A 45000-nucleotide genomic window follows, 5' to 3' on the forward strand; every position below is an offset into this window, starting at 1 on the left:
GTTTTCCACCTTCATATACAACCACTAATAGAGAACAAACAGAGGGTAAGGAGTGGACCAAAAAAAATCATCGAATCTTTATAGGAGAAATGACCTTAGGGCGTCAACCGTGGGAGCCAGATGGCGTTTATGTCAATATGGGGATAGGAAGCATTGAGCTCGATTTGACGAAAGCGATCTTAAAAGAAGGTGATAATGTTATAGATGTCACTAATTGGATTGGCTCCGTAGAAATTTACGTTCCTAAACAAATGGCTGTTCAAGCCGATGCAGAAGTGAAACTTGGGGAAGTAACGTTATTCGATGATAACCATTCAGGTACAGGAAGACATGCTACCTATACGAGTCCTGGCTTTCATGATGCTGAGAAGAGGCTTATTCTAAATGTTGCTCTAAGTATTGGAGATGTGGAGGTACTGACTGTTGACTAAGCAAAAGGGGGGAAATAAACAGCTTCGTTCAAAAGATACTAGACTTGAAGGGATGATTTGGGACCTTTTACGCATGCAGTTAAAAGTCATGTTAACCGCAGGTGGAGCCGTGTATGTCTTTATTATAATTGGTTATACATTTACGACTACGTCAGAAGAACCTATACAGGGAGGCCTTTTTCAGCCATTATTTAATCTTGGAGAAAATCCGGTTGCCTTATTCGTTATAACGAGTGCTTTAACGGCAATCTTTCTTATATCAGGGTGGTTTTATGCGTATTCATATGGATTATCATTGAAGAAAACGATTCATCACTTCATACATCAATTAAAACAATTTCACCGAGGTTCTTTAAATAAAAAAATTACCGTCCAAGGACGTGGTGAGTTACAAAAACTTGCGAATGAAGTTAATGAATTAACCGATGATTTGGAAAGGCAGATTGTCTCAATGAGACGGCTCGTAAATGAAAATGCGAGCTTAATAGAAGAAGCAGAAAAAGGGGCAGGATTAGAGGAACGGCGCAAGTTGGCGAGAGATTTACACGATGCTGTCAGTCAAGAGTTGTTTGCTGTATCCATGTCACTAGGAGCTATGCCTAAAGTACTGGCTAAGAATAAAGAAAATGCAGTGGCTTTATTTAAACAAATTGAGCAGATGGTACACCATGCTCAGCAAGAATTAAGGGCACTTATTATGCACTTACGGCCTGTCACGCTAGAAGGAAAATCCTTAACTCAGGCGATGGAAAGTCTTATGGAAGAATTGTGTAAAAAACATCCAGCCATGCATTTTCATTGTAACTTAAAAGCCATTCCCCACATGGAAAAGGGAATTGAAGAGCAACTATTTAGAGTTCTTCAAGAAGGGCTATCAAATGTTATGCGCCATGCTAATGCTAAAACAGCAACTATAGATGCGAAAATGGGCCAGCATATTTTGCTGATTGTTATGGAAGACGATGGTGACGGATTTGACTCTGAGACTATCCATCAAGAAAAAACAGGTAATTACGGCCTTCTATCAATGAAAGAACGACTAGTGGAACTCGGTGGTCACTTGACAATCGTCTCTTATCCGGGGAAAGGGACGAAATTAGAGTTTCGTGTTCCTCTAACTAAACAAATTGATGCTGAAGGGGGAAACAATCGTGACTGAAAAAATTAAAGTGTTAGTGGTTGATGATCATGAAATGGTGCGTATGGGGCTTGTCACATATATAAATGTTGAAGATGACATGGAAGTCGTCGGTGAGGCGGGGGATGGTAAGGAAGCCATTCAAAAGGCAGGTGAGTGCCTACCGGATGTAATTTTAATGGATTTATTGATGGATAATATGAACGGCATAGAAGCAACAAAAGTTTTATCCAAAACGACGGCTAAAGTCATTGTTTTAACGAGTTACCTCGATGACGAAATGTTATTTCCAGTGATAGAAGCAGGAGCATTTAGTTATCTGTTAAAAACATCCAATGCAACAGAAATTGCTGCTGCTATTCGTAAAGCTGTCAATGATGAACCAACTTTCCAGGGGCAAGTGACGCAAAAAATGATTCAGTATATGAATGAAAAACCTAAGCATACTGATTTAACAAATAGAGAGAAGGAAGTACTTAGTCTTATAGGGAAAGGAAAATCAAACAAAGAGATCGGTGAAGAATTATTTATCGGGATAAAAACAGTGAAAACACATGTCAGTCATATTCTTTCAAAGCTAGAGCTTGAAGATCGAACTCAAGCTGCGATATATGCAAATAAACATCATTTAGTCTAACATGTACAGATATTAAAAATGATATCTTAAGCCAGAGAAAACGCTATTTATAGGTGGAGATACCGGACACTTATGTCTTGATTCCCGCAACGACTAATCAGGGGGGAGAAGAACAAAAAAGCCCATTGATTAAAGGCTCTTTTTATTATGATAGCGTACATATTTCAACAGGACACTTGTCACATTGGAGGTGCTTTTTAAGCACCTCTATTTCTTTAATAATCAAATGCCCTCTTTCAATTGACACAATGTTAACTTTCCTTAATTCGTTAAATAGTCTATTGACCGTTTCTCTTGTGGAACCGATAAAATGAGCGAGTTCCTGATTGGTTAATTTAATATCAATTTTTATGCCCTCTGCATGTTCAACACCATAAGAATGTGCAAGCCTAACAAGGACAGAATAAAAAGCACCATGCTTTCCGTATAGCAGCAGATCAGAAAATTTTGCTTGAGTGGACTGAGTATTTCGGGCAAATAATTTGATGAATGCCGTGGCGATGGCTCCGTTTTGTGCAAATACCCCTTCTAATATTTCTCTTTCAAGTCTAAGAATTCGTGAGGACGTGGTGACTTCAGCTGTCATACTCGCTCTCATTTCATTGAAGAGACTGAATTCTCCCACAACATCATAATCTCCCTTTAAATGGATAATGAATTTTTTATGATCCATTGTCATTTTACTCATTTTCACATGCCCTTTTAAAATGAGATAAATATAATTTACGGCTTCACCTTCGTAAAAAAGAATGTGCCCACTTGGAAAAGTGATCTCTTCTCCATGGAGAAATAAATGTTGCTTGTTTTCACTAGATAACTCTTGGAAGAAAGGATTTTTAACACGGTAATTATATAAGCGGTGTGCCATCGCTGGTTCCTCCTAACCTTTGCTAGCATATGTTAATAATACCATATCAAATGGTGTGTCATAAATAAGTGAGGTAAATCACGCAATTAATGAGGTGGGCGATGTGACGATCCATGATTCATTTAAATGGGTACTTAATCATTATATAAAGCAAGAGTCAGTCGCAAAAACATTTGCGCCGTTATTAGAAAAACGACCTGAGAAATCTCCAGAAGAATGGTTTCATTTTCTACATGAACAAGGCTTATTACCTGTAAACAGTGAAACTAAAAAAGAATGGTTTCACTGGCGTAAAAACGTGAATGTAAAAGAATTAGAGCTATTTATAAAAAAAATGAGGAGCATTTTTCAAGGGCCAGATACAGAGATATTCATCTTTCCACTAAATAGGAACCATGGTGCTATTTTAGAAGGGCTTGATGGGAAAAACGGCATAACCTTTCCAGTGTTTATTTTGGCGTTCTGGAAAGCAACTTTACCTGAACGGGACCAAAAAGCATTGTTGCTTCATGAGTATCATCACGCCTCTAGATTATTTCATAGAGGTGAAAATGAGCGATCAGTAAGTTTGTTAGAATCGATGATTATGGAAGGGTTAGCTGAATGGGAAGTGGCGAAACAATTAGGTGAAACACATATGGCTCCTTGGACAAAAAATTATGATCGTCGCATGCTGTTAGCTTGGTGGAAGGATGTCTATCAACACTATGTTTTACTTCAAGGAAGGCATACTTATAAATCATTATTGTTTGGAGGTGAGAGACGTATTCCTCCCCTTACTGGCTATAAACTTGGGTATGATATTGTGAGGACACATTTATCTCATAAAGAAGCACCAGAAGATTCTTTAACATTATTAAAAAAAGCACCTGAAACTTTTTTAACTGGCCCATATAAAACGAATGAATATCATAATTGACATTTCATCACAAACAACGCTAAAGCCTCTACGGTTGTTTTAAAAAAATGGGTTAGTGAAAGACGGAGATTCCTGATAGAGAGCTATTGGCAAAGGTCCGCCTGTAGTTGAGGAACCATAGTCGGTATTTACAAGTATCATTTTTATAATGAGAGGTTCATTCAACTGTTTGTTGTTTAAAATTAGTCATAATCAGTCTTATTCATAGACATGCAATCATACGCTATAATAGTTATCTTTATTTGAACAATTAAGGAGGGAGAGTATGCGGCTATTACTGTTAATTATTGGTTTTAGTTTAGCGGTTTTTGGCGGAGTCAGTCTAGTGGCCTATTTAAATTTGTTAACAGTAGGTTTCTCCCTCCAAGATTATATTCTATTTCTTATTCAAAGAGTTGAAACATATATGTTTATAACCGGTTTGTTAATTATTTGGATCATGGAATATCTGCCTCTAGTGAAGAAAAAAAGAAAAAAGAATATGAAGAATTAACAGTTGGTGGAATAATATGGATGATATCTGCGAATACTGTTGTCAATGATGACGTATGAGGAGGTAAGTCCATGCTTCATATGAAAGATGTTTGGGTCAATTGGTTTGAAGGAGAAGAGAATAGTTATAATGTTTGCGAATTTTTCGAATGGAAAAAAAGTGATAAAATTGAACTTTTAGATCAAGTAAAGGTAGTCAAAATTAATTCAGCATTACTTGACTACATTGAGAATTCATTGCAAGAATTGCCGGAAGAGCTATTAGCAGATGTCTATCGACAGAGTTTTGCACGACAGAAGAGTGAGCGGACGCCTTTAGATTATTGCTTTATTGCAACAGATGGTTTAAGGGCCATTGTAGTAGATACAATTGGTTATCATACACCCATTAGAAAAAGTAAAATGGTACCTCGCCAAGAAGAACAACTCCGACAACTTGTCGAGGGGCATCCTGAAGCTGAGTATTACATGGATTATTTAGAGTGTGAAAAAGAGTATCACATTTTATCACCAGAACCGTGTTTAATGTTGGGGTTAATTCGAAAAGAAAAACAACTAAAACAGCTACTTTTTATGGCTTTAGATCAACTTTATAGTGAGGCAGAATTAGCAGAATTGAGGTATTGGTATACTGAGTGGGCTCCGCATAAATATCACGCTATTCAATTTATGGACTTTGAGGAAGCGTGGCAAAGCCTATATGATGAGATTAAAGTAGGATGGTCAGCTAAACATGAAAACTTTTGTCATGCGATGATTAAGGGGCAACCTTTTTTTGAAAAGTTATGGGAATTACAATTTGAAGAAGAGAAACGAAAAACTAAAAAATAACTTCAGAGATTCTCTCTGAAGTTATTTTTGGCGATTATTCAGTGCCCTGATAGAAGCTATCTCCCTAAACCGAGTGCTTTTTCAGCTTTTTTCAGCATTTTCATGGCTTTTCTGTTTGCTTTTTCCGCTCCGTGATCTAGAATATCATCTAATTCTGATGACGTAATGAGGTCATCGTATTTTTCCCTGATTGGCCTAAGTGTATCAGCAACTGCTTCAGCAGCAGCTTCTTTGAAAGGGCCATAACCGGTATTTTTAAACTGAGATTCCAGTTCGTCAATAGAATAAGATGAGCAAAGAGAAAAAATCGTTAATAAGTTGGATACGCCAGGTTTAGTTTCCGGATCAAAACGGATCTCATTTTCAGAATCTGTCACGGCACTTTTTATTTTCTTAATAATTTGCTTTTCTTCATCTAGTAAAGAAATATAGCTTTTCGTATTAGGGTCGGATTTACTCATTTTTTTAGTTGGTTCTGTCAATGACATTATTCTGGCGCCGACTTTTGGAATTTGAACTTCTGGTACGGTAAAAATATCATTGTATTTCCGATTAAAACGCTCAGCTAAATTCCTTGTGAGTTCAAGATGCTGCTTTTGATCTTCCCCGACAGGCACGATGTCCGTACCATATAATAGAATATCTGCAGCCATTAAAGGCGGGTAAGTAAGCAAAGCGGAAGAGACTGCGTCCTTTCCGGTAGATTTATCTTTAAATTGTGTCATACGTTCTAGCTCACCAATATAGCTCGTACATTGCAAAATCCAGCCTAATTGGGCGTGCGCAGGCACTTCTGATTGTATAAATAAAGTGGATTTATTGGGATCAATTCCTGCTGCAATATAAAAAGCTGCTAGGCTTTTTATATTTTTCCTAAGGGCAAGACGATCTTGGGGTACAGTAATAGCATGCTGGTCTACGATACAAAAATAACAGTCGTAATTTTCTTGAAGAGGTGGAAAGTTTCTTAAAGCACCTAAATAATTACCAAGAGTTCCAATTCCACTAGGCTGAATACCAGAAAAAATTGTTTTCATACATGTCATCCTTTCAATTTTTGACAAGCAATCGTAAAGTTTAAAAGGCTTTTCTACGAATGAGTGACACTATCAAGGCTTAGAAATGAGTGAGTCTAAGCAATCGCTACATACCATTTCCTATTCTAGTTCTAAACATAAAAAAGCCCATTCATCGCCTAATAAAATAGGGACGAATGGACCGCGTTGCCACCCTGTTTATCACCATGACAGTGATCACTCATACCCTCTCCTTGTGTCTGGAAAGGGGCCTCAATATAACGTTTGAGGAAACGGACCTGCCTACTATCTAGTTCAGCGGGCCAGCTAGAAAGGCCATTCGTTTTCCAAGCATGATCTGCTTACAGCGACCGCAGACTCTCTGAACATGCTGTTGAAAAATTACTTCTCTTTCTCATTGCCGTTGTCATTGAATTAGTGACATTATACGTCTTTTAAAAAATGATTGCAACTGAAACATATAAATGCTTCGCAGCAACTTTTTTAAAGATATTGTATGTGAGATGTGAGTTCATACAAGTATAAGATGATAACAAGTTGACAGTGTTTTAACATGACCTTGTTGTGTCTTCCAGTCCATCCAATCTTTCGGTCCTGAGAATGTGAGAAGATAGAGACAGGACAAAATGAGACGCTTGTAACAGTGAATCTTTCTTCTTCTTTTGATCCTTTGTGACGGCGGTAACTACTGACTTTTCTCATAAAGAGAGCCTTCAAGCATATGCTTGTACGGGAGGGATTGTAATGAAGCACTTACACTTAATCATATTGTGTTTTTTATTATTTATTGGCGGTGTTTTTTTCCTAAAGTCTACTAATGACCGGGTCTTAGTCGAAAAGGCAATGTCTCAAAATGGGGATGTAGAGGTTCAAAGTAGTAACGATATTTACAAATTGAGTTTGGACACTGTAGAAGGTAACAAATATTCTTTAGACGAGTTAGCAGGAAAACGAACATTTTTGTTTTTTTTCACGTCATGGTGTCATGTTTGTCAAGAACAATGGCAGCAAGTTTTGGAAGCTAAGGCAACACAACAAGATTCCTCACTAGAATTCATGGCGATTAATTTAACGAAAGAGGAATTTGGCGAAAGTGATGTGGGGAACTATTTATCACAATATATTAAGGAAAACATGACTATTTTATTGGATAAAGAAGGGGAGGCGCAACGGCAATTTGGTGTAAAGGGTATTCCTACAAGCTTTTTCATAGGGGAGGAAGGCAACGTTATTTATAGGCAAGATGGGCTCATAATGGCAGATGACATAATTAAAAAGATGACGGAATAACTATTTATTTCGTCATCTTTTATTTTGAATAAGGCTTTATATGAATTGTGACACTGCTTCTCTCCAATCTTTATCACAGATAACCGTCCGTAAAACTCGCCTCTCAATGTAGAGGGGCGAGTTTTAACTATTTAGGCGTGAGCTAATGGCCGCCAAAGTTACCAATCAGTGGGAGAAGAACCGAAGCCCCGCTGATGGAAGGTTCGTTTTATCCTAAAGTAAAAATCAAATAACTGCACATAATATACAATGATACGAGTATGAGAGAAGGAATAGGATATGTTGTGGACTTCACTAGGCGTGTTTGTGAAAAAAGCATGCCACCAATTAAAATGAGTAGTAATAATATTCCAGCAGCTACACTGATGAGCACCACAGGTGAGACGGCACTTGTTATTGGTCCGCTCGTGTAAAAAATATCGCACAGAACAAGAATCATTAAGTTAAATAAATTGCTTCCGAGTATGTTACCAACGGCTAAATGGTAATTAGCTAGTTGCAAAGCGACAATCACGGTTACCACTTCTGGTAATGATGTCGCCCCCGCAATAAGAAAAGTACCCATAAAGCTGGAGCTAAGACCAGTGGCTAACGCAATGGCGTCTCCAGAAATAGTTAATGCTGACCCTGCTATAAGAATAATGAGGGCGGCAATAAAGAAGCCGATTTGTGCTTTTCTTAAAGATATTGTCTGTGTATGATAGTCACTCTCATTAGTTGAAGCGACTTCAAGTACGCTGTTAGCTTCAGGGGATGTGGTCATATACTTTAACCCAAGAATATAAAATAACACAAGTAAATAAATTTCTATCCCGATATTGAAAATAGCATATCCAGTAGGGAAAAGAATGGCGATAAACACAATCGCAGTTAAACCTACATTAAGGAAGCCTGTCAGTAAATGATCTTTACCTATATAGGAAAAGATTTTGTGCTTTCTAAAATAAATATCTCCTATAGCTAAAATAAGTAAATTAAATAAGTTGCTACCGAAAATATTGCTAACAGCAATATCTGGATTACCGACAGTGATAGCAGTTAAACTTGTGGTCACTTCAGGAAGTGACGTGGCACCAGCCAGTAAAATCGTACCAGCCATCATACCGCCTAAACGTGTTCTTTCACCAATTATATCAGCATAATTAGACAGTTTTATAGCAGTAAAAATGGTGACAATGGCGGCGGCGATAAACACTAAATACATCATTTAATCATTTCCCCTTATTTAGAAGGTCGGATCATAAGATCAGGTCTGGACAAGCATTAAACACAAAAAAACAGACCTCTTTATGAGAAAGTGGCAACATTGAAAAAACGTGACTGTTGACACACTCTCATAAAAAGGTCTTGCAAACTTCAGGATTCCCCAAAGCTTCATGAACCGAGCGGATAGAAATCCGCTGTCATGACGATTCATGAACCAGATGGTCGCTACTCCCCTTTTTATTTAAAAGCGAACTTCTTTATTTTTAGTTGTTAAGTAAAGCAAAGGATGTCTCTATTTAATGTAGCACGTGCGCCTACTATTAGCAACAACTAAATTAGCAAGGAAATCAGGAAGCAGGTTGTTTTTTCTTCTGAGTTTTTAAATAATTGTTGATAGCTTTATCTAGCTCATTAATGGCATGTTCAGCCTCTTCTTTACTTATCGTACGGTAATGGTGGGACCCACCTGGCTCTTCATCAGCTTCGTCAGCCAGCGCTACGACCTCCTGTAGTGGCTCGCGTCTAATACCAACATCGGGTAAATAAGAATCCGTGTGTAATAAAATAGCTAAGGCAATTTCTTTAGCAGAGACAGGATTTTCATCTAATCTAATAAGCAGTTTATGCGCTCTTTCTGCCCCTTTGATGGCATGGATGTCATTTTCTTTGTATAACGTATAATCCCATTGACCATTGCGATACCATGTGTAATGGCCGATATCATGCAAAAAGGCAGCTTTAACGGCTAAGTCAGGGTTGACATTATGTTTTAATGCAAAGTTAAATGCATGATTTGCAGTGGAGATAGCATGCGCGAGACCGGCTCGTTTAACATATTTTTGAGCAATTGGATGTAAATAAATTTCTTTTAACGTCACTCGTTTCATAAATCATCCTCTCCTTTTTAGTCAATAATTCATTCTAAAAAAACTATTTTTAATAGTGTTCATCTTAATCAACACGGAAGAAAAATCTAAAAAAGTATATTGTTCAATATTATATAGATTGTAGGTATTTTTGTCAATGGCATTTCTCTTTATTTACATTAAATACAAAGCTTAATGAGGGGTTGTTTTGGGTAATAGTATGTAGAGAAATCAATTCACTTAGCAATTGATTGTTAATACAAAAAAATAGCTAAGGAACAAGAGGAATATGTAACAAGTATGCTATCATTAAAGAAATTCCATTTAAAATGAATGAGCGTGCTATAAGCCAGTTACGATTTCACCAGAACGATTTATATAAGAAGATTAGTTTACAAAAAGGTGGGAGATGTTTAATGAAAAAAAAGATTTGTTACTCAGCATTAGCTTCCTTATTAGTAGCGGGTTTGTTGATACCAGTGGGCGTGCATGGAGATGAACCTAATACGACGGAGTCTGTTAAATTACATAACGAAAAACGGACAATTTTGGGAGAAAGGGATTGGCCAGATAGTTTTGCTCGTTTCTCATTTGATACTGGCTATACATTTGAGTATCCTGATGCCGTAAGAGGTATATTTGTTACAGGACATACTGCTGGTGGGGAACGCTTTTATGATTTAGTGGATTTAGTGGATCATACTGAGTTAAATGCCATGGTCATTGATATTAAGGAGGATCACGGCAATCTAACCTATAAGCTGGATGAAGAGGACCCTTTTTACGATATTTCTACCAACATGATATCTGATCCAGAACAGATGATGGAAACATTAGAAGAACATGGTATATACCCTATTGCAAGAATTGTCGTGTTTAAAGATACGCTATTAGCAGAACAAAAACCCGAGCTCTCATTTTTAAAAAATGGTGAAGTATGGAAAAATGGACGAGATGAAGCTTTTGTTAATCCCTTTATGGAGGAAGTGTGGGATTACAATATCGACATTGCCAAGAAAGCTGCCGAAATGGGCTTCCAAGAGATACAATTTGACTATGTAAGGTTCCCTGAAGGGTTTGAGAAGCGAGATGGCGAGCTGGAGTATGATGGGGGAGATTTTACAGATAATCCAGAAGAGAATGTTCAGCGAAGAGTGACGGCAGTGACTGACTTTGTAGCACACGCCAGAGAAGAGTTAGCACCATATGACGTTGATGTGTCTGTTGATATATTTGGTTATGCAGCGACTTTAAGTGAGGCACCTGGCATTGGGCAAAATTTTTCGAAGATCTCGGACAATGTGGATGTGATTTCGTCAATGATTTACCCGAGTCATTGGACACCTCATTTTGGATTGGACAAGCCTGACCTTTACCCTTATGAAGTAGTAGATGCTTATGCACAACTGGAAAATGATATTTTAAACAATCTTGATGATCCACCTGTTTCTCGGCCTTGGTTACAAGATTTTACGGCACAATATTTAGGGGAAGGTAATTATTTAGAATATGGCAAAGAAGAAGTAGAGGCTCAAATCCAGGCATTGTACGACAACGATATTTATGAATTTTTATTGTGGAATGCAGGGAATACTTATAGTAAGGATGTTGATTACATGCTTGATATTGAAGAAGAGCGTAATAATTAAAGGATATATTCTTAAAAAGCAGTAAGGATGAGGAATGAGGTAAAAGTTAAGGGAATAGATTGTCTAAAGAATCAAATCAGGACAGAACCTCCTTCAAGAGCTTTAAAGCCGGTTTATGATTTTTTTAAAAACGTTTATAATAAATACTAAGTTAAGTTTTATACAGCTATTTGAAATGAACCGGAAAGTAAGATAGGATGCGCTATAATAATAGTGGAGGTCTTAAATGAATTGGTATGAAAAGTTAAATCAGTATTTTCCGATTGAAGAAATGAAATCTAAAAAGCATATGGAACTTCTTTTAAAAGAAAAAAATCAGATTTATAAAAAAGACGATAGTCCCATGCATGTTTTAATGTATGTGGCAATGGAGGATTTCATTTTTATTGATTATTTATTTGTTTCCAAAGAAGCGCGGGGACAAGGAATTGGTAAAAAGTTAATTTCAAAATTAAAAGCGGAAAACAAACCGATCATTCTTGAAGTTGAGCCCATTGATTATGAAGATTCGGACACTGAGAAGAGACAACATTTTTATAAACGAGAAGGCTTTAAACATGCTAAATCTATTGGTTATCGACGGCGGTCTTTAAATACCGGGAAAGTAAATGAATTGGAGATTCTGTATTGGTCGCCAACTGACGAATCAGAGGAAAGTATTTTTCAAAAAATGTGTCATACGTATGAGACTATTCATACGTATAAAGATGAAGAAATATATGGAGAATCATATGAACCTGTAGATGAAGTATTAAGTTTTGATGACGTAATGAACAAAGAACCTACAACGTAAAATCGTGTTCCAGTCTAGTGAGTCACTGGACTTTAAAATAGTCTGTTGTCTGTCAAAGCACGAAGAAGGGAGAGTGTTTTGTGTGGGAAACAGAGAAAGAAGAAAGCAAAAGAAAAAAATTCTTTGGAAAGATCTATTGAAGCGAAAATGGGATGAAGTCAATAAAATTCCAAAGAAACAACCTGTCTCGCAATGCAAGTGGCCTGCATGACTGGAACACAACCAGCTCTTTACATTAAAAGAGCTGGTTACTTATTTTTACATAGAAATGTCTAATTGATAATATTTATTTTTAATTGAAAATGTGATATGGTAAACTTATAAATTGATTAATGTTATAAATTAAGCGTACTGAAGAGGATTTCTTTAAGTGAGGGTCATGTTAAAAGAATATAAATGAGAAAAAACCTCACATATTCTCAACTAGTGAATTGTTACATAACCTAACAATATTTTTAGTTTTAGCGGTTTAGAATATTTAAAGTACGGGAATAAGTATATTACGACAAAAATAAACCCTTATTGCTGAGATCTTTGCACAATTTTACAAGATTACTACCTAGTCAAATTAAACTTAATATTGTATAATAATAATTGTAATTACGTATGTGATAATCCAACGATATAAAATATAGGGAAATCTTGAAGGGAGAGTATTTAAATGGTCACGTTGTTTACGTCTCCAAGCTGTACTTCATGTCGTAAAGCAAAAGGATGGCTGGAGGAACATGATATTGAATTTGTTGAAAGAAATCTCTTTTCAGAACCATTATCAGTCGAGGAAGTGAAGCAAGTTATACGAATGACAGAGGACGGAACAGATGAAATAATTTCTACTCGTTCAAAAGTATTCCAAGAGTTAGACGTTGACCTTGATTCTATGCCATTACAACAGCTGTTCCAATTAATTAGTGATCATCCGGGATTACTGAGACGACCAATTATTCTCGATGAAAAACGAATTCAAGTAGGTTATAATGAAGCGGAAATTCGTCGCTTTCTACCTAGAAAAGTACGTACGTTCCAACTTCAGGAAGCTACTAAACGACTCGTTAATGAATAATTTAACAACCTTCCGTACTTAGTATTTAAGACGGAAGGTTTATTATTTACGTAGACAAATAGCTACTTGCAACGGTGGAAACTAACATGTTAACGTTTTTGTTTAAGAATTAAAATTTGTAAGCCGTTAATATGATGAGTAAGCCAGGCGATCAGTAATCCTCCTGTTACGAGACTAAATAGAAAAACATTTGGAGAGAGAAAGGTGCTTTGTAAAAAGGTTTGAACGAGATGTTCATGTAAAATCATTTTTCCTGCTGTGAAAAGTAACACAGCGGCGCCGATATATATAATAAGGGGAAACCGAGTCATTAAGTAAAGAATAATTTTACTTCCCCATATGATGATAGGGACAGAAATAACAAGGCCAGTGAGTACGAGCAGTGAATTACCTTGTGAAGCACCTGCAACAGCTAAAACATTATCAAAGCCCATGACGACATCGGCTATGACAATCGTTTTGATTGCATCACTGATCGTATAAGAACTATGGATTGATGAATGACTATCATCTGAATTTATAAGTCTAAAAGCAATCCAAACGAGAAACACCCCACCTATTCCCATTAAATAGGGGATGGTTAATAAGTGAACGGCAAGAATTGTTAAAAGTCCGCGGGCTAAAACAGCAAGCAAGATTCCTAATACAATTGCTTTATTTCTTAAATTCTCGGGTAACCGGCGGCATGCCATGGCTACCACGATGGCATTGTCACCACCAAGTACAATGTCTATACCGATAATTGTTAGTAGGGCCCAAATCGTTTCTGTAGTCAAGGTATACTCCTCCTGTATGCGGTGAAAACTGGGAACAGCATTTTACTGGCTTTTGGACAAATAGTCTTTTACAATATATACAATGTTCGTTAAAATAAGAACAAGCTATTAAGAAAAGAGGAAAAGTTTTTTTAAAAAATTAAGCAAATATATTTCATTTCAACTTCGTATACCTTAGAATAAAGGGTAAGTTAAATGTGAATGTGATCTAGGTTAATTCATAGCGGAAATATAATCTAACACAGGTTTAATATTCAGCTATGAAGAGTTTATCTCTCGAAAGGGTGAGAGCACATGGAAATCGAAAGAATTAACGAGACGACAATTAAATTTTATATTACGTACCATGATATTGAGCGTCGTGGCTTTGATAAAGAGGAAATTTGGTATAATCGCGAACGTGGTGAAGAACTGTTTTTTGAAATGATGAATGAAGTCAATGATGACGATTCTTTTGAGATGAATGGCCCTTTGTGGGTGCAAGTACATGCACTTGAAAAAGGTCTAGAAGTTATCATTACACGCGGGCAAATGAATGACGGTAACGTTAAACTTGAAATTCCTGTAGGGGATGATAAAGAGGACAGCCAAGTGGATAACAATATAGTGGATATGCTTGATCAGCAGTTTGTCAATAATAAAGACCATGATTTTGTCAAAGACCATTCACTAAGTGTTTTGATTGGTTTTGCTGATTTTGAAGATTTAGTATCATTAAGCCATTCATTCACTGAAGATGTCACTACGAGTTTATATCATTTTGAAGGCAGATATTATATTTTTGTGACGTTAGATGAATCATTCACTGACGAAGAACAAGATAATTTGTTAAGCAGAATGCTTGAATTTGGCTATGAATCTGATTTAACGGTTTATCGTATTGAAGAGTATGGGAAAACGATTATAAAAGACGATGCTCTAAAAGTGATAAGCGAGCAATTTAGTTAAAAAAACCGGTCTAAGACCGGTTTTTTTAAGGTAAGAAAATAAAGATTTGCTGAGTAGATGACTGGCAGGCATTTTCCTTGAGACTTCTTCAACCATTCTTGCCTCAACAAAGATTTGACTGAATCGCTTTTCAGACTGCGCTGAACTGACAAGGGGTTAATCTTAATCTAAATATAATTACCATAGTCTCATTGTTGAGATCATGGTCTTTTAAACGTTCGCTGTGAAAGCGAGGTGTATTCCCCCTTTTTTTGGCCACTTAAAAAATAATCAAACAGTGATACAAAAGAAGCTTAAAAGGGCGGGAAAAGAAACGAATTTAATTCTGGCTTCTTGGGGGGACATCTTCATCACTAGAAAACAGAATCTACTCTGTGGAGATCAAAATGCCCTCTTCCAATAAATCGAACCTTCAATCAGTGGGAGTTTTGGTTCTTTTCCCGTTGATTGGTAGTTGAGTTTAATTAGAACATTACCGACCGTTAGCTCCACCCTATATCTCCTTTTTATTTTGAGCAGAGAGCTTTACGGACGGCTATCTGTGGTAAACTAATCGACTTTATAATCCTTCCACCCATTGCTTTTAAGTTTTTTAATGTAATCTTCAGCACTCATATCTTCTATCTCAATGATCAACGGTGCAAGTGAAACAAGGCACTCATTTAAACTGTAATTAATGGTTACTTTAGCTACCTCATAACTGTTATGAAACCTTGAATCAAATCCAGGGTCTTCAATATTATCTCCGATTGCTGGTCTAATATTAGATTCAAATGATTTCATTAAAGATTTTGTGTTTTCTTCCGTGGGTTCATGATGGACAGATGTAACAAAGATGATCAAGGTTATCTTCAAGCCTTTATTCCCCCTATTTAATAATGTATCGCTCGCTGCCTTAGTACAAGTTTGAAAGAAGCTTCGTCTACCAAAAGTTTAGCTAAAGAAACATCTTTATACGCCCTGTTTTATCCAATGAAAGTGTTATATAGTTATCAGTTATTTCATTATACAATACTAATTTAGCTTTTACTGAGAAAAAGAAAATAGGGACAAGTCGCTTATTTAACTTACTGGTGACACAGCACTTGAACAATTATTCATTTTTAGGTAAAATTAACTCAATATGGAAAAGAGGTGAGATATGTTTCGGGCTATATGTTCAAATGGACAAAATGTTTTTTTGAAAGATATGTATTGGTCAAAGGCATTATTGACTAAAATGAGGAATTCTTACACTTTTTATTGTCTAACATGTGCTGAAGAGGTGGTTCTTAAATTAGGAGATAGACAAGCATGGCATTTTTCACATCGGCAAAACTCATTATGTAGTAATCGACATCACTGCAATGAATCTGCGGATCATAAAGCGGCTAAATTAGAGGTATATCGTTGGCTTGAGTCTTATAAACTTAAGCCTAAAATAGAACACTATTTGGAGGATGTAAGGCAGCGACCAGATGTATATGTGAAAATCAATGATCGAAAGGTGGCTTTGGAATTACAGCGCTCTTATCTTAACAGAGGGCATTTCCTAAAACGATATTTCTCTTATAAAGATCATGATTATGAAACTATTTGGATTGGTATATTAAGTAAGCCTATTCAAAGAGCAATATACTATTACCCCTTATCTCATGTTGATTCTCTACTAATAAGACCTTCTCCTTTCCCACATGCTATATATTACTCTCTTGTCGCCCACAGATGGATGGTTTTTTCCGATTTTTTTTATATAACGCCACGTAAAACGTTTGTTAGAGTAACCACTATTCCTCCTACTATGCCCCCCCATTGTCTATTTTTTAATCTTGACGTATTTTTAACAGAATCTAAAAAAGAAAAGAACAATAGACTAGAAGAGTGTATGTCTGTTTGGAAGCGTCAAACAATTAAGGTGAGAGCAGCGGTACATCCTTCTCTTACAAAGGCAGAAAGAAACATCTTACACCTGTTGCAGCGTCATAACATGACCTTAAATTATTTTCCGGCAATTTGTAATATCCCATTATTATCACAATATATATGCGATAGTGCCCCTTATTTATGGCAAACGTGGGTTGTGATTGGGTATATTAATACCAAACCCTTAGGGGAAACCTTTAGTTTATCCTGGTTAACAGAATGGTTTATAAACCATCACCAGCAAATGGGTTTTTCGTTTCGACTGTCAGTCGTCCATTTAAAGCAACATATTCGTCAGCTTTTAAATGATTATCTCGATGTATTATGTCACTTTAACGTTTTAGAAAAAACAGCCCCTGGAAACTATAAACTTATTCATTCCATTACGATTAGGAAATCTTTTCATACATTATTAGACGATGATACGTATATCACTAACCAATTGCTTAGTTATTTCAAAAATAATATTTAAAGGATTAGACAGGATTTTCGTATTATTTCCTAGAATGGATTATAAATGACACTTTTATTGATAATAAGTGTAAAAACGACAAATGGAGGTGCCGCTTATGGCAACACAGGTAACATTACCTAAAAGAGAAAATATACCGAAAGATAAAACGTGGGATTTAGAAGATATTTTTGCTACAGATGATGATTGGGAACAGGCTTTTCAAGACGTCAAAAAAAACCTCTCTGGGATTAAAGCGTTTCAAGGGACATTGGGTCAGTCAGGAGAGCAGCTGTATAAAGCATTTAAATATGAGGATAGTCTTGCTGTTACTCTTGGGAAAATTTATACATATGCCCATATGCGTTATGATCAAGATACAACAAACTCATTTTACCAAGGTTTGAATGACAGGGCAGGACAGTTGGTCACTCAGTTTAGTCAAGCAGCTTCCTTTGTCACGCCAGAGGTACTTGCTATCCCAGAAGAAACGATTGAACAATTCATTAAAGACACACCAGAGTTAACCCTTTATGCGCATATTCTAGAAAAACTGAACAAAAAAAGAAACCATATCTTAAGTGAAAAAGAAGAATCACTGTTGGCACAAGCTGGGGAAATTACTGCCTCACCATCATCGACATATGGGAAACTAAACAATGCAGATTTAAAATTTCCCATGATAAAGGATGAAAATGGAGAGGAAGTGGAGCTCACACATGGACGTATCGTCAGCTTTTTACAGAGTGATAATCGCGATGTTAGAAAAGAGACCTTTCATGCTGTATATGATACGTATAAAAAATATAAAAACACATTTGCCAGTACGTTAAGTGGAAACGTAAAGAAAAACATTTTTAACGCCAAGGTTCGTCATTATGAATCGCCACGTCAAGCGTCACTTAGCAAAAACCATATCCCTGAGGTCGTTTATGATCAGCTTGTTTCAACGGTTAATGATCATCTTCATCTGTTGCATCGATATGCTGATATAAGAAAGAAAGCTCTTAATGTTGAGAAGCTTCATATGTATGATCTCTATACGCCTATTGTCAAAAATGTAAAGATGGATATGTCGTATGAAAAAGCTAACGACTTATTACTAGAAGCTCTTTCTCCGTTAGGAGAGGAGTACGTTTCAATTGTGAATGAGGGCTTAAACAGTCGGTGGGTAGACATTGAGGAAAATGTCGGAAAGCGTAGTGGCGCATATTCTTCGGGGACTTATGGAACAAAGCCGTATATTTTAATGAACTGGCAGAATGATGTGAACAACTTATTTACTCTAGCACACGAATTTGGACATTCTGTTCATAGTTATTATACGAGAAAGCATCAACCATATCCATATGCGAACTATTCAATCTTTGTGGCTGAAGTTGCTTCTACGACAAATGAGGCGTTACTCAACGATTATATGCTTAAAAATGAAGCAGATAAGAAGCGTAGGCTTTACTTATTAAATCAATATTTGGAAGGATTCCGCGGAACGGTTTTCAGACAGACAATGTTTGCAGAATTTGAGCAGCTTATTCATAAGAAAGCAGAGGCAGAAGAACCGTTAACGCCTGATCTTTTAAATGATACTTACTATAGACTGAATAAAAAATATTTTGGAGAAAATGTTGCCGTAGATGATGATATCGCTCTAGAATGGGCGCGAATCCCTCATTTTTATATGAATTTCTACGTCTATCAGTATGCAACAGGCTTCAGTGCTGCTACTGCCTTAGCTAAGCAAATCTTAGAAGAAGGAAAGCCAGCTATAGATAGATTTATTACGTTTTTAAAAGCAGGGAGTTCTGATTATCCAATTGAAGTATTAAAAAAAGCAGGTGTCGATATGACATCAGCTGAGCCAATTAAACAAGCTTTTGTTGTATTTGAAAAAACATTAGATGAAATGGAAACGTTGCTTTTTGATTAAAATGCTACTAAAGAAACTGCCTCATCATTGAGGCAGTTTTTATCTCAGATAACCGTCCGTAAAGCGCTCGCTGATTGCAGGTTCGTTTTATCAATGTTGAATGTTTTGGGTGGTAAATGATAATTTAGAACCCTTTAAAACGATGGCGATTCGAAAAAGCATGCACGGTCAATAGTATTGAGAAAAAGAATAGTGGCCATGCAATCCAGAGAGGAAATAAATTCATTAAGCTTAAAACAGACATTGAATAACTAACAACAATGAGAATACATCCGATCCAAAATAACGTCATAGGACACTCCTTTTTAAACGGTAAACTATGGCTAATTTGTGAAAAGAATCACGATTGTATTGTATGGTATAACAACGTTTGATATAGTATAAATGTGAAAGGAATCACATAACTCCCCCTTAGCTTATGTGAACGTCACAAACCCCTTGACGTAAAAGGCCTTTCAAAAAATTGACAATGTTCCGAACGAAAAAAATCAGGTTACCCCACCTGATTTTTTTCGTTCTTTAAAAAGAAGAGTGGGAGCAAGTTTTATAAATTTAAAATGACGATCGCGTGTTGTTTGAATATCCCTCACTTTAAGGTATGTCCTGCTAAGCGAAAACTTGCTTATATTCTTAAAAAACTGCTTACAACTTTAAGTTAGATTTTTCTTAGCTAATCGCTCCTTGTAATGAACGGGGAAAGAGCCGGGATAGTCTTCTATCCCGGCTCTTTAAATTATTTTCCTTTATAGCGCCACAGCGATCCACGTTTTGTGCGAATTTCTTCAACCACTTGCTTTATCTGTAACTTTTTCATTTCCTTATTTATTTGCTCCTTCGTCATATCAAAAACGACTGAAATTTCTAAGTCAGTAACAAGGGAGTAAAAAGCTACAAATTGTTCTAAAGAAACAGGAGGGCATTTTTTAGGTTTTTTACCAAGAATTTCAGAAATGATCTCCACATATATATCATATGAGTGGAGGCCTTGGACTTTTAAACCAGGTTCATCAACATCATCACCAAAGAAAATCATCGTTGGTAAAGCTTCCACATCCATTTCTTGGGCGGCTTTCATATCAGATTGAAGTGCGTTTTTTGCAACATCAGAATGTAAATCTTTTATGAATTCCTCTACATCCATTCCTTTAACATTTGAAGCACATTCGATAAGTACGTTTTCTTCTGCAATATTTTGTTTATAAAGGAATAAACTCTCTCGAACGCGCCGCAGATATTTTATACCGATTGCTTTTCCTTGTAATTCTGCCGCTTTGATAGCGAGAATCGCCACATACGGTGTTGTAAGGGTATTTTCATACCATACATCGCCATCACAGGGCATCCCAGTCCGACAAGAAGTTTCATTAAAAGATTGAGCCATTTCTTTAACCACTGCTTCATACTTTTCTCCACAATGTGTATTAAGAGATCTTATTTCATTTCTAAGAAAAGTTGTAATAGTAAAGTAATTAGAATATTCCATTTGCAGTTTCTTGATGATCGGTTCTAGTGCCCAACACTCAGGACAAAGTGGATCAATAAAAACGTAAATTTCGACGGGTTTTTTGTCACGTCCCATTACATAAAAAGAAGATGGATCGGTAGGACAGCAAATTCCCAAATCATCATAGCAAATAAAAGACCCTTCTTTTGATGTCATCTGTCATACCCCTTTCGAGCTTCATAAGAGGAAGGTTTATCCTCACTATTTATCATATGTCTTGCTGTATAGGATAACCGCTCGAATACGGCTGCTCTTAACGGTTCATCTATTGACGTCTCTTTTAATGCTTGATCCATACAGGAAAGCCAAGCATCGGCGCGGGCCGGTGTAATGGTAAATGGCATATGGCGAGCACGTAACATAGGATGGCCATGTTCTTCTGTATACAATGATGGACCTCCTAAAAATTGCGTTAGAAATTGTTTTTGTTTACGTGCTGTTTCTGTCAAATCGTCAGGAAAAATAGGTGATAATGCCGGGTGCTCTGAGACGAGTTGATAAAAGCGGTCGACGAGTTCATGTAACGTCTTCTCTCCGACTATACTGTAAACTGTCTCCTGATTCTCTGATTTCATGTCGATCTCCTTCGTCAATCAAATAAAATCTGTATTATGATAGTAACTTGGTTATGATTTATAGCCCATTTTTCCAAGTCTTTGTAACTTATTGTAGCAAGGGCAGCAAGATGTAGCAACAAATGTGATTTATCACAGCTAAGCGTCCGTAAAGCTCCAGCCTCAAAATAGAGCAAAGATAAATCTATATTAGTGGGAACTAGCGGACGCTCATATCCTGTGTGACTCAACTACCAATAGCAATCAGTGGGAAAAGACGAAAACTCCTATTGATTGATGGTTCGTTTTATAGCCTTATTATTTTCACATAGAGAGGATTTATTGATGTATAAAAAAACTTGCTCCTTTTAGGAACAAGTTTTTAAGTCAGGCTATTTCATCTTTACGTTTAAATGAGTAGTTGTCTAAACTGTTTGACTAGTTAATTGACGGAACGTACCAAGTACTTTTGGTACATAAGCGCGCGTTTCTCTAAAAGGAGGAATACCACCATGTTTATCTACATTTCCAGGTCCTGCATTGTATGCTGCTAGAGCAAGTTCTGTATTACCATTGTATTTATCAAGCATGGCTTTAATGTAGCGCGTTCCTCCGTCTATATTTTGAGCTGGGTCAAAACTGTTATTTACCCCTAAACCTCTTGCTGTTTGAGGCATTAATTGCATTAATCCTTGAGCACCAGCATGACTTTTTGCATCACTACGAAAGCCGGATTCATGCTTAATAATGGCATAAATTAAATTCGCATCCACACCATATTTTTCTGCTGCTTGCTTTATGAGTGATAAATAGGCTTTATCATTCCCAGACTGGCTTTTCAGCTTGCTAGTGTTAGACGCCGATAGTTGTGATGTTATTTGACTTGAGGCAGTCATATTAGCTGACTGTTTGTCAGCTAACTGAGGTGCTTGTCTTATAGACGCTTCTAATTGAGATTGAAGTAATTGATTAAATGTTTTATCAACGGATGCGGAAGATGATGAATCACCTATAAGATGTGATTGTTGATTTCCCCAAGACCTTAGGATTTGCCATTGATAATAATCAGTCATCATATTCATTTTCATGCTCTTGTCGCCCCCGCTAAATGTTTTGACTCATCAAGAGTCTTATAATGGTGATGCTTCATAAAATCGCTCAATCTTATTCTTAGGCTTATTCCATGACATTTGCCACTTTTCTAAGAAGTTGAGAAAAAAAAGTTTACCTGAATCGTAGTCCTCACACTCAAATTCCAATTCGTAATCCGTTGTATTGAAATAAGAACTTTTATCTAATACTAGAAGTCCTTCTTTGATAGGCACTTCAGAACGCTCTGTTGTTAGGTAACCTAAATAAGTGAAGTGAACGGTTTGTAAATTAAGTAAAGTACTTAATTGTTTTTTGACGGCACCTTCTGGTAAACAACCACTGTTTTTAAAGTCTTTAAAGTTTTTCTCGTCTAAATGTTGGTGGGTTTCCAATAAACTGCTGTTATGTGGCTGCTTTAATGTTAGAATATAGTCTCCTTCTTTATATCGGACTCTCAAGGCAGATTTTTTATCTTTTAATAAGAAATTTTTTGTCTCAAAATAATGATTGGTTTGGGTGATAATAGGGTGACGTCTATTTTGAAAATAAGTGAGCAATTCTTCGTACGTGTTTTTGTCAATTAATTGTTTAAATTCAATTTCTATTTCTTGTGTCATGTCTATCCACTCCATGTTTATCAGGTGAAAATTTACTTGCCAACTAACGTTATGATTAGTTTAAATAATAATTTTGTCACCGACATGCTTTGTATAAAATTTATTGTCAAAATTCCTTATATTTTACTGGGCACATCTTATGTTTAAGAGTTTTTAGCACTTTTTACATGCGAAATATGTGTATCCTCTTCATTATTTCATAGGCATACATCATTTACAATGGGATTATGAAGTTTATTGAACCAGCTTTTTCCTGTGTGAGACGAATAGCTTATGATAAAATGGTACTGATTGGTTAGATAGGGAGGATGGCATATGATAATTCTTAATGTAATAAGCATACATGCAGTATCGCATAAAGTGGTGTTAACGGTGCGAGGAGATGTTTCAGAAGAGGAATGGGGCTCTTTTGAAGCAGGAGAAAGAATGCTCGTGGATTCAGATAATCTGGCGTTCGTTTACTTAATGGAAACAGTCGACAATTACCATCACGTAAGAATTAAGGAAGACTATTGGGCTGCATTGAAACAACATCTAAAACTGGAAGCTCCTGTTGAACTGCAGTTAGAAGATAAAGAGCAACGTAAGATTGAATTAACATATTTTTGGGAAGAGTTAAGTCTTTTGCTTGAAAATATTCAAGGTAATCATAATTATGGGAAAGTGTTTGTTGAGAGGGTTGAGGAGATTTTTAATGATACATAAGATTTAAGTGGCTATTCTTGGTTAATATAAATTTAGATGGGTACTGGTGGTGATGTAAATGATGGACTGGGATGTTATGCTGACACCTTATAAACAAGCAGTAGATGAACTTAAAATTAAACTTAAGGGAATACGAGACCAATATCAATTAACGTCCAAACATACGCCGATTGAATTTGTTACAGGAAGAGTAAAGCCTGTTTCTAGTATTTTAGAGAAAGCAAAGAGAAAAAACATCCCGTTAAATGAATTAGAAGAGCAGATGCAAGATCTTGCAGGTGTAAGGATTATGTGTCAGTTTGTAGGGGATATTGATGCTGTGGCTGAGTTAATTCATGCACGAACTGATTTTGATATTGTGGAAGAACGTGATTATATAAAGCATAAAAAACGTAGTGGTTACAGGTCTTATCATATGATCCTCCGTTACCCTGTTCAAACTATTGAAGGTGAAAAGCCTATTTTGGTTGAATTACAGATTAGAACGCTGGCGATGAATTTTTGGGCGACAATTGAGCATTCACTCCAATACAAGTACGCTGGGCAAATACCCGAAGAAATTGAAGAGAGATTACAGAAAGCGGCTGAAGCAGCTTTTAAGCTGGACGAAGAAATGTCAAAAATACGTGGTGAAGTTCAGGAAGCACAACAAATTATATCGAAACAGCGAGAGTCTATGCGAAAAAATTGAAAAGAGAGGAGGGGGGCCGATGAAATTTAATGTCAGAACACGCGGTGACCAAGCTTCAAATATTCTTACTCAAAAGATCAAAAATTACTTGCAAGAATTTAAACTTGACTATCACGAAGATAAACCTGACATTGTCATTTCTGTCGGTGGCGACGGGACCCTTTTAGAAGCTTTTCATCAATATACTCACAGACTTGAAGAAACATCCTTTGTAGGTGTACATACGGGGCATCTCGGTTTTTATGCGGATTGGCAACCAGATGAAGTGGAAAAATTAGTGATACATATAGCGAAAACACCTTTTAAAATAGTGGAATATCCTTTACTTGAAGTTATTATTAGATACCAAGGTGAAACGAAATCCAAGCGATTTCTCGCTCTTAACGAATCAACGGTAAAAAGTACGGAAGGATCTTTAGTCATGGATATCGAGATTAAAGGAGATCTCTTTGAAACATTTCGAGGGGACGGTCTTTGCATCTCGACTCCTTCAGGAAGTACAGCTTACAATAAAGCATTGGGAGGAGCTATTCTTCATCCTTCTTTAGCCTCTATCCAACTTGCTGAAATGGCTTCTATTAATAATAGAGTTTATCGTACAGTGGGATCACCATTGGTTTTACCTCAACATCATACATGTATAATGAAGCCAAAGTATGACGCTGATTTTCAAGTAAGTGTGGACCATCTACATTTAGTCCAAAAGCAAGTAAAAGCGATTCAATACCGAGTTGCTGAGGAGAAGATTCGTTTTGCTCGTTTTAGGCCATTTCCATTTTGGAAGAGAGTAAAGGAGTCGTTTATAGCAGAATGATGAATGAGCAATCGCCTATAGTGCTTTCATGGCATGTGACTAGACAGTGTGATGGGGTGACTTTAAAGTCCTTTTTAAGGGAACAAAAATATCTATCACGAAAATTATTGGCTGAGATCAAGTTTCAAGGAGGAGGTCTCTTTGTTAATGGAAAGGAAGTAACGGTAAAGGAAACGATTTATGAAGATGATCATATAAAAGTTACGCTTCCGCCAGAAATTATTAGTAAAAAAATAATGAAAACGGATCTCCCGTTGGAGGTTATTTATGAAGATGATCACCTATTAGTGGTAAACAAGCCATCAGGTCTGGTGACAATCCCAACGCATGATGTCAATGAGCCATCTCTTGCTGGTGCTGTCCTGCAGCATTATGAAAATAATGGATGGGGAGCAACTTTCCATGCAGTTAACAGGCTTGACAGGGATACAACAGGCATTGTTATCATAGCAAAACATCGTTACGCACATGAGGTGCTTGCTATGCAGCAGCGAACAGGAAGACTAGAGCGAGAATACATAGCGGTAGTGCATGGTATAATCCCTTGGCAGTTCGGCTCCGTTCATGCTCCCATCGCGCGAAAGCCTACGAGTATTATTGAACGCGTTGTATCAGAAAAAGGGCAACATGCCGTAACGCATTTTGAGACGATAGCATTACATCACCATTATTCCATGGTAAAGCTTAGGCTAGAAACGGGCAGAACACATCAAATTCGTGTTCATATGGCATGGCTTGGCTACCCATTAGTAGGTGATACACTTTATGGTAGCCGATCTTCTGAGAAACGAAGAACACTGCTTCATTCTTATAAAGCGGTGTTCTATCATCCTTTTACAGGGGAACATCACTGTTATTCTGCGCCATTACCCCCGACGTATGCTACGCTTTTAAAGTAAAGCTGTTGAGTGAATCAGTGGAATTTTTCAGCTACATATGGCTGTGTTGAAGGCACTGACAGTGTGTTCATCTCAGGCCATTGTAAGGCTGTTAATTTACCACCGAATACACAGCCTGTATCAATATTAAGAGTATTTTTCAGTCGTCTAGGTTCTTTGACGGGTGTATGGCCATAAACAACAAAGGCCTCCCCGTTATAATTTTGAGCCCAGTCTCGACGGACAGGGCGTCCATCAGCATGCGTTTGTCCTGTAATGTCACCGTATAAGACAAAGGTCTTAACGCTATTGCTCTTTTTACCGATCATATCCTCTCTTATACCAGCATGTGCTACCACAAGTTTATGATCGTTCAATACGTGATAAAGAGGAGCTTGTTCATAGAGCGTGATAAATGTTTGTTGTAACTCAGTAAATTTTTCTGAAGGGAGCTCTTTCAATTCGGCAACTGTTGTTTCAAGTCCGTGCGTAATTTGAACCTTATTGCCAAGGAAATACCGATACAGTTTGTTACAATGGTTACCTGGACAATAAAGAGCATCACCTACCATCACCCAACTTATAACTTTTCGCAACACATTAACAGAAGAAGGCCCACGGTCGGTAAGGTCACCAAGAAAAACAGGCATGCGTTGTTCTGGATGAACAAGGCGTGATGCATGATGCTCCTGACGATAGCCGAGAGTTGTTAATAGCCTATCCATTTCTTTTTCACAACCGTGTATGTCACCAATGATATCATATGTGTTCATCGTTACCTCCCATCATTTAATTAAAGACATCTTTTTTAGTATAACAGAGACTTTTTAAAATAATCTTATCTGGCGCAATATTGACGCAACTGGATTGGTAGGGTAAAATTGTGACCAAGTATTAATATCACGTATAGATCTTAAGGAGGCACCAACATGAAAATTGATTTAAGCCAAAAAACTTACGTTATTATGGGAGTTGCTAATAAACGAAGTATTGCATGGGGAATTGCTCAATCGCTTGCGAAAGCAGGGGCAAATTTAATTTTTACATATGCAGGTGAAAGACTTGAAAAGAATGTGAAGGATCTTGCAGGTTCATTGGAAGGTGGCCAACATTTAGTATTACCTTGTGATGTGACAAACGATGAGGAAATTGCTGCGACTTTTGAGCAAATAAAAAAAGAAGTAGGAAAAATAGATGGCTTAGCTCACTGTATTGCGTTTGCAAACCGTGAAGAGTTAGAAGGAGAATATTTAAATACGACGCGTGAAGGTTTCTTATTATCACAAAATATTAGTGCTTATTCCCTTACGGCTGTTACTAAAGCAGCTCGTCCTTTAATGACTGAAGGTGGCAGTATTGTCACACTCACTTATCTCGGTGGTGAACGAGTAGTGAAAAATTACAATGTAATGGGAGTGGCTAAAGCAAGCCTTGATGCAAGTGTAAAATATTTAGCTAACGATTTAGGTAAGGAACAAATTCGGGTTAATGCTATTTCAGCTGGTCCTATTAGAACACTTTCAGCTAAAGGGGTTGGAGGCTTCAACGATGTTCTTAAAGAGATGGAAGATCACGCGCCATTAAAACGAACTGTTACGCAAGAAGAAGTCGGTGATACGGCTTTATTCCTCATGAGTGACTTATCAAAAGGAATTACGGGGGAGCTCCTCCATGTCGACGGAGGTTACCACGTCACAGGATTAATGTAGATGTTTGTGTATAACGCGATAGAGGAAAGAGTAAAAATCAGTGTTTCTGATTTTTACTCTTTTTTTACGGCCACCAGCCTATACATTATGGCTAGTCAAGCATATGAATAAGTAAATAGATAGGAGGTGGCACATGTGAGTTATTATTACGGCAGCTTTGCCCTTATTGTCGTTCTGTTTATTTTACTTGTGCTTGTAGGCACTGCTTACGTCTATTAAACCGTTTAAGAAGTAGGGGGAAACCTTTACTTCTTTTTTCATATACATATATAAATGGATCATAAGAGCGGAGGATGATGATGACTTTTTCAATACTGGAATTCATTGTGATCGGTTTAGCTGTTTTTAGGCTGACTCATTTATTTGTCTACGATACGATTATGGAACCGGTTAGACGGTTATTTATAGCCGAGAAAGCCGTAACTGACGAAAACGGGCAAACAGTTTGGACATATGTTAGTAAAGGAACCGGGGTAAAAAAATTTGTTGGCATGCTATTAAGCTGTCATTGGTGCTTTTCTGTTTGGGTGGCTGCAGGATTAATAGTAGGTCTTTTTTTAATGCCAGGCATCTTTATGATTGTCAGTTACGTATTTGCTTTTGCAGCTATCGCAGCTCTTATAGAAGAAGTAGTCATGACGTTTTTTGCGAACTAATGAGAGGCAATGTTCTTTCTGACATGTCGAACATATATTTCCTATACGCACTTCTATTTTTTTTAAAAATGGTACCGCCTAACATGGAACAAATTAGGCAATTTTTTGAGTCATTCACATATGTATAAAGGGAGAATGGCTTTCACGAGGAGGTGTGATGATGAAACAATTGAAAGAGACAAACAATAGAGGGGATATTCAATTATACCAACAGTTGCTTCACTATAAAGCTGAGGCCTCAAAGCATTTAAAGCGACTTGAACAAATGGAAGCGACTTATAATGTGAAAAAAATTAACGAACTTATGGAACAGAAAGAATTATTGAGAAAACAAAACAAAAAATTAGAAAAAATGTGCCGTTTGCTTAAAGAAGATAAACACACCCTGAAGCAAGAACTTTCATCTAAAAAGCGTCGCATTCAGGAGTTAACAGAAACAATGTGGAAGTTAGAAGCAGGAAAACTTAAAGATGCTGACGAAGATAGTAAAAAATATATATATGATCATCGTGAAGAGATCGTGGCAAACTTAGCAACGGACTTGAACAGAGAATCAATTTCGAATCATAAAGAGAAGGGAAAAATAGACGACACAAACCACCTAATCAAAAGCGGTGATGATCTTGCAACAGAAAATGATATTCGTAAAAAAGAGGCTCACCAGAAAATTTTTAAATCCCTCCATTCAGAAGTCAAAAAGTGAGTAAGCACTCTGCATAGCAGAAGTTTAAATATAGGAGGAAGTGACATGCAGATGTACCCGACAAAAGTGAATCGTGTAAAACCTGTTCCTTCTCCCATCATGTCTCTTGGTAACCGAGTAACGAAAGCATCATTTAATAAAAGTGGCTGTAATTGTAGCAGTAAAAAATACACCCATAATAATCGGAGTAAAATAGGTTTCAGATAAGCTATAACAGGGTATCTATTAATAGAGAGAGGTGATCATATGGGATACATTCCACCTGTAAAAGATGAACAAATGATCGTTTATGCTAGCAGACATACGGAACCTAAGCCAATGATTACAGGGCCTACTCCATTAGAAAATACTGAATTTTTCGATGTTCTTGCCCGCCGCTCTGAAGAAAGGAATTTTATGTTAAATTATACGAAAGAAGAACGGTTAAAACAAAAAGCTATCAAAGAAGAGCAGCGCTTTACAGGAAAAGGGACGATGTTTGACCAAACCGTTTAATAAATTAAGTGGCAAGTCACTAAAAAAACAGCCCAAATAGGCTGTTTTTTAATGGTTTTTATTTAGTGAGCGAAACAGAGAGTGAAGTTTTAAAAAAATTGACTTAGTTTATATCACAGATAACCGTCCGGAAAACTCCCGGCTGAAAATAGAGAGGAGGAATAAATCTATTGAGGCGAGGGAGAGTGGACACTCATGTTCTGAATTGAAGGTTCGTTTTATGAGTTTTCCTTGGGAGGTGAAATGTCCTCATCTTCAGAGGTAGTCAATTGGTTAATTTCTTCGGATAATTCTTCTAATTTTCCTTCAAGAAATTGAATTAAAATCATCTTTGAATCTAACTGCTCTTCATAAGCAAATGATTTTTCTAACACATCATCCATTTGTTTTTCGATTTGTTGTAAATGAGGTGACTGAGAAGTACTAGAGTCTGTGTCTTTTAACTGCTCCAACATAGTCAGTTTTTTCTTTAATTGTTCATTCAAAAGTTTAAGGTGCTCGTTTTCTTTGTTTAATTCATCGATCTCATGATGAAGATCAGATGAGTGGAACTGCTCATTCATCTCTGTGAGCTCTTTCTTTAATTCGCTATTTTCATTGGCAAGTTGTTCTCCTTCTATTTTCAATCTATCAATTTGATTCTCTTTCATTCGTGTTTCTTCTATTAATTTACTATTTTTTTCTTTTAATTCTTCTATGAGTGAATAGTGATAATCATTTTGATAATGCTTAACTTTATTTTTAAACTTAGCCAGTTCTGATTTGAAATAAATAACTTGTTGTTGTAATAGAACAGGATCTTTCGGTGGTTTAGGTGACATAAACTAACTCCCCTTTTCTTTAATTTTATAAAAATAACCTTCAATCAGTGGATATTTATTCTTCATTCACTGATTGGTCGTGCGTGAATCAGCAGAGGACATGAGCGTCCGTTATCTCTCGTCTAAATCTTCCCTGTTTTGTGTGTGGAGGGGGTTACGGATGTTTAGCTGTGATGAATTAAGTTTTTTACATACCAAATGGGAAGCGGAGATACTTATTTTTCTTTTAACAATTGAATGATCTCTTCCAGGTGTGATTGTTCTTGTCTAAGAATTTTTTCTAGTTCACTCGTCTCGTCTGTAACAGGGGGATCACTCGTTTCACTGACGGCGGATCGTTGATGGTCAATATAATCAATGAGACAGATCATTAATAAGTTTAGTGTGTAACTGTCGAGAGTTAACTGGCTTGATCGTGTATCTTTGGCGTGTGTCTTTAGCATGTCTAAATGCTCACGAAGGTGGTGATAGATCACTTGTTTACTTATAAGGGTTTGATCTGTGTGATGATGCTTAGACATGTGGACGTCCCCCTTTTTACGGTGTCATTCCGCTAATATTAATTTGATTCACAGCTTCCTGGCCTTCCTGTATTTCTTCACTATAAATAAAGCCCTTGATTGTACCATTGTAATTTTTTTGTGGCGTCCACTCCACTTGGAAATTAGAAAATGATAGGCTATCGTTTGCTGCGATATTTGGTGCAGCTTTATATTTGAGCCAATACTCATCTTGGTTGGACGTCTTGCTAATACGCTCCCATACACTTGGTGTCACCTTATTGCTAGACGCCTTATGCGTAAATTTCCCACTAAACTTAAAGAGGGAACTATCTGACAATGTGATACAAATGATAGGGTGCTGAAGGGGCTTTTGACCAAGATTTAAGATAGTAAATGAACCGAGCAGTAAATTATCGCCATCGATGGAGTGGTTTAAGCTGAGGGAATATGTAAAGTAACAGAGTACGTGGCTATTTATATGAAATGTTTTTTTAGCAATCAATTTTTTAATTTCCTTAAAATAGGATTGATTTTGTTTTAATAAATGGTTAACGTGGTCATTCATGTGGTTGAAATACCTCCTATCCTTGCTTTTATCTCATAATGATAAGATGCTTTTTCTATTCTTATGCTGGGAGATGCCCAGTTAGTCGTCATAAATTCCCCCCCCCTAAAAAATTCATTCTTGTTAGGCGATAACTTAAATCAACAACGATAAGCCCCCTTTGTGATAGAGCGTCACAATAAAGGGGCTCACTAATTTCGTCATAAGCTTAATGAAAAGATGAAGGGCATTCATCGCATAAACAAACTAGTCGTCAATTTGATTGCCTGGGAACAAGACAGGGCACTGTGGCGGAATACTTGGAGTAGGGCATTGTTCAACTAATATGTCTCTAGGCTCACAGAAATCAGCTGTTAATTCGAGCGTCACATCAGCAACTGATTGAACACTTTGACAAATACTCAAATTAATATCAATGCTTTGTAAAACGTTAGCTACACAGTTAGGACTAGCGCTACATTCAACGTCAGTCAGTCTGACAACAAGACGTGTGCCTACCGGAGCGCAAAGGAAAATGGATTCTGGAATTTCAAACACGATCGGGGTCGTTTGCACGACAAATGGTGTTGTACCATCAATACCACTAAATTGAACGACAACACTCAGTGGTTTAGTGAATGAAACCCGTTGTAGCGTTATTGGCTCACCGTCAATATTAAATGTCCGGTCTTCTCGTTGACCAAGCTCCTCTACCTCAATCTCTGCATTAGGTGGTAGTGGATCACCTGTAAGGGGATCTACTAGAAAGCAAGTTGTGACTAAATTTGTAACTGTACCTGCACACGGGTCAATTGGAAGAGGATCGAAACCTGTTGCTGGAATTGTTTGATTTTCAGTGGCCTGTAAAATAACCCAATCGTATACTTTTTCGGCGTTTATACAAAGGAGTTCAGGTTGTAGCTCCTCAATTGGCGTCGGTTTCTTCATTTCATCTACTCCTTTTCGATAAATTTGATTCATTTACACAATATGTGGCAAATGACTGACTTGTTACTATAACAATGCTGAAAGACCATTATTCTCACCAAAACGGGCTTTTGACTATTGAATGTGTGGACGGGTAGGCTTCTATATTTAATTTACTCTATTCACAGGTTGCCAAAAGGTGCTAGCATCAAGCAATTTCTAAGATAGTTATGCCAAGATGTTTAATTGTGTTAGAAGTAAGCTCGTTATCCCATTGCTGATCGCTTGAAATAAGTGATTCTTATCTCTTTTGATATAACGTGGAGGATACACGTCTAGAAATCTTTTAATTTAAAGTGTCCAAACCTTAACGTGGTCAGGGAATGCTTTATTTTCTAGACTATTTTTAATATCAAATATGATCACATCGCGATTGTTTTTAAGAAATGGAAGGTAATCCTCCGTATTCATAGTTAAAAACTCGTCGTGAGGAACGGCTAAAATAAGCATATTTGCAGGGGGGATTTCCTCTGCTAACTTAAGGGAGAGACCATATCCGTCTTTTGCCTCTTCTTTATCTGCCAGAGGGTCGTAAATAGATACAGATAACCCAAGTGTCGTTAATTGATTCACTATCTCCACGGCCTTTGAATTGCGAAGATCAGGGACGTTTTCTTTGAACGTGATACCAAGAACATTGATGTGGCATTCACTAGGGCATATATTTTTTTCTATCAGTGTATGGGTAATGCAGTTCACAAGATATGTGGGCATATAATCATTGACTTTTCTGGCAGCGGCCATGAGTTCTGATTCATATCCGCATATTTTAGCTTTGTGAATAAGGTAATATGGGTCCACACCAATACAATGCCCCCCTACGAGACCTGGTGTGAAGGGGAGGAAGTTCCACTTTGAACTTGAAGCTTTTAGAACGTCAAATGTATTGATACCCATATGATGAAACATGTAAAACAGCTCATTCATTAATGCGATATTAATGTCCCGCTGGGTGTTTTCAACGACCTTAGAAGCTTCAGCAACTTTAATCGATGCTGCTTTTGTAATAGGGGCGTTTAAAATACTTCGATACATGTCATCAATTTTTTTTAACGCCACGTCGTTTTGGGCAGAAACTACCTTCTCGATAGATGAAAAAGTATGTTCTTTATCACCTGGATTAATCCTCTCAGGTGAATAACCTACTTCAAAATCCACACCTGCTTTCAAATTCGAATGGGCTTCTAAAATTGGCAGACATATATCTTCCGTCACCCCAGGATACACGGTTGATTCGTAAACGACGATATTCCCTTCTGTTAATTGGCTTCCTACTATGGCCGAAGCTTTTTGTAAATGAGATAAATCAGGTGTGTTTGCTTCGGTAATCGGTGTAGGCACCGTGACAATGATAAAGTTACACGGTTTAAGCGCTTTTTCATCAGTTGTAAATGTGAGGTTATTATTATTTAACTGCTCACTGGTCACCTCTCCGGTCGTATCTTTTTTCAACTTTAATGCTTCGATCCGTTTTTGATTAATGTCATAACCTGTAACAGGGTATTTTTCTGCAAAACCAACCGCTACTGGTAATCCGACATAACCAAGTCCTACGACACCTACCTTTGTATTGCCCTTATAAGGGTGGGGCAGTTGTTTTTCCTTCATCATCATTATCCTTTCTGTCATGTCAAGCTATTACGATATATGATGTAAAAGATGAGAGGGTGCATCAGCTATATAAAAAAAGGCAGTTGGTTAACAGCTAACTGTCTTTTTTCGTAATGAAAGCTTGTTAGTAGGTTAATACCGTGTCACATATATTTCCCCTTCATAAGCTAAACAGAGCATGTAAAAAAGGAATCATCTATTAAAAAATCAAGTGAAGAGGGGAAAAAGATGGTGTCACTTATTGATTTGAAGCGGCAATTCAATACAATTAAAACGGATATTTTAGCGGAAGTTGAAAAAGTCATTGAAAGCGGTCACTATATTTTAGGGACTCATGTGAAAAAGCTTGAGGAAGAAGTGGCTGAACGATTACAAGTAGAAGAAGCTGTGGCGGTAGCCAATGGAACAGATGCCCTAGTGTTAACATTAGAAGCCTATGGTATCGGCTCAGGAGATGAAGTGGTGACAACACCATTTACATTTTTTGCAACAGCTGAAGCTATTACGCGTGTTGGGGCTACACCAGTATTTGCTGATGTGGATGAAAAAACGTACAATCTAAACCCTGAATGTCTTGAAAGTAAGATTACAAGCGCCACTAAAGCGATTATTCCTGTCCATTTATTTGGCCAGCCAGCGAATATGGATAAAATCAACGAAATAGCTCAAAAATATAGTCTTTATGTTATTGAAGATGCTTGTCAAGCTTTTGGAGCGACATATAAACAACGACAAGCTGGTCATTTAGGTGATGCAGCCTGCTTTTCATTTTTCCCAACTAAAAATCTTGGGACATTAGGTGATGGCGGTATGATCGTAACATCGGACAAACGATTAGCTAATCAGCTTCGTACGTTACGAGTTCATGGGAGTAGTAAAAAATACTTTCATGACCGTATTGGTTATAACAGCAGGTTAGACGAACTGCATGCAGCCATACTGCTCGTTTGTCTACAGAAAATAGATGAATGGAATGCTAATCGTATTAGCTTAGCTGAAAAGTATACTGCATCGTTACGTCATGTGAAAGGCATCACAGCCCCCTTTGTTTCAGAAGAATGTAAGCACGTTTTCCATTTATATTGTCTAGCTTCTCCTAAAAGAGATGACGTGACGGCTTTTTTAAATAAAGACCAAATAGCGACAGGTATTTATTACCCCCGATGTCTCCATCTGCAAGAAGTTTATCAACATCTAGGGTATAAAAAAGGAGATTTACCGGTAGCTGAAACATTATCTAAAGAATTATTTGCTATTCCAATGCACCCCTATTTGACCAGTAATGAACAAAATCAAGTCATTAAAGCTATTAAAAAGGCAGTAAACAAGTTATGAGTGTCACCATTGGTTTGATTGGGTGTGGTGCCATTTCTCGGAAGCATTTGAAAACAATCGCGAACATAGCTTCTGTTCAATTAACAGCAGTTAGTGATGTGGATGATGACAGAATGAGTGAGGCAGTTGAACGCTATCGCACCTTAACGGGAGAGCAAACTTCTATTGCAAAACTAAACGATTATAAAGCTCTCATCAAAAGGAAAGACGTTGATGCCGTTGTCGTGTCGCTTTTATCTTCAATGCATGCAACTGTGGCTCAAGAAGCTTTAAAAGCAGGTAAGCACGTCATGTTAGAAAAGCCTATTGCTTTGTCTTTACAGGACACGGATGAATTAATCAACCTTCAGCAGTTAACAAATAATGTCGTCCTCGTATGTCACCAACTCCGTTATCGGCCAGTCTTTCAAAAAATAAAATGGTTGATGGATGAAGGAATTACCGGAAAACCCTATTATGGTACAGCCTCGTTAAAGATTCATCGACCTGAAAGTTATTATTCCTCTGCTGCATGGCGTGGAAGTTGGGAAAAAGATGGGGGGATGTTAGTCAACCAAGGCATCCATTTAGTCGATTTGCTAATCTGGCTGTTAGGCGATATCCACAGCGTTTATGGACAGTTAGCTCGTTATTTACCATTTAAAGAAACAGAAGATGTGGCATCAGGTATTTTACATTTCAAAAATGGTGCGAAAGCTGTAATTGATGCCAATTCAATCACATTACCGAACAATTTAGGCTATGAACTAACACTCATTTACGATAAAGCAACAATCAGCATAAAGGGCGGGTTCGATCGATTGGAACGTTGCTTTGTTGAAGGCCATCCAGAAATAGAAAAGGAATTAAATTTACTTATGAACGATACTAGAGAGCATGAGTACATGTATGAAGATTTTATTAACGCTTTAAAATCGACAAAACCAGTTAAAATGCCCTGTATTGAAGGGAAGAAAGCGTTTGAAGCTATTGCAGGTCTTTATTTGTCGCATATAAAAAACAAAGCCACCCCATTTCCTATAGAGAATTTTTCCACACTTGATATGAAAGGAAGCTGCTAATGATTTATGAAAACGTAGAGATAGGGAAAAACAGTTCGATTGGAGAGTATGTTGTGATTGAGAAGGGGGTCATCATTGGAGATAATGTCACAATAGGTCATCATGTCGTGATAAAAGAAGACACTGTTATTGGAGATAATGTCAAGATAGGTAGTCTTATCTCATTGGGGAAACGACCAACGACAAATAAAAAAATGGCTCGAAAGCCAGTATCGACACTTGCCCCTCTAAAAATCGGTCATAATGTCACGATAGGAGATCATGTGGTGTTGTATCGCGGTGTTATGCTAGCTGATGATGTCTATATTGGAGATTTAGCTAGTATTAGGGAGAAGACAATTGTTGGAGAGGCCAGTATTGTTGGCAGAAGTGCAACCGTTGAAAATAATACGGTTATTGGGAAGAGAGTCACCATACAAACGGGTAGTTATGTGACCGCCGATATGATGATAGAAGATGATGTCTTTATAGGGCCGTGTGTGTCCTCCTCTAACGATAAATATATGGGGGAAGGGAACTATCGCCATCAAGGTCCTATTATAAAGAAAGGGGCTAAAATTGGGAACAATGTCACATTGCTTCCTGGAGTAGAAATTGGTGAAGAGGCTGTTGTAGGAGCTGGTGCTGTTGTCACAAAAAGGATTCATTCTAATACCACATGTGTAGGAAATCCAGCTCAGCCGTTAAGGAAATAATAATGGAGTAAAAAGCCGAATATGTCGGCTTTTTTTATGTGAAAAGTTATGGTTTCAAAAATATAAAACGAATCTTCAATCAGTGGGAGTTGAGTGAATCAGGAGATTAGCGTTTATTATCTCACGTCTAAATAGTTTTAGCTTTGTTCACTATTTTGAGCCGGGGATTTTACAGACACTTGCCTGTGAGGGGAGACTGAAGATTTTAAAGAAATTATATCTATAGGAGTCGGGACGAGAGCGTATACCGTTAAAACCTTTTTCCCATAGTATGTGGCGAGAATATGTCTTTAAAATAAAAACGTGAGAAAAGGCTAATCGTCATCAGTTGAGGAGGGAGAGAAAGCGGGTGTCCATTCAAAATCTGGTTGTTAATGGAGGGTTTGAAACAGGTACATTAGCTAATTGGCAATTTCTGAACACAACGATTATTTCTGTCCGGCCTCATACGGGTCAATTTTCTGCTCGATTTTCCAGCGGCTCAATTACAGCATTTATTTCACAAACCATTCCTGTTCAACCAGAAAATCACTATGAGTTTTTTGTTTCTATGTCAAAACAAGGGTTACAAGCAAGTCCTGAAATCATAGTGCAGGTTTCTTTTTTAAACGATTTAAATGAAATAGTAGGGACGGGCTTGTCTTTTAAGATTGTTTACGGAACGATACCGACGATAGAAGAGAATATTTGGAAATTCATTTATCAAAATACATTCTCTGCACCTGCTAGCGCAACGCATGCGGAGGTGATGATATCTAAGCCTCCTGCAGCTCTAAATGCTCCGGCGGTTTTGATTGATAATGTAGAAGTGCTAGAAGCAAATGGTTCCGGGGTTACGGGTCCCCCTGGTCCAACGGGAGCGCCGGGTCCAACAGGGGTGACAGGTCCAGCGGGAGCCACGGGTCCAACAGGAGCAACTGGAGCAACAGGGGCGCCGGGTCCAACGGGAGCAACAGGGGTGACCGGCCCGACAGGAGCGACAGGTCCAACAGGAGTAACCGGTGCAACAGGGGCGCCGGGTCCAACAGGGGCGACCGGTCCAACAGGAGTAACGGGTCCAACAGGAGCCACGGGCCCAACAGGAGCGAAAGGTCCAACGGGAGCAACAGGGGCCGCCGGTCCAACCGGAGCGACCGGTCCAACAGGGGCGACCGGCTCAACAGGAGCGCCGGGAGCAACAGGGGCCACCGGCCCAACAGGGGCGACCGGTCCAACAGGGGCGACAGGTGCAACAGGGGCGCCGGGTCCGACAGGAGCGCCGGGTGCAACGGGAGCCACAGGCCCAACAGGAGTAACGGGTCCAACCGGAGCGACCGGCCCGACAGGAGCAACCGGTGCAACAGGGGTGACAGGCCCGACAGGAGCAACCGGTGCAACAGGGGTGACCGGCCCAACAGGAGCGACGGGAGCAACGGGAGCGACCGGCCCAACAGGAGTAACGGGTCCAACAGGGGCGCCAGGTCCGACAGGAGCGCCGGGTGCAACAGGAGCGATCGGCCCAACAGGAGCGACGGGAGCAACGGGAGCGACCGGCCCAACAGGAGTAACGGGTCCAACAGGGGCGCCAGGTCCGACAGGAGCGCCGGGTGCAACAGGAGCGATCGGCCCAACAGGAGCCACAGGTCCAACAGGAGCCACAGGAGCGACCGGCCCAACAGGAGCCACCGGTTCAACAGGGGCGACCGGCCCAACAGGAGCGACGGGAGCAACGGGAGCGACCGGCCCAACAGGAGCCACAGGCCCAACAGGGGCGACGGGCTCGACAGGAGCGCCGGGTGCAACGGGAGCCACAGGCCCAACAGGAGTAACGGGTCCAACAGGAGCGACCGGCCCGACAGGAGCAACCGGTGCAACAGGGGCGACTGGCCCAACGGGAGCGACCGGCCCAACAGGAGCCACAGGTCCAACAGGAGCCACAGGGGCGACCGGCCCAACCGGAGCGCCGGGTCCAACAGGAGTAACCGGTCCAACAGGAGTGACCGGCCCAACAGGAACGACCGGTGCAACAGGGGCGACAGGTCCAACGGGAGCCACCGGCCCAACGGGAGCCACAGGCCCAACAGGGCCGCCGGGTCCAACGGGAGCCACGGGTCTAACAGGAACGACCGGTCCAACAGGAGCGACCGGTCCAACGGGAGTCACCGGGGCCACGGGAGCGACCGGTCCAACAGGAGCGACCGGCCCAACAGGAGCGCCGGGTGCAACGGGAGCGACCGGCCCAACAGGAGCCACTGGCCCAACGGGAGCGACCGGTGCAACAGGGGCGACTGGCCCAACGGGAGCGACCGGCCCAACAGGAGTAACGGGTCCAACAGGAGCCACAGGCCCAACAGGAGTAACCGGTGCCACAGGGGCCACGGGAGCAACAGGAGCCACGGGCCCAACAGGAGCGACAGGTGCAACAGGAGCGACCGGTCCAACAGGAACGGCGGGAGCAACAGGAGCCACGGGCCCAACAGGAGCCACGGGCCCAACAGGGGCGACAGGTCCAACAGGAGTAACGGGTCCAACAGGGGCGACGGGTCCGACAGGAGCGCCGGGTGCAACGGGAGCCACAGGCCCAACAGGAGTAACGGGTCCAACAGGAGCGACCGGCCCGACAGGAGCAACCGGTGCAACAGGAGCAACCGGTCCCACGGGAGCCATCGGTTCAACAGGGGCGACCGGCCCAACAGGAGCGCCGGGTGCAACGGGAGCCACAGGCCCAACAGGAGCCACGGGCCCAACGGGAGCGACCGGTGCAACAGGAGCCACGGGCCCAACAGGAGCGACGGGCCCAACAGGAGTAACCGGTGCCACCGGTGCAACAGGGGCCACGGGCCCAACAGGAGCGACAGGTCCAACAGGAGCCACGGGCCTAACAGGAGCGACCGGTCCAACAGGAGCGACCGGTCCAACAGGGGCGACCGGCTCAACAGGAGCCACGGGCCCAACAGGAGCGACAGGTCCAACAGGGGCCACGGGTGCAACAGGAGCCACGGGCCCAACAGGAGCGACAGGTCCAACAGGAGCGACGGGCCCAACAGGAGCGACAGGTCCAACGGGAGCAACAGGGGCCGCCGGTCCAACAGGAGTAACGGGTCCAACAGGGGCGACGGGTCCGACAGGAGCGCCGGGTGCAACGGGAGCGACCGGCCCAACAGGAGCGACGGGTGCAACGGGAGCGACCGGCCCAACAGGAGCGACAGGTCCAACAGGAGCCACGGGCCCAACAGGAGCGACAGGTGCAACAGGAGCGACCGGTCCAACAGGAACGGCGGGAGCAACAGGAGCCACGGGCCCAACAGGAGCGACCGGTCCAACAGGAGCGACCGGTCCAACAGGAGTAACGGGTCCAACAGGAACCACAGGCCCAACAGGAGCGACAGGTCCAACGGGAGCAACAGGGGCCGCCGGTCCAACAGGAGCGACCGGTCCAACAGGGGCGACCGGCTCAACAGGAGCGACCGGTCCAACAGGAGCGACGGGCCCAACAGGAGTAACCGGTGCCACCGGTGCAACAGGGGCCACGGGCCCAACAGGAGCGACAGGTCCAACAGGAGCGCCGGGCCCAACAGGAGCGACAGGTCCAACAGGAGCGACGGGCCCAACAGGAGCGACGGGCCCAACAGGGGCGACCGGCCCAACAGGAGCCACAGGTCCAACCGGAGCGCCGGGAGCAACAGGGGCCACCGGGCCAACCGGAGCGCCGGGAGCGACCGGCCCAACCGGAGCGCCGGGTCCAACAGGAGTAACCGGTCCAACAGGAGTGACCGGCCCAACAGGGGCGACGGGTCCAACAGGAGCCACGGGTCCGACAGGAGCGACAGGTCCAACAGGGGTGACAGGTCCAATAGGAGCGACCGGTCCAACAGGGGCGACGGGCCCAACAGGGGTGACAGGTCCAGCGGGAGCCACGGGTGCAACAGGGGCGCCGGGTCCAACAGGGGCGACCGGCCCAACAGGAGCCACAGGTCCAACGGGAGCGCCGGGAGCAACAGGGGCCACCGGGCCAACCGGAGCGCCGGGAGCGACCGGCCCAACCGGAGCGCCGGGTCCAACAGGAGTAACCGGTCCAACAGGAGTGACCGGCCCAACAGGGGCGACGGGTCCAACAGGAGCCACGGGTCCGACAGGAGCGACAGGTCCAACAGGGGTGACAGGTCCAATAGGAGCGACCGGTCCAACAGGGGCCACGGGCCCAACAGGAGCCACAGGTCCAACGGGAGCGCCGGGAGCAACAGGGGCCACCGGGCCAACCGGAGCGCCGGGAGCGACCGGCCCGACCGGAGCCACAGGTCCAACGGGAGCGCCGGGTCCAACGGGAGCCACGGGCCCAACAGGAGCGACGGGTCCAACAGGAGCCACCGGCCCAACAGGAGTAACGGGTGCAACAGGAGCGACCGGTCCAACAGGAACGGCGGGAGCAACAGGAGCCACGGGCCCAACAGGGGCGACGGGTCCAACAGGAGCCACGGGTCCGACAGGAGCGACCGGTCCAACAGGGGTGACAGGTCCAATAGGAGCGACCGGTGCAACAGGGGCCACGGGCCCAACAGGAGCGACAGGTCCAACAGGAGCCACGGGCCCAACAGGAGCGACAGGTGCAACAGGAGCGACCGGTCCAACAGGGGCGACGGGCCCAACAGGAACGGCGGGAGCAACAGGGGTGACCGGCCCAACGGGAGCGACCGGTGCAACGGGAGCCACGGGCCCAACAGGAGCGACAGGTCCAACGGGAGCAACAGGGGCCGCCGGTCCAACCGGAGCGACCGGTCCAACAGGGGCGACCGGCTCAACAGGAGCGACCGGTCCAACAGGAGTCACCGGGGCCACGGGAGTGACCGGCCCAACCGGAGCGCCGGGAGCAACAGGGGCCACCGGGCCAACCGGAGCGCCGGGTGCAACAGGAGCGACCGGTCCAACAGGGGCGACCGGCCCAACAGGAGCCACCGGTCCAACGGGAGCAACAGGCCCAACGGGAGCCACGGGTCCAACAGGGGCGACAGGTCCAACGGGAGCCACGGGTCCAACAGGGGCGACAGGTCCAACGGGAGCCACCGGCCCAACAGGAGTAACGGGAGCAACAGGAGCGACCGGCCCGACAGGAGCGACGGGAGCAACAGGAGTAACCGGAGCCACAGGAGTGACCGGCCCAACAGGAACGACCGGTCCAACAGGGGCGCCGGGTCCAACGGGAGCCACGGGTCCGACAGGAGCGACAGGTCCAACAGGGGTGACAGGTCCAATAGGAGCGACAGGTCCAACAGGGGCGACGGGCCCAACGGGAGCCACTGGCCCAACAGGGCCGCCGGGTCCAACAGGAGTAACCGGCCCAACAGGAACGACCGGTGCAACAGGGGCGACGGGTCCAACAGGAGCCACGGGCCCAACAGGAGCCACGGGTGCAACGGGAGTAACGGGTCCCACAGGAGCGACGGGCCCAACAGGAACGGCGGGAGCCACAGGGGCGACAGGCCCAACAGGAGCCACAGGTCCAACAGGAGCCACAGGGGTGACCGGCCCAACGGGAGCGACAGGCCCAACAGGAGTAACGGGAGCAACAGGAGCGACCGGCCCGACAGGAGTCACGGGCCCAACAGGGGTGACAGGTCCAACGGGAGCGACAGGCCTACCAGGAGAGACGGGTCCAACAGGAGCGACCGGTGCAACAGGGGCGACCGGTGCAACAGGAGCGACCGGCCTGACAGGAGTCACGGGCCCAACAGGAGCGACGGGAGCAACAGGAGTAACCGGAGCGACAGGTCCGACAGGCCCACCAGGGCCTACCGATCAACCAGAACTATTCTTCAATAATGTAAGTGGTGCTGAATCCATATTTAACCCACCTGCATTAAATACGGAAGTGACTGTAGTAACTGTGCCCAATGTGGAGGTGATTAGTGGGCAAGATGTCAAAGTTGACTTTGCTTTGGCTATTGAGACGGATAATGTTGCTAACAATAATTTTATTTGTCAGCTCAGACTTTATAGAGGAACCACATTACTACAAACAAGAATATTTAATAGAAATCTTGCAAGTGCAGGCACACAGCGGTTTATTTTAGGAAACACTTTTGTAGATACAGTTCCAGCGTCCGGTACGGTTGAGTATAGTGTTAGAACATTTGTAACTACTGCCACTAATGTAACTACAGCAGCCGCTTTGAATAGAGATTTGAATTTAATTACTTTCCCACTATAGTGGGAAGCGACTATAAACTAGAAAGCTATTCACTATAAAAAGCCACTATAACCTTAGTTGATTAGCATAAACAGGCTTAAAAATTTCTCATAGGATATGAGTGAGAGTTGTAGTAGACTCTTAAGTTTTTTAGAAAGGAGGAAAAGGATGGCTATTATAAATTTAATTACAAATGGTAGTTTTGAGACGGGGTCACTTGCTGGGTGGAGTGCAGTGAATACAACAGTAGTAAGCGGTCAAGCACACTCAGGTCTATTTTCAGCCCGTTTAGCAGGTGGGGCAGTCTCGGCTTCACTCATTCAAAATGTACCGGCTGAACCAGGAGGTCAGTATCAACTGTTAGTCTCACTGTCTAAAACGACCACCCAGGAAAGTCCAACCATTTTGTTAGAAGTAGATTATTTAAATGCAGCAAATACCGTTATAGGGTCTGGCTTATCAGTCGTAATTCAATTTGGAAGTATTCCAACAATTTTGAATGATACATGGCTGGATATTTCTAGAAATACGGCACCAGCGCCAGCAAATACAACACAAGCTCAAGTACGGATTATTAAACCGACGGCTGCACTTAATGCTCCAGCAATATTAGTTGATGATGTTGAGTTATTAGATACAACAAATGGAGATCCAGGACCTCCAGGACCTCCAGGCCCAACAGGACCAGAGGGACCAACAGGTCCAACAGGACCAACAGGACCAGAGGGACCAACAGGACCAGCAGGGCCAACAGGACCAGAGGGGCCAACAGGACCAGCGGGACCAACAGGACCAGCAGGGCCAACAGGAGCGACGGGACCAGCGGGGCCAACGGGACCAGCAGGGCCAACAGGACCAGAGGGACCAACAGGACCAGCGGGAGCGACGGGACCAGCAGGGCCAACAGGACCAGCAGGGCCAACAGGACCAGAGGGCCCAACAGGACCAGCAGGGCCAACAGGACCAGAGGGGCCAACGGGACCAGCAGGGCCAACAGGACCAGAGGGACCAACAGGACCAGCGGGAGCGACGGGACCAGCAGGAGCGACGGGACCAGCAGGGCCAACAGGACCAGAGGGGCCAACAGGACCAGAGGGACCAGCGGGGCCAACGGGACCAGCAGGAGCGACGGGACCAGCGGGAGCGACGGGACCAGCAGGGCCAACAGGACCAGAGGGGCCAACAGGACCAGAGGGACCAACAGGACCAGCAGGGCCAACAGGACCAGAGGGGCCAACAGGACCAGAGGGACCAACAGGACCAGCAGGGGCAACAGGACCAGAGGGGCCAACAGGACCAGCGGGCCCAACAGGACCAGCGGGCCCAACAGGACCAGAGGGACCAACAGGACCAGAGGGACCAACAGGACCAGAGGGGCCAACAGGACCAGCAGGGCCAACAGGAGCGACGGGACCAGCGGGGCCAACAGGACCAGCGGGGCCAACGGGACCAGCAGGGCCAACAGGACCAGAGGGACCAACAGGACCAGCGGGAGCGACGGGACCAGCAGGAGCGACGGGCCCAGCGGGACCAACCGGACCAGAGGGCCCAGCAGGGCCAACGGGCCCAGCAGGGGCAACAGGAGCGACGGGACCAGAGGGACCAACAGGACCAGAGGGGCCAACAGGCCCAGCAGGG

At 41.5% G+C, this 45000-nt stretch carries 46 protein-coding genes and 1 other annotated feature (1 of these 47 only partly in view); of the genes, 29 read left to right on the forward strand and 17 right to left on the reverse strand.

The genetic code is table 11. The features are described from left to right. The 3 genes in view from liaF to BK581_RS19610 are tightly spaced (each overlapping or abutting the next) and all read left to right on the forward strand, a layout consistent with a single transcriptional unit that may run on beyond the window. Positions 1 to 431 carry the 3' portion of a cell wall-active antibiotics response protein LiaF gene (liaF, locus tag BK581_RS19600; protein ID WP_078579764.1) on the forward strand. Its footprint begins 445 nt before the window's first position, so the window shows 431 of its 876 coding nt (coding positions 446-876); its start codon lies off the left edge, out of view; the stop codon is at positions 429 to 431. Next, positions 424 to 1590, forward strand: coding sequence for a sensor histidine kinase (locus BK581_RS19605; protein WP_078579765.1), 1167 nt, complete (start codon positions 424 to 426; stop codon positions 1588 to 1590). Before liaF ends, BK581_RS19605 begins: the two co-directional genes overlap by 8 nt. Beyond that, entirely contained in the window at positions 1583 to 2206 is a 624-nt protein-coding gene (locus BK581_RS19610) for a response regulator (protein WP_257820510.1), read from the forward strand. Before BK581_RS19605 ends, BK581_RS19610 begins: the two co-directional genes overlap by 8 nt. Positions 2207 to 2351: 145 nt before the next feature. Here BK581_RS19610 and BK581_RS19615 read toward each other — a convergent pair whose 3' ends face one another. Continuing rightward, entirely contained in the window at positions 2352 to 3074 is a 723-nt protein-coding gene (locus tag BK581_RS19615) for a Crp/Fnr family transcriptional regulator (protein WP_078579767.1), read from the reverse strand. A 103-nt stretch (positions 3075 to 3177) separates the two neighbouring features. Between BK581_RS19615 and BK581_RS19620 the strand changes: the two genes are divergently transcribed. From BK581_RS19620 to BK581_RS19630, 3 genes are all read left to right on the forward strand, one after another. Then, positions 3178 to 3993, forward strand: coding sequence for a DUF2268 domain-containing putative Zn-dependent protease (locus BK581_RS19620; RefSeq protein ID WP_078579768.1), 816 nt, complete (start codon positions 3178 to 3180; stop codon positions 3991 to 3993). 265 nt (positions 3994 to 4258) lie between these two features. Then, positions 4259 to 4486: a hypothetical protein gene (locus tag BK581_RS19625; protein ID WP_078579769.1), complete on the forward strand. Its 228-nt coding sequence runs from the start codon at positions 4259 to 4261 to the stop codon at positions 4484 to 4486. Positions 4487 to 4557: 71 nt separating this feature from the next. Next, positions 4558 to 5316: a DUF3603 family protein gene (locus BK581_RS19630; RefSeq protein WP_078579770.1), complete on the forward strand. Its 759-nt coding sequence runs from the start codon at positions 4558 to 4560 to the stop codon at positions 5314 to 5316. A 56-nt stretch (positions 5317 to 5372) separates the two neighbouring features. Here the strand turns inward: BK581_RS19630 and trpS are convergent, their stop codons facing one another. Continuing rightward, positions 5373 to 6353 carry a tryptophan--tRNA ligase gene (gene trpS / locus BK581_RS19635; protein ID WP_078579771.1) on the reverse strand — a complete coding sequence of 327 codons (981 nt, stop codon included), beginning with the start codon at positions 6351 to 6353 and terminating at the stop codon, positions 5373 to 5375. Between the two features lie 165 nt (positions 6354 to 6518). Beyond that, positions 6519 to 6760 (reverse strand) — a binding site (T-box leader). Between the two features lie 337 nt (positions 6761 to 7097). On the opposite strand from trpS, the gene BK581_RS19640 reads away from it, so the two are divergent. Next, positions 7098 to 7643, forward strand: coding sequence for a TlpA disulfide reductase family protein (locus BK581_RS19640; protein WP_078579772.1), 546 nt, complete (start codon positions 7098 to 7100; stop codon positions 7641 to 7643). Between the two features lie 208 nt (positions 7644 to 7851). Here the strand turns inward: BK581_RS19640 and BK581_RS19645 are convergent, their stop codons facing one another. Both BK581_RS19645 and BK581_RS19650 read right to left on the reverse strand, forming a co-directional pair. Further along, positions 7852 to 8850, reverse strand: coding sequence for a sodium:calcium antiporter (locus BK581_RS19645; protein WP_078579773.1), 999 nt, complete (start codon positions 8848 to 8850; stop codon positions 7852 to 7854). Positions 8851 to 9196: 346 nt separating this feature from the next. Next, positions 9197 to 9736, reverse strand: a complete 540-nt coding sequence (locus tag BK581_RS19650; protein ID WP_078579774.1) for an HD domain-containing protein — start codon at positions 9734 to 9736, stop codon at positions 9197 to 9199. Between the two features lie 395 nt (positions 9737 to 10131). Between BK581_RS19650 and BK581_RS19655 the strand changes: the two genes are divergently transcribed. From BK581_RS19655 to spxA, 4 genes are all read left to right on the forward strand, one after another. Continuing rightward, complete coding sequence (locus BK581_RS19655) at positions 10132 to 11364, forward strand: putative glycoside hydrolase (RefSeq protein WP_078579775.1); 1233 nt, start codon at positions 10132 to 10134, stop codon at positions 11362 to 11364. A 226-nt stretch (positions 11365 to 11590) separates the two neighbouring features. Further along, a complete protein-coding gene (locus BK581_RS19660; RefSeq protein WP_078579776.1) occupies positions 11591 to 12157 on the forward strand; it encodes a GNAT family N-acetyltransferase in 567 nt (188 codons plus the stop codon). 82 nt (positions 12158 to 12239) lie between these two features. After that, positions 12240 to 12368 carry a hypothetical protein gene (locus BK581_RS20490; RefSeq protein WP_257820520.1) on the forward strand — a complete coding sequence of 43 codons (129 nt, stop codon included), beginning with the start codon at positions 12240 to 12242 and terminating at the stop codon, positions 12366 to 12368. Between the two features lie 450 nt (positions 12369 to 12818). Next, positions 12819 to 13220 (forward strand): transcriptional regulator SpxA, encoded by a 402-nt coding sequence (spxA, locus tag BK581_RS19665; protein ID WP_078579777.1) that lies wholly within the window; start codon positions 12819 to 12821, stop codon positions 13218 to 13220. A gap of 89 nt (positions 13221 to 13309) precedes the next feature. Here spxA and BK581_RS19670 read toward each other — a convergent pair whose 3' ends face one another. After that, positions 13310 to 13996: a TerC family protein gene (locus tag BK581_RS19670; RefSeq protein ID WP_078579778.1), complete on the reverse strand. Its 687-nt coding sequence runs from the start codon at positions 13994 to 13996 to the stop codon at positions 13310 to 13312. A gap of 294 nt (positions 13997 to 14290) precedes the next feature. Here BK581_RS19670 and mecA point away from each other — a divergent pair, with 294 nt between their 5' ends. Beyond that, positions 14291 to 14944, forward strand: coding sequence for an adaptor protein MecA (mecA, locus tag BK581_RS19675; protein WP_078579779.1), 654 nt, complete (start codon positions 14291 to 14293; stop codon positions 14942 to 14944). Positions 14945 to 15493: 549 nt separating this feature from the next. Here the strand turns inward: mecA and BK581_RS19680 are convergent. Continuing rightward, positions 15494 to 15799 carry a hypothetical protein gene (locus tag BK581_RS19680; RefSeq protein WP_078579780.1) on the reverse strand — a complete coding sequence of 102 codons (306 nt, stop codon included), beginning with the start codon at positions 15797 to 15799 and terminating at the stop codon, positions 15494 to 15496. Between the two features lie 286 nt (positions 15800 to 16085). On the opposite strand from BK581_RS19680, the gene BK581_RS19685 reads away from it, so the two are divergent. Beyond that, on the forward strand, positions 16086 to 17318 hold the full coding sequence (locus tag BK581_RS19685; protein WP_078579781.1) for a competence protein CoiA: 1233 nt from the start codon (positions 16086 to 16088) through the stop codon (positions 17316 to 17318). A 97-nt stretch (positions 17319 to 17415) separates the two neighbouring features. Next, positions 17416 to 19224 (forward strand): oligoendopeptidase F, encoded by a 1809-nt coding sequence (pepF, locus tag BK581_RS19690; protein WP_078579782.1) that lies wholly within the window; start codon positions 17416 to 17418, stop codon positions 19222 to 19224. A gap of 124 nt (positions 19225 to 19348) precedes the next feature. On the opposite strand, the gene BK581_RS20210 is transcribed toward pepF, so the two are convergent. The 5 genes from BK581_RS20210 to BK581_RS19710 all read right to left on the reverse strand — a co-directional run bounded on the left by BK581_RS20210 (position 19349) and on the right by BK581_RS19710 (position 22991). Beyond that, positions 19349 to 19516: a hypothetical protein gene (locus BK581_RS20210; RefSeq protein WP_169837808.1), complete on the reverse strand. Its 168-nt coding sequence runs from the start codon at positions 19514 to 19516 to the stop codon at positions 19349 to 19351. Positions 19517 to 19957: 441 nt separating this feature from the next. After that, the gene (locus tag BK581_RS19695) at positions 19958 to 20884 is read right to left on the reverse strand and encodes a ClpXP adapter SpxH family protein (RefSeq protein WP_078579783.1); all 927 of its coding nucleotides are present in this window, start codon (positions 20882 to 20884) and stop codon (positions 19958 to 19960) included. Then, positions 20881 to 21303, reverse strand: coding sequence for a globin domain-containing protein (locus BK581_RS19700; RefSeq protein WP_078579784.1), 423 nt, complete (start codon positions 21301 to 21303; stop codon positions 20881 to 20883). Before BK581_RS19700 ends, BK581_RS19695 begins: the two co-directional genes overlap by 4 nt. A gap of 404 nt (positions 21304 to 21707) precedes the next feature. Next, positions 21708 to 22370, reverse strand: coding sequence for a lytic transglycosylase domain-containing protein (locus BK581_RS20495; protein WP_276327429.1), 663 nt, complete (start codon positions 22368 to 22370; stop codon positions 21708 to 21710). A 42-nt stretch (positions 22371 to 22412) separates the two neighbouring features. Continuing rightward, the gene (locus BK581_RS19710) at positions 22413 to 22991 is read right to left on the reverse strand and encodes a CYTH domain-containing protein (RefSeq protein WP_169837810.1); all 579 of its coding nucleotides are present in this window, start codon (positions 22989 to 22991) and stop codon (positions 22413 to 22415) included. A gap of 315 nt (positions 22992 to 23306) precedes the next feature. On the opposite strand from BK581_RS19710, the gene BK581_RS19715 reads away from it, so the two are divergent. From BK581_RS19715 to BK581_RS19730, 4 genes are read left to right on the forward strand one after another with little or no spacing between them, the layout of a single operon-like run. Then, on the forward strand, positions 23307 to 23696 hold the full coding sequence (locus BK581_RS19715; RefSeq protein WP_078579786.1) for a UPF0738 family protein: 390 nt from the start codon (positions 23307 to 23309) through the stop codon (positions 23694 to 23696). A gap of 58 nt (positions 23697 to 23754) precedes the next feature. Next, positions 23755 to 24387: a GTP pyrophosphokinase gene (locus BK581_RS19720; RefSeq protein WP_078579787.1), complete on the forward strand. Its 633-nt coding sequence runs from the start codon at positions 23755 to 23757 to the stop codon at positions 24385 to 24387. Positions 24388 to 24406: 19 nt separating this feature from the next. Beyond that, a complete protein-coding gene (locus BK581_RS19725) occupies positions 24407 to 25201 on the forward strand; it encodes an NAD kinase (protein ID WP_078579788.1) in 795 nt (264 codons plus the stop codon). Beyond that, a complete protein-coding gene (locus BK581_RS19730) occupies positions 25198 to 26100 on the forward strand; it encodes an RluA family pseudouridine synthase (protein ID WP_078579789.1) in 903 nt (300 codons plus the stop codon). The genes BK581_RS19725 and BK581_RS19730 overlap by 4 nt, the downstream gene beginning before the upstream one ends. Positions 26101 to 26114: 14 nt before the next feature. Here BK581_RS19730 and prpE read toward each other — a convergent pair whose 3' ends face one another. After that, complete coding sequence (gene prpE, locus BK581_RS19735; RefSeq protein WP_078579790.1) at positions 26115 to 26852, reverse strand: bis(5'-nucleosyl)-tetraphosphatase PrpE; 738 nt, start codon at positions 26850 to 26852, stop codon at positions 26115 to 26117. A 156-nt stretch (positions 26853 to 27008) separates the two neighbouring features. Here prpE and fabI point away from each other — a divergent pair, with 156 nt between their 5' ends. The 6 genes from fabI (at position 27009) to BK581_RS19760 (ending at position 29642) form a co-directional block, all read left to right on the forward strand. Next, positions 27009 to 27788 (forward strand): enoyl-ACP reductase FabI, encoded by a 780-nt coding sequence (fabI, locus tag BK581_RS19740; protein ID WP_078579791.1) that lies wholly within the window; start codon positions 27009 to 27011, stop codon positions 27786 to 27788. 135 nt (positions 27789 to 27923) lie between these two features. Next, positions 27924 to 28007, forward strand: coding sequence for a YjcZ family sporulation protein (locus tag BK581_RS19745; protein ID WP_143709722.1), 84 nt, complete (start codon positions 27924 to 27926; stop codon positions 28005 to 28007). A gap of 80 nt (positions 28008 to 28087) precedes the next feature. Beyond that, positions 28088 to 28444: a DUF1360 domain-containing protein gene (locus BK581_RS19750; protein WP_169837812.1), complete on the forward strand. Its 357-nt coding sequence runs from the start codon at positions 28088 to 28090 to the stop codon at positions 28442 to 28444. A gap of 160 nt (positions 28445 to 28604) precedes the next feature. Further along, positions 28605 to 29147 (forward strand): hypothetical protein, encoded by a 543-nt coding sequence (locus tag BK581_RS19755; protein WP_078579794.1) that lies wholly within the window; start codon positions 28605 to 28607, stop codon positions 29145 to 29147. Positions 29148 to 29192: 45 nt separating this feature from the next. Beyond that, positions 29193 to 29354, forward strand: a complete 162-nt coding sequence (locus BK581_RS20215; RefSeq protein ID WP_169837814.1) for a hypothetical protein — start codon at positions 29193 to 29195, stop codon at positions 29352 to 29354. Positions 29355 to 29393: 39 nt separating this feature from the next. Beyond that, positions 29394 to 29642, forward strand: coding sequence for a hypothetical protein (locus BK581_RS19760; RefSeq protein WP_078579795.1), 249 nt, complete (start codon positions 29394 to 29396; stop codon positions 29640 to 29642). A gap of 218 nt (positions 29643 to 29860) precedes the next feature. Here the strand turns inward: BK581_RS19760 and BK581_RS19765 are convergent, their stop codons facing one another. The 5 genes from BK581_RS19765 to BK581_RS19785 form a co-directional block, all read right to left on the reverse strand. Further along, positions 29861 to 30463 (reverse strand): coiled-coil domain-containing protein, encoded by a 603-nt coding sequence (locus BK581_RS19765; protein WP_078579796.1) that lies wholly within the window; start codon positions 30461 to 30463, stop codon positions 29861 to 29863. Positions 30464 to 30678: 215 nt separating this feature from the next. Next, on the reverse strand, positions 30679 to 30984 hold the full coding sequence (locus BK581_RS19770; protein ID WP_078579797.1) for a hypothetical protein: 306 nt from the start codon (positions 30982 to 30984) through the stop codon (positions 30679 to 30681). A 16-nt stretch (positions 30985 to 31000) separates the two neighbouring features. Beyond that, positions 31001 to 31531 (reverse strand): hypothetical protein, encoded by a 531-nt coding sequence (locus tag BK581_RS19775; RefSeq protein WP_078579798.1) that lies wholly within the window; start codon positions 31529 to 31531, stop codon positions 31001 to 31003. Positions 31532 to 31777: 246 nt separating this feature from the next. Beyond that, entirely contained in the window at positions 31778 to 32458 is a 681-nt protein-coding gene (locus BK581_RS19780) for a BMQ_0737 family morphogenetic spore coat protein (RefSeq protein ID WP_078579799.1), read from the reverse strand. A 330-nt stretch (positions 32459 to 32788) separates the two neighbouring features. Then, positions 32789 to 34105, reverse strand: a complete 1317-nt coding sequence (locus BK581_RS19785) for a nucleotide sugar dehydrogenase (protein ID WP_078579800.1) — start codon at positions 34103 to 34105, stop codon at positions 32789 to 32791. Between the two features lie 231 nt (positions 34106 to 34336). Between BK581_RS19785 and BK581_RS19790 the strand changes: the two genes are divergently transcribed. The 5 genes from BK581_RS19790 to BK581_RS19810 form a co-directional block, all read left to right on the forward strand. Next, entirely contained in the window at positions 34337 to 35443 is a 1107-nt protein-coding gene (locus BK581_RS19790) for a DegT/DnrJ/EryC1/StrS family aminotransferase (RefSeq protein ID WP_078579801.1), read from the forward strand. Beyond that, positions 35440 to 36504: a Gfo/Idh/MocA family protein gene (locus BK581_RS19795; protein WP_078579802.1), complete on the forward strand. Its 1065-nt coding sequence runs from the start codon at positions 35440 to 35442 to the stop codon at positions 36502 to 36504. Before BK581_RS19790 ends, BK581_RS19795 begins: the two co-directional genes overlap by 4 nt. Beyond that, positions 36504 to 37199 carry an N-acetyltransferase gene (locus BK581_RS19800; protein WP_078579803.1) on the forward strand — a complete coding sequence of 232 codons (696 nt, stop codon included), beginning with the start codon at positions 36504 to 36506 and terminating at the stop codon, positions 37197 to 37199. The genes BK581_RS19795 and BK581_RS19800 overlap by 1 nt, the downstream gene beginning before the upstream one ends. A 349-nt stretch (positions 37200 to 37548) precedes the next feature. Next, positions 37549 to 43383, forward strand: coding sequence for an NTTRR-F1 domain (locus BK581_RS19805; RefSeq protein WP_078579804.1), 5835 nt, complete (start codon positions 37549 to 37551; stop codon positions 43381 to 43383). Between the two features lie 147 nt (positions 43384 to 43530). Beyond that, positions 43531 to 45000: NTTRR-F1 domain (locus BK581_RS19810; RefSeq protein WP_095995577.1), on the forward strand; the 1470-nt coding region annotated here is incomplete at its 3' end.

This window comes from Salipaludibacillus agaradhaerens, assembly GCF_002019735.1.
Classification (GTDB): domain Bacteria; phylum Bacillota; class Bacilli; order Bacillales; family Salisediminibacteriaceae; genus Salipaludibacillus; species Salipaludibacillus agaradhaerens.

What these genes read in the sequence shown, in the direction of transcription:
- BK581_RS19615 (WP_078579767.1), bottom strand. Translation starts at nt 3,074, where the DNA reads ATGGCACACCGCTTATATAATTACCGTGTTAAAAATCCTTTCTTCCAA.
- BK581_RS19625 (WP_078579769.1), top strand. Translation starts at nt 4,259, where the DNA reads ATGCGGCTATTACTGTTAATTATTGGTTTTAGTTTAGCGGTTTTTGGC.
- BK581_RS19630 (WP_078579770.1), top strand. Translation starts at nt 4,558, where the DNA reads ATGCTTCATATGAAAGATGTTTGGGTCAATTGGTTTGAAGGAGAAGAG.
- trpS (WP_078579771.1), bottom strand. Translation starts at nt 6,353, where the DNA reads ATGAAAACAATTTTTTCTGGTATTCAGCCTAGTGGAATTGGAACTCTT.
- BK581_RS19640 (WP_078579772.1), top strand. Translation starts at nt 7,098, where the DNA reads ATGAAGCACTTACACTTAATCATATTGTGTTTTTTATTATTTATTGGC.
- BK581_RS19645 (WP_078579773.1), bottom strand. Translation starts at nt 8,850, where the DNA reads ATGATGTATTTAGTGTTTATCGCCGCCGCCATTGTCACCATTTTTACT.
- BK581_RS19650 (WP_078579774.1), bottom strand. Translation starts at nt 9,736, where the DNA reads ATGAAACGAGTGACGTTAAAAGAAATTTATTTACATCCAATTGCTCAA.
- BK581_RS19655 (WP_078579775.1), top strand. Translation starts at nt 10,132, where the DNA reads ATGAAAAAAAAGATTTGTTACTCAGCATTAGCTTCCTTATTAGTAGCG.
- BK581_RS19660 (WP_078579776.1), top strand. Translation starts at nt 11,591, where the DNA reads ATGAATTGGTATGAAAAGTTAAATCAGTATTTTCCGATTGAAGAAATG.
- spxA (WP_078579777.1), top strand. Translation starts at nt 12,819, where the DNA reads ATGGTCACGTTGTTTACGTCTCCAAGCTGTACTTCATGTCGTAAAGCA.
- mecA (WP_078579779.1), top strand. Translation starts at nt 14,291, where the DNA reads ATGGAAATCGAAAGAATTAACGAGACGACAATTAAATTTTATATTACG.
- BK581_RS19685 (WP_078579781.1), top strand. Translation starts at nt 16,086, where the DNA reads ATGTTTCGGGCTATATGTTCAAATGGACAAAATGTTTTTTTGAAAGAT.
- pepF (WP_078579782.1), top strand. Translation starts at nt 17,416, where the DNA reads ATGGCAACACAGGTAACATTACCTAAAAGAGAAAATATACCGAAAGAT.
- BK581_RS20210 (WP_169837808.1), bottom strand. Translation starts at nt 19,516, where the DNA reads ATGACGTTATTTTGGATCGGATGTATTCTCATTGTTGTTAGTTATTCA.
- BK581_RS19695 (WP_078579783.1), bottom strand. Translation starts at nt 20,884, where the DNA reads ATGACATCAAAAGAAGGGTCTTTTATTTGCTATGATGATTTGGGAATT.
- BK581_RS19700 (WP_078579784.1), bottom strand. Translation starts at nt 21,303, where the DNA reads ATGAAATCAGAGAATCAGGAGACAGTTTACAGTATAGTCGGAGAGAAG.
- BK581_RS20495 (WP_276327429.1), bottom strand. Translation starts at nt 22,370, where the DNA reads ATGAAAATGAATATGATGACTGATTATTATCAATGGCAAATCCTAAGG.
- BK581_RS19710 (WP_169837810.1), bottom strand. Translation starts at nt 22,991, where the DNA reads ATGACACAAGAAATAGAAATTGAATTTAAACAATTAATTGACAAAAAC.
- BK581_RS19715 (WP_078579786.1), top strand. Translation starts at nt 23,307, where the DNA reads ATGATAATTCTTAATGTAATAAGCATACATGCAGTATCGCATAAAGTG.
- BK581_RS19720 (WP_078579787.1), top strand. Translation starts at nt 23,755, where the DNA reads ATGATGGACTGGGATGTTATGCTGACACCTTATAAACAAGCAGTAGAT.
- BK581_RS19725 (WP_078579788.1), top strand. Translation starts at nt 24,407, where the DNA reads ATGAAATTTAATGTCAGAACACGCGGTGACCAAGCTTCAAATATTCTT.
- BK581_RS19730 (WP_078579789.1), top strand. Translation starts at nt 25,198, where the DNA reads ATGATGAATGAGCAATCGCCTATAGTGCTTTCATGGCATGTGACTAGA.
- prpE (WP_078579790.1), bottom strand. Translation starts at nt 26,852, where the DNA reads ATGAACACATATGATATCATTGGTGACATACACGGTTGTGAAAAAGAA.
- fabI (WP_078579791.1), top strand. Translation starts at nt 27,009, where the DNA reads ATGAAAATTGATTTAAGCCAAAAAACTTACGTTATTATGGGAGTTGCT.
- BK581_RS19750 (WP_169837812.1), top strand. Translation starts at nt 28,088, where the DNA reads ATGACTTTTTCAATACTGGAATTCATTGTGATCGGTTTAGCTGTTTTT.
- BK581_RS19755 (WP_078579794.1), top strand. Translation starts at nt 28,605, where the DNA reads ATGAAACAATTGAAAGAGACAAACAATAGAGGGGATATTCAATTATAC.
- BK581_RS20215 (WP_169837814.1), top strand. Translation starts at nt 29,193, where the DNA reads ATGCAGATGTACCCGACAAAAGTGAATCGTGTAAAACCTGTTCCTTCT.
- BK581_RS19760 (WP_078579795.1), top strand. Translation starts at nt 29,394, where the DNA reads ATGGGATACATTCCACCTGTAAAAGATGAACAAATGATCGTTTATGCT.
- BK581_RS19765 (WP_078579796.1), bottom strand. Translation starts at nt 30,463, where the DNA reads ATGTCACCTAAACCACCGAAAGATCCTGTTCTATTACAACAACAAGTT.
- BK581_RS19770 (WP_078579797.1), bottom strand. Translation starts at nt 30,984, where the DNA reads ATGTCTAAGCATCATCACACAGATCAAACCCTTATAAGTAAACAAGTG.
- BK581_RS19775 (WP_078579798.1), bottom strand. Translation starts at nt 31,531, where the DNA reads ATGAATGACCACGTTAACCATTTATTAAAACAAAATCAATCCTATTTT.
- BK581_RS19780 (WP_078579799.1), bottom strand. Translation starts at nt 32,458, where the DNA reads ATGAAGAAACCGACGCCAATTGAGGAGCTACAACCTGAACTCCTTTGT.
- BK581_RS19785 (WP_078579800.1), bottom strand. Translation starts at nt 34,105, where the DNA reads ATGAAGGAAAAACAACTGCCCCACCCTTATAAGGGCAATACAAAGGTA.
- BK581_RS19790 (WP_078579801.1), top strand. Translation starts at nt 34,337, where the DNA reads ATGGTGTCACTTATTGATTTGAAGCGGCAATTCAATACAATTAAAACG.
- BK581_RS19795 (WP_078579802.1), top strand. Translation starts at nt 35,440, where the DNA reads ATGAGTGTCACCATTGGTTTGATTGGGTGTGGTGCCATTTCTCGGAAG.
- BK581_RS19800 (WP_078579803.1), top strand. Translation starts at nt 36,504, where the DNA reads ATGATTTATGAAAACGTAGAGATAGGGAAAAACAGTTCGATTGGAGAG.